General features: G+C 63.5%; 60 protein-coding genes and 1 pseudogene (1 of these 61 cut by a window edge). 14 read left to right on the top strand and 47 right to left on the bottom strand.

The annotated features are described in order from the left end of the window. Positions 1-14: 14 nt before the first annotated feature. Positions 15-215, top strand: a complete 201-nt coding sequence (locus tag GEV02_RS13095; protein ID WP_152838383.1) for a hypothetical protein — start codon at positions 15-17, stop codon at positions 213-215. On the opposite strand, the gene GEV02_RS13090 is transcribed toward GEV02_RS13095, so the two are convergent. From GEV02_RS13090 to trhA, 7 genes are all read right to left on the bottom strand, one after another. After that, positions 205-948 (bottom strand): LytR/AlgR family response regulator transcription factor, encoded by a 744-nt coding sequence (locus GEV02_RS13090; protein ID WP_152838382.1) that lies wholly within the window; start codon positions 946-948, stop codon positions 205-207. The two genes, GEV02_RS13095 and GEV02_RS13090, sit on opposite strands and share 11 nt — an antisense overlap. A gap of 4 nt (positions 949-952) precedes the next feature. Further along, positions 953-2,032 carry a sensor histidine kinase gene (locus tag GEV02_RS13085; protein ID WP_152838381.1) on the bottom strand — a complete coding sequence of 360 codons (1,080 nt, stop codon included), beginning with the start codon at positions 2,030-2,032 and terminating at the stop codon, positions 953-955. A gap of 2 nt (positions 2,033-2,034) precedes the next feature. Then, entirely contained in the window at positions 2,035-2,742 is a 708-nt protein-coding gene (locus GEV02_RS13080; RefSeq protein WP_152838380.1) for a LiaF transmembrane domain-containing protein, read from the bottom strand. Then, entirely contained in the window at positions 2,739-3,116 is a 378-nt protein-coding gene (locus GEV02_RS13075) for a LiaF transmembrane domain-containing protein (protein ID WP_152838379.1), read from the bottom strand. The genes GEV02_RS13080 and GEV02_RS13075 overlap by 4 nt, the downstream gene beginning before the upstream one ends. Positions 3,117-3,267: 151 nt before the next feature. Beyond that, a complete protein-coding gene (locus GEV02_RS32870) occupies positions 3,268-3,426 on the bottom strand; it encodes a hypothetical protein (RefSeq protein ID WP_008447446.1) in 159 nt (52 codons plus the stop codon). A gap of 86 nt (positions 3,427-3,512) precedes the next feature. Next, positions 3,513-4,394: a LysR family transcriptional regulator gene (locus tag GEV02_RS13070; RefSeq protein WP_328595804.1), complete on the bottom strand. Its 882-nt coding sequence runs from the start codon at positions 4,392-4,394 to the stop codon at positions 3,513-3,515. Positions 4,395-4,434: 40 nt separating this feature from the next. After that, positions 4,435-5,052, bottom strand: coding sequence for a PAQR family membrane homeostasis protein TrhA (gene trhA / locus GEV02_RS13065; protein WP_152838378.1), 618 nt, complete (start codon positions 5,050-5,052; stop codon positions 4,435-4,437). A gap of 276 nt (positions 5,053-5,328) precedes the next feature. Here trhA and GEV02_RS13060 point away from each other — a divergent pair, with 276 nt between their 5' ends. The 5 genes from GEV02_RS13060 (at position 5,329) to GEV02_RS13040 (ending at position 11,850) form a co-directional block, all read left to right on the top strand. Continuing rightward, the gene (locus GEV02_RS13060; RefSeq protein ID WP_152838377.1) at positions 5,329-5,724 is read left to right on the top strand and encodes a BlaI/MecI/CopY family transcriptional regulator; all 396 of its coding nucleotides are present in this window, start codon (positions 5,329-5,331) and stop codon (positions 5,722-5,724) included. Beyond that, on the top strand, positions 5,721-7,325 hold the full coding sequence (locus tag GEV02_RS13055; RefSeq protein WP_152838376.1) for a M23/M56 family metallopeptidase: 1,605 nt from the start codon (positions 5,721-5,723) through the stop codon (positions 7,323-7,325). The genes GEV02_RS13060 and GEV02_RS13055 overlap by 4 nt, the downstream gene beginning before the upstream one ends. A gap of 86 nt (positions 7,326-7,411) precedes the next feature. Then, a complete protein-coding gene (locus GEV02_RS13050; protein ID WP_152838375.1) occupies positions 7,412-9,553 on the top strand; it encodes a TonB-dependent receptor plug domain-containing protein in 2,142 nt (713 codons plus the stop codon). Between the two features lie 17 nt (positions 9,554-9,570). Further along, entirely contained in the window at positions 9,571-10,683 is a 1,113-nt protein-coding gene (locus tag GEV02_RS13045; RefSeq protein WP_152838374.1) for an acyltransferase family protein, read from the top strand. A 102-nt stretch (positions 10,684-10,785) separates the two neighbouring features. After that, positions 10,786-11,850: a patatin-like phospholipase family protein gene (locus GEV02_RS13040; RefSeq protein WP_152838373.1), complete on the top strand. Its 1,065-nt coding sequence runs from the start codon at positions 10,786-10,788 to the stop codon at positions 11,848-11,850. Positions 11,851-11,862: 12 nt separating this feature from the next. On the opposite strand, the gene GEV02_RS13035 is transcribed toward GEV02_RS13040, so the two are convergent. Both GEV02_RS13035 and GEV02_RS13030 read right to left on the bottom strand, forming a co-directional pair. Beyond that, entirely contained in the window at positions 11,863-13,551 is a 1,689-nt protein-coding gene (locus GEV02_RS13035; RefSeq protein WP_152838372.1) for an FAD-dependent oxidoreductase, read from the bottom strand. A 66-nt stretch (positions 13,552-13,617) separates the two neighbouring features. Further along, positions 13,618-13,965, bottom strand: coding sequence for a hypothetical protein (locus tag GEV02_RS13030; RefSeq protein WP_152838371.1), 348 nt, complete (start codon positions 13,963-13,965; stop codon positions 13,618-13,620). A 145-nt stretch (positions 13,966-14,110) separates the two neighbouring features. Here GEV02_RS13030 and GEV02_RS13025 point away from each other — a divergent pair, with 145 nt between their 5' ends. Further along, entirely contained in the window at positions 14,111-15,199 is a 1,089-nt protein-coding gene (locus GEV02_RS13025; RefSeq protein WP_152838370.1) for a type II asparaginase, read from the top strand. On the opposite strand, the gene GEV02_RS13020 is transcribed toward GEV02_RS13025, so the two are convergent. Beyond that, on the bottom strand, positions 15,193-15,828 hold the full coding sequence (locus tag GEV02_RS13020; RefSeq protein WP_152838369.1) for a flavin reductase family protein: 636 nt from the start codon (positions 15,826-15,828) through the stop codon (positions 15,193-15,195). The two genes, GEV02_RS13025 and GEV02_RS13020, sit on opposite strands and share 7 nt — an antisense overlap. A gap of 128 nt (positions 15,829-15,956) precedes the next feature. Here GEV02_RS13020 and GEV02_RS13015 point away from each other — a divergent pair, with 128 nt between their 5' ends. Beyond that, positions 15,957-16,643, top strand: a complete 687-nt coding sequence (locus GEV02_RS13015) for a substrate-binding periplasmic protein (RefSeq protein WP_235922754.1) — start codon at positions 15,957-15,959, stop codon at positions 16,641-16,643. Between the two features lie 6 nt (positions 16,644-16,649). Here GEV02_RS13015 and GEV02_RS13010 read toward each other — a convergent pair whose 3' ends face one another. Continuing rightward, positions 16,650-17,495 carry a type 1 glutamine amidotransferase domain-containing protein gene (locus GEV02_RS13010; RefSeq protein WP_152838367.1) on the bottom strand — a complete coding sequence of 282 codons (846 nt, stop codon included), beginning with the start codon at positions 17,493-17,495 and terminating at the stop codon, positions 16,650-16,652. Positions 17,496-17,597: 102 nt separating this feature from the next. Between GEV02_RS13010 and GEV02_RS13005 the strand changes: the two genes are divergently transcribed. From GEV02_RS13005 to GEV02_RS12990, 4 genes and pseudogenes are all read left to right on the top strand, one after another. Then, on the top strand, positions 17,598-18,503 hold the full coding sequence (locus GEV02_RS13005; RefSeq protein WP_152838366.1) for a LysR family transcriptional regulator: 906 nt from the start codon (positions 17,598-17,600) through the stop codon (positions 18,501-18,503). A gap of 55 nt (positions 18,504-18,558) precedes the next feature. After that, a pseudogene (locus GEV02_RS13000) lies at positions 18,559-20,010 on the top strand (aldehyde dehydrogenase family protein); the annotation flags it as partial. A gap of 170 nt (positions 20,011-20,180) precedes the next feature. Further along, entirely contained in the window at positions 20,181-22,118 is a 1,938-nt protein-coding gene (locus tag GEV02_RS12995) for a CocE/NonD family hydrolase (protein ID WP_152838364.1), read from the top strand. A 101-nt stretch (positions 22,119-22,219) separates the two neighbouring features. Next, a complete protein-coding gene (locus GEV02_RS12990) occupies positions 22,220-24,319 on the top strand; it encodes a TonB-dependent receptor (RefSeq protein WP_152838363.1) in 2,100 nt (699 codons plus the stop codon). Positions 24,320-24,445: 126 nt separating this feature from the next. Here the strand turns inward: GEV02_RS12990 and GEV02_RS12985 are convergent, their stop codons facing one another. From GEV02_RS12985 to GEV02_RS12870, 25 genes are all read right to left on the bottom strand, one after another. After that, positions 24,446-24,859 carry a DUF6691 family protein gene (locus GEV02_RS12985; RefSeq protein WP_152838362.1) on the bottom strand — a complete coding sequence of 138 codons (414 nt, stop codon included), beginning with the start codon at positions 24,857-24,859 and terminating at the stop codon, positions 24,446-24,448. After that, entirely contained in the window at positions 24,859-25,284 is a 426-nt protein-coding gene (locus GEV02_RS12980; RefSeq protein ID WP_152838361.1) for a YeeE/YedE family protein, read from the bottom strand. The genes GEV02_RS12985 and GEV02_RS12980 overlap by 1 nt, the downstream gene beginning before the upstream one ends. A gap of 61 nt (positions 25,285-25,345) precedes the next feature. Then, positions 25,346-26,050, bottom strand: coding sequence for a hypothetical protein (locus GEV02_RS12975; protein ID WP_152838360.1), 705 nt, complete (start codon positions 26,048-26,050; stop codon positions 25,346-25,348). A 52-nt stretch (positions 26,051-26,102) separates the two neighbouring features. Next, positions 26,103-26,495 carry a DUF1353 domain-containing protein gene (locus GEV02_RS12970; RefSeq protein WP_084805899.1) on the bottom strand — a complete coding sequence of 131 codons (393 nt, stop codon included), beginning with the start codon at positions 26,493-26,495 and terminating at the stop codon, positions 26,103-26,105. After that, positions 26,492-26,959, bottom strand: a complete 468-nt coding sequence (locus GEV02_RS12965; RefSeq protein ID WP_152838359.1) for a glycoside hydrolase family 73 protein — start codon at positions 26,957-26,959, stop codon at positions 26,492-26,494. Before GEV02_RS12965 ends, GEV02_RS12970 begins: the two co-directional genes overlap by 4 nt. After that, positions 26,956-27,177 (bottom strand): hypothetical protein, encoded by a 222-nt coding sequence (locus tag GEV02_RS12960; protein ID WP_008447410.1) that lies wholly within the window; start codon positions 27,175-27,177, stop codon positions 26,956-26,958. The genes GEV02_RS12965 and GEV02_RS12960 overlap by 4 nt, the downstream gene beginning before the upstream one ends. 63 nt (positions 27,178-27,240) lie before the next feature. Then, complete coding sequence (locus GEV02_RS12955) at positions 27,241-27,558, bottom strand: hypothetical protein (protein ID WP_152838358.1); 318 nt, start codon at positions 27,556-27,558, stop codon at positions 27,241-27,243. A gap of 107 nt (positions 27,559-27,665) precedes the next feature. After that, positions 27,666-28,781 (bottom strand): WD40/YVTN/BNR-like repeat-containing protein, encoded by a 1,116-nt coding sequence (locus GEV02_RS12950; protein ID WP_152838357.1) that lies wholly within the window; start codon positions 28,779-28,781, stop codon positions 27,666-27,668. Between the two features lie 11 nt (positions 28,782-28,792). Beyond that, positions 28,793-29,125, bottom strand: coding sequence for a hypothetical protein (locus GEV02_RS12945; RefSeq protein WP_152838356.1), 333 nt, complete (start codon positions 29,123-29,125; stop codon positions 28,793-28,795). Beyond that, positions 29,126-30,187 (bottom strand): hypothetical protein, encoded by a 1,062-nt coding sequence (locus GEV02_RS12940; protein WP_152838355.1) that lies wholly within the window; start codon positions 30,185-30,187, stop codon positions 29,126-29,128. A 61-nt stretch (positions 30,188-30,248) separates the two neighbouring features. After that, positions 30,249-30,827, bottom strand: coding sequence for a hypothetical protein (locus GEV02_RS12935; RefSeq protein WP_152838354.1), 579 nt, complete (start codon positions 30,825-30,827; stop codon positions 30,249-30,251). Then, positions 30,827-31,945 (bottom strand): baseplate J/gp47 family protein, encoded by a 1,119-nt coding sequence (locus GEV02_RS12930; protein ID WP_152838353.1) that lies wholly within the window; start codon positions 31,943-31,945, stop codon positions 30,827-30,829. Before GEV02_RS12930 ends, GEV02_RS12935 begins: the two co-directional genes overlap by 1 nt. A gap of 3 nt (positions 31,946-31,948) precedes the next feature. Beyond that, positions 31,949-32,314 (bottom strand): phage tail protein, encoded by a 366-nt coding sequence (locus tag GEV02_RS12925; protein ID WP_328595803.1) that lies wholly within the window; start codon positions 32,312-32,314, stop codon positions 31,949-31,951. Further along, positions 32,311-32,985 (bottom strand): phage baseplate assembly protein V, encoded by a 675-nt coding sequence (locus GEV02_RS12920; protein WP_152838352.1) that lies wholly within the window; start codon positions 32,983-32,985, stop codon positions 32,311-32,313. The genes GEV02_RS12925 and GEV02_RS12920 overlap by 4 nt, the downstream gene beginning before the upstream one ends. A 14-nt stretch (positions 32,986-32,999) precedes the next feature. Beyond that, positions 33,000-34,118, bottom strand: coding sequence for a phage late control D family protein (locus GEV02_RS12915; RefSeq protein ID WP_152838351.1), 1,119 nt, complete (start codon positions 34,116-34,118; stop codon positions 33,000-33,002). Further along, positions 34,115-35,086 (bottom strand): hypothetical protein, encoded by a 972-nt coding sequence (locus GEV02_RS12910; RefSeq protein WP_152838350.1) that lies wholly within the window; start codon positions 35,084-35,086, stop codon positions 34,115-34,117. Before GEV02_RS12910 ends, GEV02_RS12915 begins: the two co-directional genes overlap by 4 nt. Positions 35,087-35,091: 5 nt before the next feature. Further along, positions 35,092-36,888, bottom strand: a complete 1,797-nt coding sequence (locus GEV02_RS12905) for a phage tail tape measure protein (protein WP_152838349.1) — start codon at positions 36,886-36,888, stop codon at positions 35,092-35,094. A 23-nt stretch (positions 36,889-36,911) separates the two neighbouring features. After that, a complete protein-coding gene (locus GEV02_RS33550; RefSeq protein ID WP_268878634.1) occupies positions 36,912-37,046 on the bottom strand; it encodes a hypothetical protein in 135 nt (44 codons plus the stop codon). 35 nt (positions 37,047-37,081) lie between these two features. Next, on the bottom strand, positions 37,082-37,441 hold the full coding sequence (locus GEV02_RS12900) for a hypothetical protein (protein WP_152838348.1): 360 nt from the start codon (positions 37,439-37,441) through the stop codon (positions 37,082-37,084). Positions 37,442-37,505: 64 nt separating this feature from the next. After that, a complete protein-coding gene (locus GEV02_RS12895; RefSeq protein WP_008447387.1) occupies positions 37,506-37,943 on the bottom strand; it encodes a hypothetical protein in 438 nt (145 codons plus the stop codon). 58 nt (positions 37,944-38,001) lie between these two features. Continuing rightward, entirely contained in the window at positions 38,002-39,870 is a 1,869-nt protein-coding gene (locus GEV02_RS12890) for a phage tail sheath C-terminal domain-containing protein (protein WP_152838347.1), read from the bottom strand. Between the two features lie 64 nt (positions 39,871-39,934). Further along, a complete protein-coding gene (locus GEV02_RS12885) occupies positions 39,935-40,774 on the bottom strand; it encodes a hypothetical protein (protein WP_152838346.1) in 840 nt (279 codons plus the stop codon). Positions 40,775-40,929: 155 nt separating this feature from the next. Further along, positions 40,930-41,532 carry a DNA-binding protein gene (locus GEV02_RS12880; protein ID WP_152838345.1) on the bottom strand — a complete coding sequence of 201 codons (603 nt, stop codon included), beginning with the start codon at positions 41,530-41,532 and terminating at the stop codon, positions 40,930-40,932. Between the two features lie 13 nt (positions 41,533-41,545). Next, positions 41,546-42,091, bottom strand: a complete 546-nt coding sequence (locus GEV02_RS12875; protein WP_328595802.1) for a hypothetical protein — start codon at positions 42,089-42,091, stop codon at positions 41,546-41,548. Position 42,092: 1 nt separating this feature from the next. Next, complete coding sequence (locus GEV02_RS12870) at positions 42,093-43,064, bottom strand: DUF1376 domain-containing protein (RefSeq protein WP_152838344.1); 972 nt, start codon at positions 43,062-43,064, stop codon at positions 42,093-42,095. 42 nt (positions 43,065-43,106) lie between these two features. On the opposite strand from GEV02_RS12870, the gene GEV02_RS33265 reads away from it, so the two are divergent. Then, entirely contained in the window at positions 43,107-43,850 is a 744-nt protein-coding gene (locus GEV02_RS33265; RefSeq protein ID WP_084805897.1) for an XRE family transcriptional regulator, read from the top strand. Positions 43,851-43,882: 32 nt separating this feature from the next. Here the strand turns inward: GEV02_RS33265 and GEV02_RS12860 are convergent, their stop codons facing one another. Then, the gene (locus tag GEV02_RS12860) at positions 43,883-44,863 is read right to left on the bottom strand and encodes a DUF535 family protein (protein ID WP_152838343.1); all 981 of its coding nucleotides are present in this window, start codon (positions 44,861-44,863) and stop codon (positions 43,883-43,885) included. A 680-nt stretch (positions 44,864-45,543) separates the two neighbouring features. Here GEV02_RS12860 and GEV02_RS12855 point away from each other — a divergent pair. Then, positions 45,544-45,867, top strand: coding sequence for a hypothetical protein (locus tag GEV02_RS12855; protein WP_217433130.1), 324 nt, complete (start codon positions 45,544-45,546; stop codon positions 45,865-45,867). Between the two features lie 167 nt (positions 45,868-46,034). Here GEV02_RS12855 and GEV02_RS12850 read toward each other — a convergent pair whose 3' ends face one another. The 10 genes from GEV02_RS12850 to GEV02_RS12815 all read right to left on the bottom strand — a co-directional run. Continuing rightward, a complete protein-coding gene (locus GEV02_RS12850) occupies positions 46,035-46,328 on the bottom strand; it encodes a hypothetical protein (protein ID WP_174999084.1) in 294 nt (97 codons plus the stop codon). A 33-nt stretch (positions 46,329-46,361) separates the two neighbouring features. Continuing rightward, positions 46,362-46,610: a hypothetical protein gene (locus tag GEV02_RS12845; RefSeq protein ID WP_152838341.1), complete on the bottom strand. Its 249-nt coding sequence runs from the start codon at positions 46,608-46,610 to the stop codon at positions 46,362-46,364. Continuing rightward, a complete protein-coding gene (locus GEV02_RS12840) occupies positions 46,607-46,978 on the bottom strand; it encodes a hypothetical protein (protein ID WP_328595801.1) in 372 nt (123 codons plus the stop codon). The genes GEV02_RS12845 and GEV02_RS12840 overlap by 4 nt, the downstream gene beginning before the upstream one ends. Before the next feature lie 35 nt (positions 46,979-47,013). Beyond that, on the bottom strand, positions 47,014-47,529 hold the full coding sequence (locus GEV02_RS12835) for a glycoside hydrolase family 19 protein (protein ID WP_152838340.1): 516 nt from the start codon (positions 47,527-47,529) through the stop codon (positions 47,014-47,016). Next, positions 47,526-47,675: a hypothetical protein gene (locus tag GEV02_RS32860; RefSeq protein WP_174999082.1), complete on the bottom strand. Its 150-nt coding sequence runs from the start codon at positions 47,673-47,675 to the stop codon at positions 47,526-47,528. Before GEV02_RS32860 ends, GEV02_RS12835 begins: the two co-directional genes overlap by 4 nt. Beyond that, on the bottom strand, positions 47,672-47,953 hold the full coding sequence (locus GEV02_RS12830; protein WP_235922753.1) for a holin: 282 nt from the start codon (positions 47,951-47,953) through the stop codon (positions 47,672-47,674). Before GEV02_RS12830 ends, GEV02_RS32860 begins: the two co-directional genes overlap by 4 nt. 169 nt (positions 47,954-48,122) lie before the next feature. Then, a complete protein-coding gene (locus tag GEV02_RS32855; RefSeq protein WP_174999081.1) occupies positions 48,123-48,278 on the bottom strand; it encodes a hypothetical protein in 156 nt (51 codons plus the stop codon). Continuing rightward, positions 48,275-50,332 carry a hypothetical protein gene (locus GEV02_RS12825; RefSeq protein WP_152838338.1) on the bottom strand — a complete coding sequence of 686 codons (2,058 nt, stop codon included), beginning with the start codon at positions 50,330-50,332 and terminating at the stop codon, positions 48,275-48,277. The genes GEV02_RS32855 and GEV02_RS12825 overlap by 4 nt, the downstream gene beginning before the upstream one ends. Continuing rightward, positions 50,332-51,243, bottom strand: coding sequence for a hypothetical protein (locus tag GEV02_RS12820; RefSeq protein WP_152838337.1), 912 nt, complete (start codon positions 51,241-51,243; stop codon positions 50,332-50,334). Before GEV02_RS12820 ends, GEV02_RS12825 begins: the two co-directional genes overlap by 1 nt. Continuing rightward, positions 51,240-54,867, bottom strand: the 3' portion of a protein-coding gene (locus GEV02_RS12815; protein WP_152838336.1) for a phage tail length tape measure family protein. The gene runs 1,430 nt beyond the window's last position; only the last 3,628 of its 5,058 coding nucleotides appear in the window; the start codon falls outside the window, past its right edge; the stop codon is at positions 51,240-51,242. Before GEV02_RS12815 ends, GEV02_RS12820 begins: the two co-directional genes overlap by 4 nt.

The raw sequence follows: 54,867 nt of genomic DNA, 5'->3' as shown, positions 1-54,867 counted from the left end.
CAGGAATGCTACACATGAGACACAGGGAAAACACGCTGCTTTCCAGGGCGATACAGCAGGCCGTCATCATCGACGCCACCATGGGCGCAACCCTCGCATGGGCCTATCTGAGCGCTTACAACATTTCCAACGCCACCATCCTGCGCGTGCTGTCCGGCGCCGCCCAGCGGCGCGCCTCCGACCTGCAAGCCGCGCCGCAACAGCTTACTGAATGACCGCGCGTATCTTCTGGTAGCCGCTGCGGCTGACCGGCACCCTGGCGCCGTCCTTGAGGATGGCGACGTAGCTGTCCTTGGTGGCCTGCTCGATGCGGTCGACGCAGGCGATGTTGACGATCCACGAGCGGTGGATGCGCAGGAACTGCCCCGGGTCGAGCTGTTCCTCCAGCTCCGCCATGCGCTGGTTCTTCAGGTAGGACTTGCCCTCCGAGCGGATCTGCACATAATCGTCCTGCGCTTCGATGACCTCGATCTTGTCGCTGTTGATGACATGGACCTTGGCGCCGTCGCGTATCAGCACGCGGCCCAGCGGCTTGTTGCGGCCGGCCGCCTCGCGCACCATGCTCTGCACCGCCGCGCCGCCATCGCCGTCGCCCTTGCCCATGTTGACGCGCGCGTGCGCCAGCGCCTGGTCGAAGCGCTGCTGGCTGAACGGCTTGAGCAGGTAATCGAGCGCGTGGAATTCGAACGCCTTGATCGCGTACTGGTCGAAGGCGGTGGCGAAGATGTAGCGGGTCTTGGCGCCCGCCAGTTCGGCCACCTCGAAGCCGTCCAGCTTGGGCATCTGTATGTCCAGGAACACCAGGTCGGGCGCCAGTTCGGTGATGGCCTTGACCGCCTCGAAACCGTTGGCGCATTCGGCCACCACTTCCACGTCCGGATGTTCGGCCAGGTATTCGCGCACCACGCCGCGCGCCAGCATCTCATCGTCCACGATAATGATACGCATTGCTTTACTCTCCCTCGTCGCCTGTTTGCGCGGGCATCGCGATGTCCACGCCAAAGCTGTTGTCGATACGTCCCCAGTGGATGCTGGCTTCGTGTTTGTAGACGCCGGCCAGACGCTGGCGCACATTGGTCAGGCCGATGCCGTGGCCGTCGCTGCGGGCCGACGCCATGTCCGGGTCGACCGGATTGTCGACGCGGATATGCAGGATGGAACCGTCCCGGCGCGCCGTCAGCCGTATCGTGCCGCCCTCCGGCATATTGCAGATGCCGTGCTTGACGGCGTTCTCCACCAGCGGCTGGATAATCATCGGCGGCACCAGGCAGGCGACGGCCTGCTGGTCGACCTGCTCTTCCACCAGCAGCCGCGCGCCGAAGCGCACCTGTTCGATCGCCAGGAAGTGGCGTATCAAACGCAGCTCCTCGTCCAGCGTCACCATCTTGTGCGCCTCCATGCCCAGGCTCTGGCGGAAGAAGCTGGCCAGTTCCAGCGTCATGCGGCGCGCGGCCTTGGGGTCTTGCGAGGTCAGCGCGCTGATCGAGTTGAGGCTGTTGAACAGGAAGTGCGGATCGATCTGCGTGCGCAGCATGCGCAGCTCGGCCTCCTGCGCCATCAGCAGCGATTCCAGTTCGCGCTGCTCGGCGCCCTTGGCGCGGACGAATTCGATCACCAGGTAGTGCACCGCCGCCGCGAAGCCGTACAGCAGGATGCCCAGGCCGACGATCAGCGCCGACAGCTGGGCGTTGAATGCGATGCCGGCCCATGCCACGTCCAGCATCAGGCAGGCGCCGTTCCAGGAGCGCCCCAGCACCAGCCACAGAAAGCCCGATACCACCGCCGCCACCGTCAGCACCAGCGCGGTGGCGGCGGTCCTGCCGCTGCCGAGCGGATAGGCGCGGCACAGGTAGTAGGCCGAGTAACCCGCCGCGTAGGCGTACAACAGATTCATCGGAATCGCGAACAGCATGGCGTTGGCCAGCGGCGCGTCATTGGCCAGCGAGATCACGCCGCCCAGCGCGATCCCGAGGAACAACCACACCAACAGGTAGATGGCGGTGCCGCGCCGGCTGGAAGAAATCTCCTGCATGCTCAGTTGCGCACTTCCAGGCCGCCCATGATGGCGTAACCGCGCACGATCAGGCGTTTATCCGCAGTGGCGGGCGGCACGGTCTTCTCTTCGAAGCCGCCCATGATCGGCGTGCCTTGCAGGACCACGGTCCAGTCGACCGGCACCTTGATGGTGATCCCGCCGAACATCGTGAACACATTCAGCACCGCCTCGCCGTTGATCGAGCTTTGGCGCAGATCCAGGTCGCAGCCGCCCATGACGGCGGTGATCTCGCCGCCGCGGAAGTCCGGCGTGGTCAGGCGGCGCTTGAAGCCGCCCATGACGGCGGTGATGTCGACCACGGCGTCGCCACTGGTTTTTTCCAGCGAGTCGGAGCTCGACTCCAGGAAGGAGCGGCCGGTGCTCGACTTGAACACCACCGACAGGCCGGCGGCGATCAGCAGCAAGGGCCACAGCGAGCGCCAGCTGATGGAAATGAAGCCCGTCTCCTTCAGCAGGATCATCGCGCCAACCAGTATCAGCGCACCGCCCACCACCACGCCGGAAGTGGTGCGGGTCTGCACCAGCTTCATGATGCCGAAGAAGATCAGCGCGGTTGGCCACAGGTGCAGCGTGAAATCCAGGTCCAGCCAGCCAAGATTGGCGAGCAGGAAGACCATGCCCACGGCGACCACGAACAGGCCGACGACGAGCTGCGACGCCGGACTTTTTTGACGGTTGGTACTCATTTCGGCTCCTTGATCGAAGGGAAGGCATTATCCAGCAAAGGGCGCAGCAGCATGCCGATCCCGCTGGCCACCACCAGTGCCGGCCAGGTCTGGCCGAAGTCCATGCCCCAGACATGGTTGAAGGACACGTACCACCAGCCGGCGAAGAAGATCTCCCAGCAGCCGCTGAGGAAGTAGCGCGGCGTGGTCGGCGGGATGATCTTGGTCAGGCCGCTGATGACCAGCAGCCATGGCCACCAGCGCCAGAAGCTCATGATGTTGAAGTCGATGTCGATGATGTCGGCGCGGTCCAGCAGCAGCACGCAGCCGGCTGCGATCAGCGCCATGCCCCAGACCATTTGTTGGCGCCAGCGGTAAGCAGTGTGGATACTCATGTTAGTCCCCCGTGTTGGTATGGATGTAACGATACCGGGGAACTGCGGGCGGCGAAACCGCTATTCGGCGAACGGCGGAAACGGGCCGGTGAACGGCGAAAAATCCCGCGCGCCGGCGGCGAATGGCGTGCCGGCGGGGGCAAAGCAGGGATCAGGAACGGCCGTTGCCGAGCTTTTGCTCGAACATCAGCATGCCCCAGCCCAGCTGGCGGCGGATTTCTTCCGGCGTAGGCGGCGGTTTGACTTCATGCGAACGCCGCTCCAGGTAGGCACGGACCAGGTGTTTGGATGGGTGTGTAGTCTGCGACATGATAGGCTCCCAGAGGCGGCGATAACGTGAAACCAGTGTAGACCCGCCCCCGGGAGACCTCTGTACGGAACCGCACCGTCAACCGCTCAGAGTTTTTTCTGCAAAAACTCCAGGAAGCAGCTGATGCGCTGAGCCAGCAGCGTGTTGCGGTAGTAGACCGCGTGAATCTGCTGGCTGAAGCCGGTGTTGCTGTCTTCCAGGATCTTGACCAGGCGGCCGGCCTCGATGTCGGCGCGGGTCATGAAGTCCGCCAGGCAGACGATGCCCTGCCCCGTCAACGCCAGCTGGCGCAGCGTCTCGCCGCTGGAGGCGGCGATCGACGGCGTGATCGGCAGGCTGTTGCCGGCCGCGTGGCGCAGCGGCCAGTTGTTGCCCTGCTCGTACTGCGCAAAGCCGATCAGCGAATGGCGCGCCAGGTCTTCCGGCGTGTCCGGCGTGCCATGGCGGCGCAGGTAGTCCGGGCTGGCCAGCACGTGCAGCGGGCTCGATGTCAGCGCGCGCGCATGCAGCGTCGAATCGGTCAGCGTGCCGATGCGGATGGCGATGTCGGTGCGGTGTTCGATCAGGTCGGTGATCTGGTCGTTGCTGCTCAATTCCAGCTTGATCTCCGGGTACATGGCGCGGAACTCGGCCATGTGCGGCACCACGCAATGGAGCATGAACGGCGAAGCCGCGTCCACGCACAGGCGGCCGGCCGGCTTCTGGCGGCGGATGCGGATGGTTTCCTCGGCCTCTTCCATGGCGCCGAGGATGGCGCGCGCGCGCTCCAGGAACAAATGGCCTTCTTCGGTCAGCTCCATGCGGCGCGTGGTGCGCGTCAGCAGCGAGGTCGCCAGCTTGTCCTCCAGCCGCGACAAGGCGCGGCTGACGCCGGACGTGGTCTGGCCGAGGTGGACCGAGGCGGCACTCAGGGTGCCGCTGTCGATCACGGTGATAAAGGTTTTCAGGTCGTCGGAATTAATATCCACTGGTGCTCTACTCTCGAAATCCTACAGTTGTACAGGTGCTTCACGCTACATACAGCCAGACCGCGCCAAAATGGCAGGCGCTGCCGCCCAGCACGAACAAGTGCCAGACGCCGTGGCCGTAGCTCCACTTGTGGTCGGTGACGAAGAAGGCGATGCCCACCGTGTACACCAGGCCACCGGCCGCCAGCCAGGCGAACCCGCCCCAGCCCAGCGCATCGATCAGCGGGCTGGCGCCGATCACGCCCACCCACCCCATCGCCACGTAAATGAGCAGCGACAGGACGCGCGCGCCCTTGGCAAACCAGATTTCCTGCAAAATGCCGATCAGTGCCAGTCCCCATACCACGCCGAACAGCGACCAGCCCCACGGTCCACGCAGGCTGACCAGCGTGAACGGCGTGTAGCTGCCGGCAATCAGCAGGTAGATGGCGCAGTAATCCATCTGGCGCAGCACGTCTTTGGCGCGGCCGCGCAGGCTGTGGTACAGCGTCGACGTCAGGTACAGCCCCAGCAGGGTTGCGGCGTAGATGCTGAAGCTCACCACTTTCCAGGCGTCGCCGGTACGCGCAGCCAGGACAATCAGCAGTGTGCCGCCGATAGCCGCGAGCGCGGCGCCCACGGTGTGAGTGATGCTGTTGAAGCGCTCTCCGTAATACATATGTGTTTCCAATACTGTGAGGCAGCGGCGGAAAGCTGCGGCCTCAGGCATTGTATAGCGCATTTCATAACGGTGCTGCGGGTTTCAAGCCACGACCCACTCGGCGGTACCTTGCGGCTTATCCCGCACGACCGTACACAATTGGCAATTAGCAAAAACTTAATCGTAACATATAGAGAATTTATGCAAAGCAATGTTACAAATTTTTAGACAACTGTTGACCAGCATGCGACACGTGTCGCATAATCACCCCATTCGTCGCAGAGAGGTTAGCCCATGTCCACCCCTATCCCCATCCCATCCGTCAGCGAGCTGACGCTGTTGAAAGCGCTGTGGAAACAGCAGCCGCTGAGCGCCCGCGAGTTGCACGACGCCGTCGCCGAAGAGCTGGGCTGGTCGTTCTCCTCCACCCGCAAGACGCTGGAGCGCATGCTGGACAAGCAGATGCTGGCCCAACAGGCGGCGCACGGCGTCAACGTCTACGTCGCGCGGCTGGAAAAGGTCGGCACGCTGGCGGCCTTCGCCCGCGATTTCGGCACCCGCGTGATGGAGATGGCGGCGCCGCTGCCCGTCACCATGTTCACCGGCAGCAAACTGGTCGACAGCGACGAGCTGGCCCAGCTGGAGCAGATGCTGCAGGACTGGCCGTCCGACGAGGCCGGCAAGCCATGATGCTGGCCTACGTGGCGCTGTTCAAATGGATGCTGGCCAGCGTCAGCTGCGTGCTGGCCGGGATGCTGGTGTGGGCGCTGCTGGCGGCCGCGCTGCGTTACTGGCCCGCCCTGCTGCCGCGCCGCGCCGTGTGGCTGGCGGCGCAAGGCGTAACGGCCGGCGCCGCGCTGCTGGCATTGCTGCCGCACAGCGCGCAACACAGCCTGACGCCGACGGTGACGCTGAACGCGGCCGAAGCGTCGGCCATCCGCGACGCGCGTCCTTCGCCGGCGGCGACGGACGCCCCGCAAGCCCGCGCCGACGCGGCGGAGTCGGATGCCGCCGGCGATGGCGACCTGCCGCCTTTCACGCTGGTGCTGCCCGCACTATGGACGCTGGTGTACGCCGCCGGCCTGGCATGGACGCTGGCACGCCAGTTGCGCGCCCGCCACGCATGGCGCGGTTTGCTGGCCGCCTCGCAGCGACTGTCGCCGCAGGACTTGCAGGAGCACGGCGCCTTCAGCGGCGCGCAACTGACGGCCATCGCCCGCCGCCGCCTGGCCGTGATGGAAACCGACGCCGCCATTTCACCGATGCTGATCGGCGCGCGGCGCCCGGTGCTGCTGCTGCCGCGCCATCTGCGCAGCTTCGGCGCAGAGCAACAGCACATGATCGTCGCCCATGAACTGCACCACTGGCGCGCACGCGATCCGCTGTGCATGGGCGTGTCGGCCGTGCTGCAAACGGTCTTCTGGTTCAATCCCGCGCTGCGCTGGATGAATGCAAAAATGGAATGGGCGCTGGAGCTGATCTGCGATCAGCGCGTGCTGGCGGGCCGTCCGCAGCAGCAGCGCAAGCAGTATGCGGCCGCCCTGCTGCAGCAATGGAAGGCGCAGACGGCGGCCATGCCGGCCGGCGGCGTGGCCTTCGGCGGCATCAACGGCGCCAGCGCCGCCGCCCGCATCCGCCAGATGCAGCAGGCCGCGCTGCCTGTGCTCAGCAGCGCCGTCGCCTGGGGCGTCGCCGTGCTGATGGCTGTCGTGCTGGCGGGCGGCGCCATGCTGCAACCAGCGCTTGCATTCAGCGTGGACCAGCAGCCCGACGCCCCGCAGCCGTCCGCCCGCGCGCCAGCCGCCACGTCTGAGACCCCAGCCGCTACGCTGGCGGAAAATGCCGCCGCCTGGCGCGACCCGCTGGACAAGATGCGCGTGACCGGCCTGTTCGGCGTGCGCCGCACCGTGCTGGTGACGCCGCACAAAGGCATCGACATCGCAGCGCCGAGCGGCACGCCGGTCCACGCGGTCGCCGCAGGCACCGTCGTCAGCGCAGGCGAACTGACCGAAAACGCCGGCCGCTACGGAAAAACCGTCGTCCTGCAGCACGGCGCGCAGCGCACCCTGTACGCCCACCTGACCACGACGAACGTCAAGCCCGGCGCCAAAGTGGAAGCCGGACAGCAGATCGGCACCGTCGGCGAAACCGGCTTCGCCACCGGCCCGCACCTGCATTTCGAAGTGCGGCAGGGCGAGGAACTCCTGAACCCGGCCACAAAACTGGCCAATCTGGACGCCCACACCACCAAGCGCGCCCTGCGTCTACGCCAGCAGCAGCTAGGCTACTAACCCTACCCCATCACAGCCTCCAAACCGCAGCCCACCCGCTGCGGCAAGAGGAACTATTGCCCGCGTTTTTGAAGATAAGGAAGCATATGCAGCGACACTACATCACCGGCAGCCTGCTGCTGCTCGCCGTCGGCGCCCACGCAGTCCACGCAGCCGATGGCGAAACGGCCGAACCGCCGCAAGTCAAAGTGACCGGCCAGCGCGCCGACCAGCGCCAGCGCGAGACCACCACCAGCATCGTCGTCAACCACGACGAGATCATGCGCCAGGGCGACCAGACGCTGGCCGACGTGCTCAAACGCCTGCCCGGCATCAGCATCACCGGCGTGCCAGGGCGCGGCGGCGCGATCAGCATGCGCGGCCTGGGCAACGGCTACACGCAGATCATGCTGAACGGCGAACCCTTAGCGGCGGGCTTCTCGCTCGACACCATCGAACCCGAGACGATAGAGCGCATCGAAATCATGCGCAGCGCCACGGCGGAATTCAGCAACCAGGCGATCGCCGGCGCGATCAACATCATCCTGAAGAAGACCATCAAGCGCGGCCAGCGCGCGCTGAGCGCCAGCGTTGCGCGGCAAGCGGGCGTCGATACGCCTGCGCTGTCGGCGACGCTGTCGGACCAGGATGGCCGCCTGGCCTACAGCCTGGCCGCGACGCTCACCCACAAGCGCAGCGAAGCGCCATCCACGGACATGGAAGAACGCCGCGACGCCGCCGGCGCCATCCTCGAACAGCGCCGCATGCAGAAGACCGAATCCGGCCACACCGACGCCCTCACCCTCGCGCCGCGCCTGAACTGGACGCTGGCCGGCGGCGACACGCTGAGCTGGACCGGCTTCGCCAATCTGCGCCGCGTCGACAACGTCCACGGAGAGAACGAGACGGCGCTCATCGGCCCGCACAGCGAATACCCGCGCAGCATCTCCAACTTCGTCGCCAATTTCGCCATGCTGCGCAGCGACCTGAATTGGACCCACCTGCTGGAGAGCGGCGCCAAACTGGAGACCAAACTGGGCGCAAGCAGCAACCGCCGCAGCGGCACCTTCGACTTCAACGGCATGGACAGCGACGGCAAACCTGCGGGCCGCCACCACGTCGACTCCGGGCCGTCGGAAACCACCGTCACGGTCAGCGGCACCTATCGCCATCCGGTCGGCGAGCGCCATGCGATCGCGCTGGGCTGGGATGCCAGCCACGCCGTCCGCAGCGAAGACCGCAACGAAACCCTATTCGACGCCAACGGCGCGCCGACCGGCGGCAGCAACGCCGACTACCGCGCCAACGTCAACCGCGTGGCCTTGTTCGCGCAGGACGAATGGCAGGTCACGCCGCGCTATTCGCTGTACCTGGGCCTGCGCCACGAACGCCTGACCACCGCCAGCCGCGCGGAAGCCGCCAACGCGCCGGACGCGCTGGACCTGCGCTCGCAGGTGTGGAGCCCTTCACTGCAATCGCGCTATGAGTTGCCGAACAAGGATCTGCTGCGGCTCGCCATCAGCCGTACCTACAAGGCGCCACCGCTGGTCAAGCTGCTGCCGCGCCGCTACACCAACGACAACAACAATAACGAAACCAATCCCGATGAACAGGGCAATCCCAACCTGCGGCCGGAACTGGCCTGGGGCATGGATGCGGCCTACGAACACTATCTCGGCGAAGGTGCGCTGCTCAGCGCCAGCACCTATGTGCGGCGCATCCGTGACGTCACCGTGACCCGCCTGTTCCAGCAGGATGGCGAGTGGGTCGAAGCGCCCTTCAACAATGGCAACGCCAGCGTGCGAGGCATCGAGCTGGAAGCCAAGCTGCCGCTGTCGCCAAGGCTGGACCTGCGCGCCAACATGGCGCGCAACTGGTCGCGGGTGGAGAGCGTGCCGGGACCGGACAATCGCCTGGAAGAACAGGTGCCGTTCACGGCCAATCTGGGCGCGGACTACCGCCTGCCCGGCGCCGCGCTGACCTTCGGTGGAAACCTGAACTACCAGGCCGGCGGCCCGGTGCGGCAGTCGCCGCTGGTGCGGATGGCCACCAGCCCGAAACGCGAACTGGATCTGTACGCGCTGTGGAAGATGGACGGCAAGACGCAGCTGCGCATCTCGGCCAGCAACCTGCTGCGCCAGGACGCCACCGAATCGCATGAATACGCGGCCACCAGCGGCAGTCGCCAGCGCATTGCACAGACGCCGACCAGCGCCACGCTGCGCATCCTGCTGGAGCATCAACTTTGAACGGAGACCGTCACCCAATGAGAAACAAGCATATCGACAGCCTGCGCGGCGTCGCCATCCTGTGCGTGCTGGTGCTGCACTTCACGCTGGCCTTCGGCCTGAAAAACAGCCCGCTTGGCGACCTGCTACCAACCTGGCTGCTGCGCGCCGCGTTCCAGGGCAACTTCGGCGTGACGATGTTCTTCACCGTCTCCGGCTACCTTATCACGTCCACATCGCTGCGCCGCTGGGGCGATCTGTCGCGGATCGAAATCGGTACATTCTATTTATACCGTTTCGCGCGCATCATGCCTTGCCTGCTGCTGGCGTTGGCGATCATCGTGGTGCTGGGCACCTTCGACGTGCCGTTCTTCTCCAATTCGGACGGCGATGTGGACCGGCCGGCCGGCTATTTCTTCATCGCCGCCGGTTCGGTGCTGACGTTCTGGCACAACCAGCTGATGCAAACCGCCGGCTACTTCAACTACTGCCTGAACGTGTACTGGTCGCTGTCGGTGGAGGAAGTGTTCTACCTGCTGCTGCCACTGTCATGCCTGCTGTTGCGCCGCAATTGGCTGATCGTGCTGCTGTGCTGCGCCGCCATCGTCGCCGGGCCGATATACCGCAGCCAGCATACCGACAACGAGATCTTCTTCATGTACGGCTACCTGGCCTGCTTCGACGCCATCGCCATCGGCTGCCTGACGGCGATGCTGGCGCAGCGCGCCGCGCCGAACGCGCTTCAGGGACGGATGCTGCGGATCGCGGGCGGCCTCGCGCTGGCGGCGCTGTACTTGCGCGGCATCGAAGGGCATGAAGTATTCGGCTTCACGCTGGTTGCGCTGGCGAGCGGCGTGTTCCTGCTGGGGAGTTCGGCGCAATCGTCCACCACGGAAGGCACGCCGGACAGGTCGGTGCTGCGCTGGTTCGGCCGGCATAGCTACGAGATTTACCTGTTCCACATCATCGTGCTGGCGGGGATGCGCAACGTGATGACCAAGGAGACCCTGGGTTACGCCGCCCGGCTGCCATGGCTGCTGCTGTTCCTGTGCCTGACGGCGCTGGTAGCGGCGCTCGTCGCCCGCTACGTCTCCGAACCGGCCAACGCGGCGCTGCGGCGCAGATCAACTGGTGAGCGCTACGCGCAATGAGCCAAATTCGATCGGCGCCAGGGCTGCTGTGGTATGGTTCGGTTTATGACGCAAGCACAAATTCAACCTTGGCAACAATCGTATAAACCGTATAAACGCTGCATGGTCCTCGGCGGCGGCGGTTTCCGCTTTGGCATCTATATCGGCATGTACGCCGCGCTGCGGCAGGCCGGGCGCGCGCCCGACGTGCTGCTGGCCAGCTGCGGCGGCGCGATTGCGGCCACCATCATCCACAACCTGCCCGATCCGGAAGCGCAGCGCGCCTGGATCTCGTCGCCCGAAATGTACCAGTTCTGGTGCAGCCTGAAATCGACCCAGCACGCGGACCTGACGGGCAGCCTGCTGCGCGCCGCGCGGCGCAAGCTGTCGACCGCCAGGGCGCCCGTCATCCCCGATCTGTTCGGCGACTACATGTTCGAGATTCCCTCGCAACTGCCCTTCCCGCCCGCCACCGGCACGCCGGACGTGGATGTCGCCATCATCGGCGGCAAGCTGCTGTTCGACGCATCGGAAGTCGGCCAGCCGCGTGCGGGCCGCAAGCTGTTCGCCGAGACGGTGTTCTGCGGCGAGCACGCGGCCGCCCTGTTGGACGGCATGCAGTCACCACTGGGCGACGCCCGCTGGGGCGAGCACGCGGTCGCCCGCGAACTGCTGGTCGACGGCAGCGTGCCGCTCACCGAAGCCGCCCGCATCTCCATCGCCGACATGATCTACTTCCGCTGCCAGCAGTACCGCGGCCAGGAATATATCGGCGGCGTGCTCGATCTGTTCCCGGTGGAGATCGCGCGCCGCCTCGGTGCGGAAGTCATCATGGAATTCAAGGAAGCCTTCGACCAGGTGTTCGCGATTCCCGCCTGGCGCTCGGTGTTGGGCATCAACGGCAATGCGCGCCTGCGCTACGCCAATACCCACCTGGCCAATCTGCGCATCGACTCGTCGGACGTGTCGGTGGTGCTGGCCAAGCAGCAGCTACAGCAAAAGCTGGACTGGCGTCGCAACCGCATCGAACTGGCCATGCCGCCGACCTACGACATCTTCGTCCAGCACATGAACGACCAGTGGCAGTATGGCTACGACCGCGCACAGGAAGCGCTGGGCCACGCACCCGGCAAGCATCCGGCCATCCGCCGCGCCACCCGCTACAGCAAACCGCTGCGCAGCGTCTGAGGCGGCGGAAGGCTAGTCGCTGGCCAGCACCTGGTGCAGCGACTGCACCGCCGCCGAGCCTTCGCCCACCGCAGCCGCCACCCGCTTGACCGAACCGCTGCGCACATCGCCGACGGCGAAGATGCGCGGACGGCTGGTTTCCAGGAAGTGCGGGCTGCGCTCCAGCGGCCACGCCTGCGCGGGAACCTGCTGCCCGGTCAGCACGAAATGCTGCTCGTCCAGCGCCACGCAGTCGCCCAGCCATGCGGTGTTCGGCTCCGCGCCGAGGAACAGGAACAGGTGCCGCGCCGGCGCGGTTCTCACCTCGCCGCCGGCCGCCTGCCAGCTGATGTGTTCCAGCTTGTCCTCACCCTGCAGTTCGACGATCTGCTTGCGCGTATGCAGCGTGATGTTGGGCGCCGCCTCGATGCGCTGGATCAGGTAGCGCGACATGCTGGCGGCCAGGCCGTCGGCGCGCACCACGATATGCACATGCTTGGCATGCGCGGCCAGGAACACCGCCGCCTGCCCGGCCGAATTGCCGCCGCCGACGATCACCACTTCCTCGTTGGCGCAGAAGGTCGCTTCCATGAAGGACGCGCTGTAGTAGACGCCCCGGCCTTCGAAGCGCTCCAGCCCCGGCAAGTCCGGCTTGCGGTAGCGCGCGCCGGTGGCGACGACGATGGAGCGCGCCCGCAGCCGCTCGCCGCTGTCGATGGCGATTTCGAAATCCGGCCCTTCGCAGTTGACGGCGCTGACGCGCACCGGCACCGCCACCTCGGCGCCGAACTTGCGCGCCTGCGACAGCCCGCGTCCCGCCAGCGCCTGACCGGACACGCCGGTCGGGAAGCCGAAATAGTTTTCGATCTTGGAGCTGGAGCCGGCCTGGCCGCCCGGCGCCTTCGAATCCAGCACCGCCACGCTCAAGCCTTCGGACGCCGCGTACACGGCGGCCGCCAGTCCGGCCGGGCCGGCGCCAACCACCACCAGGTCGAAGGTGCGGCCGTCGATATTGTCCGAGCTCAGGCCGATGCTGTCGGCCACCTGGCGCAGCGTCGGCTGGCGCAGCACCTCGCCGGACGGCGTGACGATGGCCGGAATATCGGCCGTGGTGACGCCGAAGCGCTCCATCAGCGCCGCCGTTTCGTCGTGCAGTTCGGTGTCGAAGTAGGCGGTGGGCTGGCCGTTGCGGGTCAGGAAGTGGCGCAGCACCAGCGTGGCCTGCGAATGGCGGGCGCCGAACACCACCACGCCACCGGTGTGGTCCTGCATGTAGGCCACGCGCCGCAGGATGTGGGCGCGCATGATGGTTTCGCTCAGCGCCGCTTCGGAGATCACCAGCGTGCGCAGGGACTCTTCGCTGATGACGATCATTTCGCTGTCGGTGACGACGCGCCCGGTGGCCACCGCCGCGCGGCCGGCCAGCGTGCCGATCTCGCCGGTGAACATGCCGGGGCCGTGGGTGCCGAGGATGACGGTGCCCAGCGCCGAGGCGCGCTCGATCTCCATCGAGCCGCTCAGGTTCACGTACATGGAGATGTGGCGGTCGCCCTGGCGGAACAGGATGTCGCCGGCCTTGAAGTGGCGGCGTTCGCCGTAGCGGCTGAGCAGCTCGAACTCGGCTTCGCTCAGCGTCGGCATGATCTGGTGGCGGCGGTTGCCGATGTCGGTCGATGCAGCTTCGGGGAGCGCGCCCTTGCCTCCCGCGGTTCTTGTTTCCATGCTCAAGCCTGTGGTCAGTCAGTATCCGGCCATGATAGCGCTAATCGGACGAACCGGCAGGCGGGGCTAGCGGCAGAGCTGGTTCCAGTTTTGTTCGAACTCGGCCGGCGAAACATCCTGCGCCAGCAAGGTCAGGTCGCGCGCCACCGAAATGTAGCGCTGATAGCCGATGTAGGCGCCGAACGCATCCTTGGCATTGAACTCGCCGCAGGTGGCGCCGCCCTTGCCGACCACCTGGTTGCGGAAGATCGCCGAAGCCGGCTCGCGCACCTTTTCCTTCACATATTTCTCGCCCAAACTGGTCAGCGTCGCAGCTTCTTCCTGCCGCTTTTCCGCCGCACTCTTGCCGCAGGCAGCCAACACGGCCATCAGCGCCAGCACCGCGACCCTGCGCGTGGTGTTAGCATAATTCATAATATTTTCTCTTTTATAATTTTCTTACAGCAATTATCTACGTAAACATCATCTCACGCCATCCATAACGCGGCAACGGCCTGCGTTGTTGACAGCCAGTGGATTTGTTACTATCTCAAGCTTTATAACCAGATCAGGAGATCACATGACCAGCCCAACACCCGCACGGTTCCTCAAAGCATTATTAGCCTGTGCAATGGTGCTCAGCGCCTATGCTGGGGCAGCTGAAAAAGCCGCCGCCCCGCTGGCTCATGTGACCATCCTCGCCACCGGCGGCACCATCGCCGGCAGCGGCGCCACCAGCACCACCACGGTCGGCTACACCGCCGCCACGGTCGGCGTCGATCGCCTGATCGCGGCCGTGCCGGAACTGGCCAAGGTGGCCCAGGTCAAAGGCGAGCAAGTGTTCCAGATCGCCAGCGAAAACATGAGCAACGAGCACTGGCTGACGCTGGCCAAGCGCGTCAACACGCTGCTGGCCCAGTCCGACGTGGACGGCATCGTCATCACCCACGGCACCGATACGCTGGAAGAAACCGCCTACTTCCTGGACCTGGTGGTCAAGAGCCGCAAGCCGGTCGTGCTGGTGGGCGCGATGCGTCCGGGCACCGCGCTGTCGGCCGACGGCCCGATCAACCTGTACAACGCGGTACTGCTGGCGGCCAGCCAGGAAGCCGTCGGCAAAGGCGTGCTGGTGGCGATGAACGACCAGATCCACGGCGCCCGCGATGTCACCAAGACCAACACCTCGACCCCGGACAGCTTCAAGACCCCGGAGCTGGGCATGCTGGGCTACTTCCAGGGCAACAAGCCTTACTTCTACCACGCGTCGACCCGCAAGCACACGGTCGACACCGAGTTTGACATCAGCAAGCTCGACGCGCTGCCGCAGGTCGACATCGTCTACGGCTACGCCAACGTCAATCCGGTGGCGCTGAACGCGCTGGTGGCAGCTGGCGCCAAGGGCATCATCCACGCCGGCGTCGGCGACGGCAGCCTGGCCGCCAAGGTGCTGCCATCGCTGACGGCAGCCCGCAAGCAAGGCGTGCTGATCGTGCGTTCGGCCCGCGTCGGCCAGGGCATCGTGGCGCGCAACGGCGAGGCCAATGACGACGAGCTGGACTTCGTCGTTTCCGATACGCTGAACCCGCAAAAAGCGCGCATCCTGCTGATGCTGGCCCTGACCAAGACCAGCGACAGCAAGGACATCCAGCGCATGTTCTACACCTACTGATCCATCTTTGGATAGTCGGGCCGCTTCATGCGGAACAGGCTGTCCCGGTTGATCTCGAAGTAATCGGCCGGGCCGCCGCCACGCAAGATGGTTTGCGAGCCCGCCGTGTCGTACACGCCATCGCGCAGCAGCGTCTGCGCGATGTGCACGCCCACTACCTCCCCCATGATTAGCCAGCCGTCGGTCGGCTCGCCGGCCGCGTTGTTCAGACGGATGATCTGGCTGCACCGGCATTCGAAGGCAACCGGGCTCTCCGCCACACGCGGCACATCGATGAGGCGCGAAGGCGTCGGCGTCAGCCCGGCCAGCACGAACTCATCCACCTCCGGCGGCGCCGGCGCGCAACTGGCGTTCATGGCCTCGGCCAGCGGGCGCGTGGCCAGGTTCCATACGAACTCGCCGGTCTGCTCGATGTTGCGCAGCGTATCCTTGCGGCCCTGGCTGGAGAAGCCGATCAGCGGCGGCGTGTAGTTGAACGCGTTGAAGAAACTGTAGGGCGCGAGGTTGAGGCTGCCGTCCGCGCCGCGCGAGGATATCCAGCCGATCGGACGCGGCCCGACGATGGCGTTGAAGGGGTCGTGCGGCAGGCCGTGGCCCAGCGCGGGTTGGTAGAAATAGCGGTCGTCCATGTTCAATCCCCAAGGCGCAGCCGCGCCGATGAGGCATTTTCGCACAGGCCGGTGGCGTCCGTTGCCACTGCAGGTATGATAGCCGAATGAGGTTTATTCTTATTTTTTTCGCCAGCTTGATGCTGGCCATGCCTGGTCGCGCAGATGAGCTGGTCTACGTGGTGTCCACCGGAAGCGCGATGCCGATGACGGATTTCCGTGATGGCGTGCTGGTGGGCGGACTACTCAAGGAATTCGGCGACGCGCTGGCGCGCGAGCTGCGCATGACGCCGCGCTATCTGAACGTGCCGCGCAAGCGGGTGGAGGCGCCGCTGGCCAACGGCCAGGCCGACATCCTGTGCGACCTGCGGCCGGAATGGCTGGACGGCAAAGACTGGCTGTGGTCGGACGCCATCTTCACCAACAACGAGATCGTCGCCACCCGCCTCGATACGGCGGCAGTGCGCGGCGTGGCCGAGCTGCGCCGGCAACGCATCGGCACCATCCTCGGCTACCGCTACGCGCACCTGGAAGTTCCACTGGGCGATGAGTTCGCCCGCGACGACGCCATCAGCGACGACTTCAACCTGTCCAAGCTACTGCGCAAGCGCTTCCGCTACATGTTGACCAACTCGCTGTATTTCGATTATCAGCGCAAGATCCATCCGGAGCGGGCCCTGCTCAATCCGGTGGCCTACAAGGTGTCGGCCTTCGACACCTATTGCGCGTTGCCGCCGCGCGGCAAGCTGGCGCTGCCGGCGCTGGACCGGGCGATCCAGGCGCTGAAGCGGCGCGGCGAGATCCAGGCCATCGTCGACCGCTTCCGCCCCAACTGAGCGGGATCAGCGCTTCAGACGCGCCAGCAGCTGGTCGGCGACGGCGCTGGCCGAGGCCGGATTCTGGCCGGTGATCAGCTCGCGGTCGGCCACCACCCAGGTCTGCCAGCTGGCGGCGCTGCTGAAGGAGCCGCCAGCTTTTTGCAGCGCGTCCTGCGGCCAGAATTTCATCGCGCCGCCGTTCAACATCCCTTTGGAAGCATCCTCTTCGGCATTGCTGAAGACCGTCATCTTGTAGCCGGCGTAGATCCAGGCCGGCGCCTTGGCGGCATGCGCGCCCTGCTCCAGCGTGGCGGTGTAGCGGGCCGGCTGCTCCAGCGCCGACAGCAAGGCGATCGGGCCGTGGCACACCAGCGCGGTCGGCTTGGCGCTGGCGTGGAAGTCGCGCAGCAGGCGGCCCAGCGGCGCGCTGTGCAGCAAATCCTGCATCGGCGCGTGGCCGCCGGGGATGTAGACGGCGTCGTAATGGCCGTAGCCGTTCTGCTCGACGCGCGCCAGGCTGACCACCGGCGAATGCTCGGCCGACGTCAGCTGCAGCTTGTCCAGCAATTCGACGTGCTGGCGCATGCTGGCTTCGTCATTGCCGAAGTACATTTTGTCGAGCGAGCTGCGGTCCAGCGTCGGCGCCTTGCCGAGCGGGGTGGCGAAGGTCAGCGTGTGGCCCGCGTCCAGCAGCTTTTTGACCGGCTGCATCAATTCGTTGGCATAGAAACCGGTGCTGAAGCTGCGCTGGTCGCGCAGCGCCAGCTGCGATTCGTCGGACAGTACGACCAGCACGTTGGCGGCGTTGGCGGCGACGGCTGCCAGGCCGAGCACGGTACCGGCAGCGGCTTTGAGGATGGTGGTGTTCATGGCGATGCTCCTGTGGGTGTGGGGTAGTGGCGCCACTTTATTGATGCCTGTAAAGTGTGTAAATATGCGCACCACCAAATCATTTGTTCTTGAAAGGCATGAATGGGCAGGCAATTCGATCATATGGCCGATGTGGAGGCCTTCGTCACCATCGTCGACAAGGGCACGATCAGCGCGGCGGCGGTGACGCTGGGCACCACGCCGTCCGTGCTGAGCCGCGCCGTGGCCCGGCTGGAAGCGCGGCTCGGCGTGCAACTGATGCGGCGCACCACGCGCCGACTGAGCGTGACCGAGGCGGGCCGGCTCTACCTGGAGCAAGCCCGCAGCGCCTTCGGCCTGATCGCCGACGCCGAGCGCGCGATCCAGGGCCAGGGCGGCGAGCTGTCCGGCACGGTGCGCCTGAGCGCGCCTACCACCTACGGCCACTACCGGCTGCCGCAATTGCTCAGGCCATTCATGGAGCGCCATCCCAAGGTCGTGGTCGAGCTGAGCATCGCCAACCGCAACGTCGATCTGGTCGACGAGGGCTACGACATGGCGATACGCCTGGGCGAACTGGCCGACAGCGGCCTGGTCGCGCGGCGGCTGGAGGACGCGGCGCTGTGCCTGGTGGCCGCGCCGGACTATCTGCGCCGCGCCGGCACGCCGCGCAATCTGGACGAGCTGGCCGGCCACGCCTGCCTGCCCTTCACACTGCCCAGCACCGGCCGGCAGGCGCCGTGGCTGCTGCGCGTGGACGGCCAAGATGTCGACTGGCCGGCGCCGCCGCGCATGCGGGTGGCCGACGATGTGCTGGGCGTGGTGTCGCTGGCGCAACAGGGGCTGGGCGTGTGCCAGACCTACCGCTTCGTGGCCGAGGAAAGGCTGGCCAACGGCCAGCTGGTCGAGCTGCTGCCTGAGCTGCGCGGCCGCAGCCGGCCGTTTTCGCTGATCTACGCGCCGCACCGGCGCATGTCGGCCGTATGCCGCGCGCTGATCGACAGCATCGCCCCCGATCAAAGCCACTAATCAAGCACTTGCTTGCTGCAAAAATAGCAGCAATAATGATCCTCCAACATAGACAACATCGGAGACGGCAGCCATGAACGAAGCGGACGTGCAGCAGATCAAAGCGGCTTTCGACGCCCAGCAGGCCACCGCGCTGCGCTGGCGCGCATCGGCCGCCGCCGAGCGCATCGCCCGCGTCAAGCGCCTGCGCGACGCGCTGATGGCGCAGCGCGAAGCGTTCTATGCCGCCTTCGAGAGCGACTACCGCAAGTCCCCGGCCGAGGTCGAAGCGTCCGAATTCCTGCCGGTGATGGAGGAAATCCGCCAGGTGCTGGGCGCGCTCAAGCGCTGGATGAAGCCGCGCCGCCACTGGCCCACCACCACCATGCTCGGCACCTATGCATCGGTGCAGTACCAGCCGCGCGGACGGGTGCTGATCATCGCGCCGTGGAATTATCCGCTGAGCTTGTGCTTCGGCCCGCTGGTGTCGGCGCTGGCCGCCGGCAACACGGCCATCATCAAGCCGTCGGAGATGACGCCGGCCGTGTCGGCGCTGATGGCGCGCATCATCGCCGACGTTTTCCCGGCCGATGAAGTGGCGCTGTTCGAAGGCAGCCAACCAACCTCGCACGCCCTGCTCCAGCTGCCCTTCGATCATATTTTCTTCACCGGTTCGCCGTCGGTGGGCAAGCTGGTGATGACCGCCGCCGCCCAGCACCTGGCCAGCGTGACGCTGGAACTGGGCGGCAAATCGCCGACCATCGTCGACGAAACCGCCAACCTGCAACTGGCGGCGGAAACGCTGATGTGGGGGAAGTTTCTCAACAACGGCCAGACCTGCGTGGCGCCCGACCATGTGTATGTGCACGCCAGCGTCAAGGCCGCGTTCGTCTCCGCCTGCCGCGCAGTGCTGCAACAGCGCTACGGCGCCGACGCGGCCGCGCAAAAGCAAAGCCCCGACCTGACGCGCGTGGTCAACCAGCGCCACACGCAACGCCTGGCGGGCCTGCTGGCGGACGCGCTGCAGCGCGGCGCCGTCGTGCATACCGGCGGCGAAGTCGATGAGGCGCAGTGCTACATCGCGCCGACGCTGATCGAACAGATACCGGCCGGCGCCGCCATCCTGTCGGAGGAAATTTTCGGGCCGCTGCTGCCCATCATCGAATACCGCGAGCTGGACCAGGTGATCGCCGCCATCAACGCCGCGCCCAAGCCGCTGGCCTTGTATGTGTGGAGCACGCGCCAGGCCAATATCGACAAGGTGCTCAAGCAGACCAGCTCCGGTGGCGCCTGCGTCAATCACTGCGTCGCGCATTTCGCGCACGGCAATCTGCCATTTGGCGGCGTCAACAATTCCGGTATGGGCAGCGCGCACGGCGAGTACGGTTTCAAGGCTTTCTCGCACGAACGCGCGGTGCTGCGCGCTTCGCCGCTGATGCTCATCAAGCTGTTCTTCCCGCCCTACACCTCGGGCCGCCTGCGCCTGATACGCATGGTGGTCGACAGCCTGAAGCTGCCGATGCTGTAAGCGCGGTTGTTAACAAATTCTGTGGATAAGGCTGTTAACAAGGCAGCGGCGTTGATGCCAAGTTGATGTTTTCAAAGGAAAAATAAACGCTGCGCAAATTTGTCGCAGTCAAAGTTATCCACTGGCATTACACTAGGCGGGTTTTGACTTCTTCATTCAACAAGGAACTCATGAAACCCCGTCTTACTGCACTTGCCCTCGCCCTGATGCTGGGCTGCCTCACCGTCCAGGCCGGCGCCGCCGATGCCGGCGGCTCGCCGAAATACAGCTTGCGCGAGCACTACACCAAGTACGAATTCCGCATCCCGATGCGCGACGGCGTGCGCCTGTTCACCGCCGTCTACGTGCCCAAGGATGCCGGCAAGACCTATCCCTTCCTGATCCAGCGCACGCCGTACAGCGCGGGCGTGCAGTCAGGCGGCGAGCTGCACTACGGCGTCGACTTCTACCCCGAACACATCGGACCGTCGCAGGACTTCGAGAACAGCGGCTACATCTTCGTCAAGCAGGACGTGCGCGGACGTTATATGTCCGAAGGCAAATGGGTCGAAATGACGCCGCACCTTGCGCCCAACCGCGCCAAGGGCCAGGGCAACGAAAGCGAGGACATGCACGACACCGTCGAGTGGCTGCTGAAGAATGTCGCCAACAACAACGGCAAGGTCGGCATCCTGGGCACCTCGTATCCGGGCTTCTACACGTCGGCCAGCATCATCGATTCGCATCCGGCGATCAAGGCGGCGTCGCCACAGGCGCCCGTCACCGACCTGTTCATGAACGACGATTCGTATCACGGCGGCGCCTTCATGCTGGCGGCGAACTTCGATTTCTACTCGGCCTTCGTGGAAGCGGAAAATCCGACGCCGCTGCCGAAAACCTGGGACCGCTTCGACTACGGCACCGCCGATGGCTACGAGTTCTTCCTCAAGCACCTGACACTGAACAACATCCTCGGCACCATGTCGGCGAAACAGCGCGCGCTGCTGCAGCCGACCATCGAGCATTCGACCTACGACGACTTCTGGAAAACCCGCAACATCGCGCCGCACCTGAAGAACATCAAGGCCGCAGTGCTGACCGTGGGCGGCTGGTATGACGCCGAAGACCTGCAAGGCCCGCTGACCACCTACAGCAGCATCAAACGCAACAATCCCGGCATCTACAATGGCCTGGTGATGGGGCCGTGGTCGCATGGCGCCTGGGGCCGCGCCGACGGCAAAACCCTCGGTTACATCAAGTTCGATGCCAAGACCGGCGAGCAATTCCGCAGCAATATCCTGTATCCATTCTTCGAACAACACCTGAAGGGCGTGGCGAACAAGAACGTGTCGGAAGTGTATGCGTTCGAGACCGGCAGCAATGTCTGGCGCAACTACGCCGCCTGGCCGCCGAAGCAAACACAGGCGCGCACGCTGTTCCTCGGACCGAACGGCACGCTGAGCTGGAAGCAGCCTGCGGCGGGCGAAGCCTACGACGAATACGTGGCCGATCCACGCAAGCCGGTGCCGTTCACGGCCTATCCGGCGCAGGGTGCGCCGAAGGAATACATGGTCGGCGACCAGCGCTTCGCGTCGTCGCGTCCGGACGTGCTGACCTACCGCAGCGAGGTGCTGGAAGAGGACATCACGCTGGCCGGGCCGGTCAAGCCGAAGTTGTTCGTCTCTACCACCGGCACCGATGCCGACTGGGTCGTCAAGCTGATCGACGTTTATCCGGCCGAATATCCGGGCGGCAGCGACGACGAGGAGCGCGGCCCCGACGTGCCGAAACCGACCCTGACCATGGCAGGCTACCAGCAACTGGTGCGCGGTGATCCGCTGCGCGGCAAGTTCCGCAACAGCTTCGAAAAACCGGAGCCGTTCACGCCCGGCAAGGTGGAAGCCGTCAACTATGCGATGAGCGACGTCAACCACACGTTCCGGCGCGGCCACCGCATCATGGTGCAGATCCAGAGCTCGTGGTTCCCGCTGGTGGACTTGAATCCGCAAACCTTCGTGGACATTCCCAAGGCCAAGCCCGAGGACTTCCAGAAGGCCACGCAACGCGTGTATCACGCGCCGGCGATGTACTCCGGGGTCGAGGTGCAAGTGTTGCCCGGCTTGCGCTGATTCTTGATTTGGGGGCATAATTCAGTTGATAACGATTCTCATCTAGCCAGCCAAACTCTCGTCCGACGAAGTAGCCAGCCACACACTACTTCAAGGATCCCATGGCACTGAATAAGAAACCGCTGGCATTGATGCTGGCCAGCCTCACCCTCACCAACGCCGCGCTGGCCCAATCCGGCGCGGCGCCGGAACAGACGATGACGGTCGTCACCGTCACCGGCGAAGCCGATGGCTACCGTCCCACCTCCTCCACCAGCGCCACCAAGATCGACGCGCCGCTGCGCGATATTCCGCAAACCGTCAACGTCGTGCCTCAGACATTGCTGCGCGACCAGGGCGCACGTTCGCTCCAGGATGTGCTGAAAGCCGTGCCCGGCATCGGCATGTCGACCGGCGACGGCCAGCGTGACCAGGTGACGATACGTGGTTTTAGCGCCATCAGCGACCAGTTTGTCGATGGGATGCGCGACGATGCGCTGTATTTCCGCGACCTGTCGAACGTCGAGCAGGTTGAGGTCATCAAGGGTCCGGCATCGGTGCTGTATGGCCGAGGTTCGTCCGGCGGCATGATTAACCGCATCACCAAGAAGCCGGGCATGGACCGCAGCGAAGTGAGCCTGCAAGCCGGTAGCTGGGGCCAGAAGCGCGGCGAATTCGACCTGGCGCGCAATGCGGCCGAGCGCGGCATCGCTTTCCGCATCACCGGCGCGGTGGAAGATGCCGACAGCTACCGCAACCAGCAATTCCTGAAGCGCGAAGCGCTGGCGCCGTCGCTGCAATTCAAACTCAGCGCGGACACATTGTTGCTGCTGCAAGCAGAATACCTGCACGACAAGCGCTTGACCGACTTCGGCATCCCCTCCTACCAGGGCCGGACGGTCGATGTGCCGCCGAGCACCTACTACGGCGCCGCCAACGCCAAGGATTTCGACTACAGCGAATCGCGCGTGCACGCCTTCGGCTTTACGCTGGATCATCGTTTCAACCAGAAGTTCTCGATCCGCAATGCCTTCCGCCACTACAACTACACGCTGGACCGCAACAACACGCTGATCGGCTCGGTCAACGAAGTGGCAAAGACCGCCTCGCTGACGCGCGGCAACGTGGCGCGCGATGAGGATGGTTACACCAATCAAACCGAGCTGACGCAGCACGCGGAACTGGCCGGCATGCAGCATCAGGTGCTGTACGGCGTGGAATTCGGCAAGCAGAACAAGGACCAGTTGGTACGCTCGCAAGCCAACGTGGCGACTGTGTCATTGTTCAATCCAGTCAACCCGGTTGTGCCATTTACAGCCGGTGGTGCGCCTACGGCGAACAATCTGGGCATTTTCAAGGTCAGCAGCGCCTACATTCAGGACCTGGTGACGATGTCGCCGGAATGGAAAGCGCTGGCCGGCATCCGCTACGACAAATTTGAGCAGGAAACCGTCGAACGCCGCGCCGGCGTGGCCAGCGTGGCCCGCACCGACCGCAACTGGAGCCCGCGTGCCGGCCTGGTGTACCAGCCGAGCCAGGTCCGGTCCTACTACGCCTCGTTCAGCCGCTCCTTCCAGCCGTCGGGAGAAGGCTTCGCTCTGGCGGTTAATAACGCGGACATCGCGCCTGAAGTCACCAAAAACAAGGAAGTTGGCGCCAAATACGATCTGTTTGGCGGCCGCGCCTCGGCCGGCGTATCGTTGTTCCAGTTGACGCGTACCAATATGAAATCGTCCGATCCGATCACCAACAAGCTGATTCCACTGGGCACCCAGCGCACCAACGGCCTGGAACTGACGTTCAGCGGCGATCTGGGCGACGGTTGGCAGGCATGGTCGGGTTATTCCTACATGGACGCGTCGATGCTGAAGTCGATCGCCAAGGATGATGGCCAGCTGGTGCAGGGCAAGCGGCCTACGCTGACGCCCAAACACAGCGCCAATCTATGGGTCAGCAAGGCGCTGGCGGGCCACTTCGGCGTCGGCGGCGGCTTGAACTACGTCGGCGAGCGCTTTGCCAATCCGGGCAACACCGTCGTCCTGCCGAGCTTTGTGACGGCGGACGCCATGGCCTACTACCGCCACCGCAATATCGATCTGACGCTGAACGTGCTGAATCTGCTGGACAAGGCCTACATCGTGGCCGGTCACGGCAGCAGCAAAAACCTCAACCTGCCCGGCGCCCCGCGCTCGGTACAATTGACGGCGCGTTATCGTTTCTGATCGTTTGAACGTCCGGGTTGTTAACAAATTCTGTGGATAAGCTTGTTAACAAGCCGGACTGGACAACGCTAAGTTGCTGTTTCAAAAGCAAAATAGACCGCTGCGCAATTTTGTCGCAGCGGTAACTTATCCACCGCGCCGGCGTTCGATCAGCTCGAAGATCCCCATGCCGGCCAGCATCGCCAGCACGAACAAAATAGCCTTCGGCAAGCCCATTCCCAGCCCTACCAGGGCCGGTCCGGGGCAAAAACTGGCAATTCCCCAACCTGCGCCGAATAATATCGACCCGATTACCAGACGGCGGTCGATATTAGTTGCAGTGGGTAATTTCAATTCAGTGCCGAGCAAAGTCGTTTTACGACGGCCGGCATATAAAAACGCAAAAAAACCTACCGCGATGGCTCCGCACATGACGAATATCAGCGAAGGATCCCATTTCCCGGCCAAATCCAGAAAACCGAGTACTTTGGCGGGATTCGCCATGCCCGAAATAATCAGGCCAAGCCCAAATAGCAGCCCGCTTAGAAATGCGACAACCATTATAAGTGCCTCATCAAGTAGACAGTAACAAAACCGGCCGCCATGAAAATGATGGTCGCCGTGATTGAGCGTGGAGACAGTCGGGATATTCCGCAAACACCGTGTCCGCTGGTACAACCGCTACCGTATCGTGTACCGACGCCGACCAACAGTCCGGCGACGATTAATGCTCCGGTATCCGCCTCAACCAAAATCTCGGGCCAGGCGTAAAATACGCCGTAGGCTATCGGTGCGATTATTAGTCCAGAAATAAAAGCGAGACGCCAGAGAATATCGCCGCGCACCGGTCGTAATAATCCACCAAGGATGCCGCTAATGCCGGCAATTCGGCCATTCAACAAGACCAGCATCGCGGCCGCTGCGCCGATGAGTATGCCGCCCAACAGCGCGGACCAAGGCGTGAAGTTCAGAGTGTCTATCGTCATTCGCTGCTCCTACGGGTGTGCGCCAGAAAGCGGCGCGAACAAGCCAATTGTTAGCATAATTTTACTCTCCCAGCAGAGCCAAAGACTCCAGCCAGGACGCTTTCCAGGGGCGCAGGTCCGGCTGGGCCGCGAAGGCCTTCTTCAAATGCGACATCGGCACGCGATAGACATCATTCAATCCCAGCGCCAGCGTCACGGGATTCCACAGATGGGTATTCTTCCCGGCACGGGAATTCTTTCTGACCCGCGCACCGTCATCGCCGAATATCCCGATGCCGCTCGCCAGTGACTTTTCCCAATCCAGCTTGGCCATGCCGCCGAATACGCGCAGCACTTCTTCCTTGGTAATTCCTTTAAGAACTTCCTTCGGAGGCGCTGCGACAACCTCCTCTTTCGGGTTCAATATGTTTTCCAATACATTGGCTATATCCCGATGGAAGAAACGCAGCGCATCCAAAGGCATGGTGATACCCGGTGGTTTCAGTTTGAAGACTATCTTGTCCGAATCGCGCGTCATCCTAATTAATACGTCGCTGCTGCCGGCGGCAAGCCGCTGGGTATCTTCGATAAAGAATATCGGAGCGGGATAACGGGTAATCCCCTCGGCGAATAAGCCGGCATATTCCTCCGAATAATCCAGCCAGACATGGGGAGTCAACCCCGCTTCCAACAAGCGCGCCAGGTTCCATGGCGTGCCGGTCTGTTCACTTAACCAGGAACAGGTTTCTTCGGTGGTCGCATTGTTGGGCAGTGTGCCGGAGGTCATTTTCTTCTTTCAGAATTTTCGGATGCAGCAGTGTACCAATAATATGCGCGCTTTAAGCGGGACCGTCCGCCCTCCATGACGGCGTGCCGCCAATTTGGACGCCCAGATAAATCCCCAGGCGGCGCCAGGCCGGAATGCCGTCGGCTTCCGACGCCTCACGCAGCACGCGGTTGGCGGTGGCTTCGTCGCACACCTCGTGGTGATGGTAGAGCCAGTCGTGGATCACGGCCGCCTTGTGCGACGTGTCGCCGAACAGCAGGTACAGCACCGGCAGGCGCGGCACGCTGGCGTAGTCGGTCAGGAAACCGGCCTCGACTTCAATCACCCGGCCGAGGATTTCAGATTGATAGCGGAATGGCGCCATCACGCGCCAGGTGCCGCGTCCGCCGGCGGCCAGGTCGTCGACGCACTCGGTGATCAGCGGTGTCAGGAAGGCGGATTTCATAGCGCCTCCGGACGGTCGAAGATCGACAGTTGGCGGCCGCGCATCACGGCGATCAGCTTGTCGGCGTATTGCGGATCGGTGGCGTAGCCGGCGGCGGCCACCGCGCGCGCGAACGCCTCGCCGCCGCGGCAGGAGAACGCCGGTTTGTAGCGCCGGTTGGCCAGCAGGAAGGCCGCGTGGTCGTCGATGCAACCTTGCCAATCCGGATACTTGCGCCAGCGGGCCGGCTGCATCTGCCACTGACCTTTGACGAATTCGCGGGTAGGCATCAGCAGCACGTCGCCGCGCCAGGCCGGGTCGGCCTTGACGCCGAACAGGTTGCGGGCTTGCAGCGCCAGCTGCGACGCGCCCCAGCCGGATTCAAGCGCCGCTTCGGCGAGCGCGAAGCTGGCCGGCACCCGGGTTCGCGCGGCCGAGGCTCGGGCGGCGGGACCGATGGCAGCGATGAAGTCGGCGGGGGTCATGGCAGCTCCCCTTCCGACTCGGGCGTGATTTTGCCGGTCTTCCATTCCTTCCACATGTGCCAGCACTTGTGGACGATCATCAGGCCGACGTAGAACAGGGTCGCCAGGTGGACCAGTTCGGGCAGCGTGATGCCGATGTATTCGGCGCCGACGACGGCGATGGGCGGCGCAGTCTTGGCCAGCATGGCGGCGCCGGTTTCGATGGTTTCGTGTGTCATGCGCATGTTCTCCAGGCATAAAAAAAGCCACCCGAAGGTGGCTGTGGTGTTGAACGTAGCTATTTACTGCGGGATGCCGGCCAAAATCTGCTGCACCCGCTCCGGCGACGCGAGGATGCCGCCGCCGGGGCCGGGCGACGCCGGCTTGGCCAGGTAGGCGATGATGTCGCGCACCGAGGCCAGGTTGGGGTCGGTAGGCTTGTCGAGCTGTACCGACAGCTGGTACATCGACCAGAACTCTTTCACCATGGCGTCGTTGGACGCCTTGATCGTGATCCTCTCGCCGGGCGTGAAGGCCATGTACAGCGTCATTGGCGTCAGCAGCGGCAACGCGCTCTGATTGACCCAGGCCCCCTTCTCCTTCTGGAACTGCGGTGTCATACCAAGAACGTAAGTAGGCGGAACCGTAGTGCCATTAGGCTGGATAAGCGGCCCGTCGTAGATCCCGGTTAAGAAACCATTGGCGTCCAGGAGATATTGCATAGCCATTATAAGACCCTCACAATTTTTCCAGCTGTGCCGGAGATGTAAATATATGCACTCGTCGCACCCTCGACATAGACGTTTGCCGCGATGGTCGACGCGCCGTTCCCGGATACAGCTACGAATTGCCCAGCGCCGAAGGCCAACGCAGTCCAAACGGCCGAAGGCATAATCCGCTGAGCCCAGGTGACTCCGTCAGGGCTAGATGCTGCTATGGTTCCTACGCCGCCTCCGTTATTGCTCACCGCAAAAAAGACCCCATTTCCAAAAGCCACGTCCGACCACGAAGACCCCGTCGGCATAGCGCGGACTGTCCAGTTAAAGCCGTCCGCGCTGGTCGCTGCGGTCGTGGTTGCAGGTTTCCCAACGCCGCTAGCAATCGCCAGAAAGATACCGTTGGCGTATATGAGACATTCCCAGTTCCCTGCCGCCGGCATCGCCCGCTGGACCCATCCAATGCCATCAACGCTGGTCGCATAGACGCTTGAATTAGTAGTACTCAACGCGACAAAGGTGCCCGCGCCGAAAGACACGCGACTCCATGTTGACGCGATCGGCATGGCCCGCTGCGTCCACGTTATACCATCCGTGCTCGTCGCGCTCACGCTGTTGACCACCGTGTTGTATGGTCCGCCGACGGCGACATACACTCCGTTGCCGTATGCGATTGATGTCCACGCCGTCGGATGGGCAGGTATCGGGCGAGCCGTCCAATTGACGCCGTCTGGACTGGTCGCACACCCGCCGCCGCCGACGGCTACGAACTGATTGCCTGCGAATATCACGGCGGCATAGCTAGAACCAGGGGAAACTTGCTTGGTCCATGATATTCCGTTGGCACTAGATGAAATGACTCCGTCGCTTCCAACCGCGACAAAAATGCCGTTACCAAAAGCGACGGCCGAGCGATTGGATGAGTCAATTATCTGCTGGTTGGCGACATAGGTGCCGACGCCAGACACAGGGAATGCGGCAGAAAAGTCGGGGTAGGCTGCACGCGAAAGAATCGAGCCAACCGCCTTGTAATTGACCCCAGAGGAAAAAACATCGGCATAGCCCCCCAAGGGGATGCCGAGCACGGTTGCGGTCAACGAGGTTGACGCAGTAATTGAACGACCCATAAACTTTCTCCTTAGCTCTCAAAACCATAAACGCGAACCGTGACGGTGGCCGCGCTCGCATATGCCACCACGACCTCGCCAGCACTCATAGCCATCGCCGATTCCTCAAGTACACCACCGGCTGGCAGAACCAAGTCAATTGGCTCTATGTAATCGGCATTGGCAGGTGCCGCTGGGGCCGTATAGCCTGGCGGACACATGGCGAGCCGCAGCGTGACCGAGTTGATCAAGTCGCGGTTGATCACACGGATATTCGCGGTCGCGCTCTTGCCCGCGGTGACGGTGTACACCGCCGTGTTGGTGGTCGCCGCGAGCGCGACCTTTCCCAAAAGTCCTGTAGCCATTTAGAGTTGTCCCATAAAATAAGAAAGTGAATTCATCCCGCCCACCAGCGACAGCACCTGGCTGAGTGAAACGGCGTGCCTACTTTGCGTTGCTGCTCCGACTTGGAGCGCGCCGCCAGTGCATCCCAGCAGTACCCAGGAATTCAGCGTGGCGTGCCACATCAGCTCGACCTCTCCGCCTGCAACGATCTCGCCCCCCTGGAGCGGCGCATGTGCGCCGCCAATAATTGCCTTGACTGCCAGCCCATCGGGCGAAAAGGTCGCGGTGCCAGTGTTGGCGTTGGCCGCCTTGAATTCCAGCACCATGCCATCCGTCAGCACGGTCACCGCTGGACTGTAGGCGGCCGCGTAGGCGTTCGCCGCGCCGGCATCGACGGCGTAGCACAGGCCATTGTTCTGGACCTGAGACAGCGGCGCCGCCTGCGGCAGCGCCAGCGTGAGGAACGGCGCCCCCGCCACCGGCGCGATGTTCGGCGCCGGCACCGTGGTCATGCCGTAGTCCACCTGCACGCTGTAGGCGCCGATCCAGCCGGCGTCGGGCGTCGGCGTGACTTGCGAGCCGGTGCTGGCCATCGCGCCTGCCTTAACCTGCACCGCGCATTTGCCGCTGCGGATGGTCATGCTCGACGTGCCCAAACCGCCGGGACCGCTGTACGGTATAGCCGGATTGCTGGCGTTATAAAACGGCAGCACCAGCGCCCCCGTATCAACCTCCTGGAACTGCACCTGCACCAGATAGTTGATCGACTTGCCGGCCGTGCCCGGCGCGGGAACGGGCACGGCGATCGGGTCGGCCAGGATGCCCTGCTTCAGCACCTGGCGCGAGTCGACGCCCAGCGACGAATACGGCGTGGCATCGACCGCCGCCATTTGATACACCTGGCCGGCGGCAATCGCCGCCGTCAGGCCCGTGCCCGGTGTGCAGGCCAGGCCTTGCAACACCGGCGCCGTGCCCAGCACGGCCTGGGCGAGTTTGGCGAGACCGATCATGGCGAACTTGTTGCCGTTCAAAATGTCGGTCTCGATCAGTTCCTCGCCGTTATAAACAGTTGCGCGATCCATACTGCTCCTGAAAGAAAAAAGGCCGCGGGTAGCGGCCTTGTTAAAAAAAACGCAGCAGCCCTTACAGCAGCTGCACCCAGACCGTCACGTTGTGCGGCCGTACCGCGTCGATGGCGGCGTAGATGTCGGCGTCGGCGATGCCGTACTGCGGCGTCCCCGACAGCGGCCGGTACACCTTGACGAAGCACTCGTACGGCGTCGTACTCAGCGTGCCGTAGCGGCCCTGGCCGTAGAAGCCGGTGGGCTGGCCATACGCGCCATAGTCCTGCGGTCGCCGCGACTCGATCAGGATCGGCGTGCGGCCGGTGATGTCCTGGCACAGCTTGATCACGCCGGCGCGCGTGCCGCGCTCGCGGAAGATGTTGGCCTGGATCGCCGTCCGGTAGCTCTGGTCGGTCTGGTACGCCTGACGCTGCAAGCCGAGGCCGAAGAAGTCGCCGGCGATCATGTCCAGCCAGCCATCGCTGGCGGTCAGCAAGCGGCTTTGCAGCTTGACGTAGGCCAGCAGCGCGTACACAAAAGACCAGCTCGCCGCCCAGCCGGACAGCAAGGCGTCCAGCACCGGCGTGCTGTCGCTGAACCAGGTCGGCAGCGTGGCCTTCAGGCGGGCGACGATGTCGCCGTTGTCCCCGGCCGCCATCAGGACACCGTCACGGTCGAGAACTTCAGCACCTGCCGCGCCGTCACCGCCACGTCGGCGCTGCCGCCGTTGAGCTGCATCGCCGTCACGTTGGTGACGCCGGGCGTAGCGTCATACGCCACCTGCGCCAGCCGGGTGTAGGTCAGCGTCTGGCCCAGCGCCAGCGCGTTGATGTAGTTCTGGATCGCGGCCTGCACTTGCCCGCGCGTGGCGACGGTGTCGTAGCCGGCGGCCAGCGTCACCGCCAGCGACACGGCGACCGGCACGATCACCGGCGTGTACACGCCGAAGCGCGTGGTGATCGCCCGCACCGCTTCGATGGCGCTGCTGACGGCGTTGAGAAAGCCCGCCGACGGCGCACCGGAGCCGTCGTCCACCACCACGTAGAAGTAGCCGAGATCGGCCGTGCCGTTGTACTGCTGGTTCTCGGTGATGGTGTAGACCGTGCCCGGCTGCACCGAGCTGATCGCGTAGCCGATCGCGGCCCGGGTGGCGCGCGACAGCGAGGCGATGTAGACCACGAAGCGGGTTCGCAGCGCGGCGTCGGTTTCGGCATCGGCGCCGCCGGAGAACGACAGCGCGTTGCTGACGGTGTCGACATACGTCACCGCCTGCGACAGCACGCTGACCTGGCCGGCGCCGGCGTTGCCCGCCGCCTCGGCGACGTTGGCGCGCACCGGCACCGTCAGGCTGGACACGCCGGCCGCCAGCACATAGCCATCCGCCGTCCAGGCCGGATGGTTGCTGTCGGCCGTGACCGTGTAGCCGCGGCTGCCGTCGGCGGTGCGCACTTGCGTGCTGAACGGAATCAGCGCCTGGCTGGTCGGCGTGAAGCGGGCGAAGGTGACGGCGCCCACCGCCGGCAAGGCCGGCAGCCGCGCCAGGCCGTAGTCGGCGATCCAGCTGTCGAGGTCGGCGTCGCTGGCGGTCGCGGCGCGCATGGTCGACAGCAGTTGCACCGCGATGGCCTGCAGCCACAGGCCGAGGGCGGCGTTGGTTTCCACCAGCGCGCGCAGCATGGAGCCGACGGTGAAGTCGATCAGGCTGGACGTCTTGGCCTGGATCGCGGCCACCTGGTCGGCAACCAGCGTGGAGAAGGTTTTGGTTGTGATAGTCATGGCTTACCTGTTGATGTTGAATGCCAGATTGACCGGCTGCCGGACCTCGGCATCGACGTACTGGATGCGCACGCTGATGCCATGGTCGATAGGGCTGATCAGGATGACCGGATCAGGCTGGTGTGAGACGATGGCCTCGTTAAACAATTGCTCGCGGATCAGCGCGCGCAGGCGGCCGGCGTCCAGCGTCTTGCCGATTTCCTGCGAGGCGCCGGCGCCGTAGTCCAGCTGCCAGAGGTAGTCGCCGGCGTTGGTCAGCAGGCGCCGCAGGATGCGCTGCTGGCCTTCCAGCGTGCCGCTGCTCAATGCCAGGTCGCCGGTGACGGACAGCGCCAGATCGCCGCCGATGTAGTGGGAAAGATCGCTCACACCGGTGCTCCCGTCATCCCCGGGCCGGACTGCACGCCAGGATGGGTATGGGTGCGCAGGCTGACGCCGGCGCCCCGGACATCGCCGCCGACGGTGAGCTTGCCATCGACGCTGCCATCGCCGCTGACGGCCAGCTTGCCGGTGATCGAGGCATCGGCGCTGACAGCCAGCTTGCCGCTGATGGTGGCGTCACCGCTGAGCTTGAACGTGCCGCTGTGGTTCCAGCTCGACGCCGCCGACGTGATGCTGCCGTCGCCATTCAGCGTGATGCTGGCGCCGTGGCCGTCGCTGAACAAGGCTGCACCGCTGTTGAGCAGCTTGAACTGCGCGCCGCTCTTGTGCACGGCCCACAGCTCGCCGCTGGGCGCGGGCAACGGCCGCGCCTGGTCGCTGTAGAAGCGACCGACGATCAGGCCGGCGTCCATGCTGGCCTCCTGGAATTCCAGCTGCACCGTGTCGCCCGAAGTGGGCGGACTGAACAGGCCCCAGCCATTGCCGCTCCAGGCGCTGGTGATCGGCAGCCAGCCGATTTCCACGCCCTCCGGTTGCAGCAGCACCTTGGCGCTGTAGGTGTTGGGGTCGTAGCTGGTGACGGTGCCGATGCGGGTGCGCGCCAGGCCCTGCCCAGCCGTCTGCGACACCAGCCGGATGCTGTTGATGAGTGTGTTCATGCGAGGTTCTCCGTTCACGAGTTCGGGGTTTGGTTCTTGGCTGCCACGCTCATGCGGAAGCCGCCGTCGTAGGCGTACTGGCGCGTGACCGAGGCCGTGTAATACGCCTGGTCGAAAGCGCTGCCGGTGCCGCTCACCTGGATCAGGCTGGTGGGCATCAGCAGCACATCGCCCGGCAGTTCGGCCGACAGGCTCATTTCGTGCGCCGACAATTCCTGCAGGATGGCCTTGGCCTTGGCTTGCGCCCGGCTGGCGTCCAGATTGGGAAAGGTACGCACGTATTCCTGCGGCTCGCCGCCGAACGGCACGACCACGCCGCCCTGCTGTTGCACGCGCTTGCGCTCGGCCACTTCGCTGACTGCCTGGTTGGTCTTGCTGTTGAACGACAAGACCTTGACGCGCAAATCTTTGGCCAGCGACAGGTTGCGCTGGAAGCTCAGCTGCACCGCGTTCGACGCCGCCGCACCGCCATCGGCCGGCGGCGCTTGCCAGTGCAGCACGTACGGGTCGGCGCTCTTGGCCACGCGCGGCTCGAAATGCAGCTCGCGTCCGCGCACATAGGCCTGGTAGCCTTCGTACTGCGCCAGCTTGGTGACGATGTCCCAGTAGGTCACGTCCGACGCCACCAGCGCCTTGATGATCTGATAGTAGCCGCCGGCCGCCACCGTGGTCGGCGTCACCACCGGCGTCAAGCCCTGCGCCTTGGCGATCTGGGTGACGACATCGGACGCCACCAGCGTGCCGCTGCTGAACACCTTGGTGCGCTTGAAGTCGATCAGCCTGGCGCTGAGGTCGCGGCCCGTCAGCACCATGGTGTTGGCGCCGGGGTCGATCTCGATCTCGTCGGCGCAGCCCAGCAGGAAGCTGGTCAGGTCGGACTTGCGCGGGTTGTCCGGATCGTCCGGGAAGCCCAGCAGGAACTCCAGCTCCAGCTGCTCCTGGCGCGACCAGAAATCCACACCGCGCCCGGGCGGCTGAGCCGACAGCAGCAAGGTCAGATGAAAGGTGTCGGCCTGGAAGAAGGCGTTGTTGACCACCTCGAAGCTGTGGACGCCGCTCAACGGCACGCCGTTGGCGACCACCATGCCGCGCGGCCGGCTGCCGCCATTGGTTGCTTGTGCCTGGTTGATCATTGGACGGGTGCTCCACCGCTATCCACCGGCGACGGCGGCACCGCCACGCTCTGCACCCCGCTCACATTGGGGTCCGTGACCTTGTTGGCCTGGGCGATGGCGATCCACTTAGTGGCGTCGCCGTAGGTTTTGGCGGCCAGCTTGAACAGGTTCTCGCCGCCGACCACCACTTTCTGCAAGGACGTCACCGCGCCCGAGGCGCGCGTCAGGTTGGCTTCGATGCGGCCGACCACGGCTTGCAACTGGTGCAGGTCCGGGAGCTTAACGGCCGCGTCCAGCTGCTTGGTCAGCCTGGCGGCTTGCTGCGCGACCGGGTTGTTGGGCAGGATGCCGCCCAGCGTCGTCACCGTTTGCAGCGTCGCGCCGGCCTCGGCGATCATGCCCTTGACCTGCGTGGCCACGCCGCGTACCGGCTCCAGCACGCCGTTGATGGCCTTGCTGCCGGCCTGGACGAAATCGGAGACCGACTTGATGCTGTCGTTCATCGTCTTCAGCAAGCCGGTCAGCTTCGGATCGCCGACCTTGGCCGCGATGGCGCCGGCCTTGGCGGCGTCGGCGCTGATGGCGGCGTTCAGGTCGGCGGCCTTGGCGGCCGGCCGCGGCCGGGTGCTGTCTTCGATCACGTCCAGCTCCAGCGTGTAGCGCACGCGGTAGCGCTGCTCGACGCTGTACTGGAAGCTCTTGACGATGACGCGGAACTTGTACTCGAAGAAGGCCAGCTGCTGCGGCTTGCCTTCCACCCGCATCAGGTCGATGGCGCGGGCGCGCTGCAGCGCCGTGGCGCCGAGGAACACGCCGCTCCATTGGATGGCTTCGTCCTCGGCGCCCATCGCTTGCACCACGCGCACGCCGCCGGGCAACTGGTGCGCCACCAGTTGCTGCTTGCCGCCGAGCGGGATGCTCTCTGGGATTTCAAAGTCCTGGAAGGTCTCGCTGCCCAGGGTCAGGGTAAATGCTGTGTTGGCCATGATGTCTATCCTGCGTAAGCGACCGACGGCGCGTGCATGCTGCCGTCGTGAGTGTTGGGGCCGGTTGGTGGCCGCGCCATCCGCGTGCCCGCCTCCTGGAAGATGCGGGTGGTGATGTTGCGATAGTCGAGCTTGTTCTCGACCTTGAACACCGGCGCCGGCATGGGCGGCGGCACCGGGCTGAAGGTCTGGTAAGGCACGCCGGGCGCCAGCTTGACCGGCGTCGGCGTGCCCACAGGCGGCGGCGCCGAGCCGGCCAGGTAAGGCCCGGATGCGGCGAATGGCGCCCGCGTGGTCGGTGTATGTGCATCCGGCGCCTCCGGCTTGGGAGGCGACTTTCGCAGTAAAAAGTACAGGCCGGCGCCCAGCAGGGCCACTGCCGCCACCACCAGGAGGATAGGCGTCGACAAGGCAACTATGGCGGTGGCCGCCATAGCCAGTCCACCCAGGCTGGCAGTCACCATGGATATGGTGCCGCCGATCGCCAGCGCGCCGGCCAGCAGGCCAAAGCCGTAGACCAGCCCCGTGGTCAGCGCCGGATACTCCTCCAGCAGCGCGCTCAGCTTGTCGAGGCCGTGCGCGAGCGACGTCAGGCCGTCAACGACGCGCGGCAGGTAGGCGGTGCCGATCACTGTCAGCAGATTTTTCCAGGACTGCGCCGCCGCCATTTCCGCGCCCTTTGGCGATTGCAGCGCGCTCTGGTAGGCGCCGCCGTAGCCGCTGGCCTTCTGGTAGGCCTGCGCCTGATTTTGCAGGCGCGGCTGGTTGACGATCTGGTCGCCCAGGAAGCGCGCGGTCGGCTGGTCGAATTTTTTCTCCAGCAGCGACGCCATCTGTTCGTTGCCGATCTTGCCGTATTTTTTGCGCATGGCCGGCACCAGCACCTCGCCGATGAACTTGTCCGGCCGCTGCGCCATCAGCCCGGCGTTGGCCGCGCTCAGGCCGGCGGGGCCGGGATGGCCCTTGCCCTGCGTCTGCAACAGGCCCAGCTGAGACAGGAAGCCCTTGGCCTTGCCGTCCATGCCGCCACCGACCAGCGTCGCGTAGGCGGCCTGGCCATTGGCGCCGGCCGTTTCACCGGACGTCTGCGCCATGTAGGCGGAAAACTGGCCGTACAAATATTCCTTGTCGTAGTGCTGATAGGCTTGCTTGCCGGCCTTGCCTGCCGCGACGAATTCCGCGCCGCCGACCTTGCCGCCGCTGGCGAAACTCACCCGCGATTGCAGGTCCAGTTCCTCGCGCAGCGCCGGTGCGGAGCCGCTCAGATTGCCGCCGCGCAGCGACAAAGCCTTGGCGGCGTTGACGGTCTGGCCCTCGACCTCCTTGCCGCCATTGGCGGCGGTGGCCGCGAACGCGTACTGGGCAAAGTCGCCCGACAGCGCCAGCGATTGCGGCAGATCGCCCAACACGCCATGCAGTTCGCGCACGCGGGTGATGTTGTCGGCGATGCCGCTGCCCAGCACCTGGTGCGACACGGCGGCGGCCTTGGCGTAGACATCGGCGTTGGCTTGCGCGCCCAGGTTGAGCGTCTCGAAACTCGCCTGGGCCTGGGCTGCCTTGGCGGCTTCCTCATACGGCTTCCTGAGCTGTTCGAACATGCCCATGCCCACGCCAGCCACGCTCTTGCCGAATGCGCCCTTCTCCTTGATTTTCTTGAACGCCTCTTCCAGCCCGGCCATGCCGGTCTTGGTCTTGTTGGCGGCGTCGTCGACGTCCTTGAGCCGCTTGGCGAGATCGATCAGCGCCTGGCCGGTCTCGGTTGTCAGCCGCAGATTGATCATTGATATGTATGGTCCTGCCATGGGAACTCCTGTAGATCGCGCCCTTACTTCCTGGGCTTCCAACGCATCGCGGCGAAATCGAATTCGCCGCCCTCTTGCTCGCCCAGGGCGATGGCCCAGGCGGTGCCGACTTCTTCCGGCAGGCTCAGCGCCACATCGAACGGAACCCCGTTCTTCACCAGGTACACCACCGTGGCGAATGCGGGGTTCCGTGCTAGTTTTTTACGGCGGCCTCGGACACGGCAACGCCGGCCTGCTCCGCCACGTGGCTCATGACGGCGCTGATGCCGTCCTCGCCCAGGCGCGAGATCAGCGCTTCCAGCTCGCGCTTGGTCGATGGCGGCGGCTGGTCGTCGCCGTCGATCTGCGTCACCCACAACAGCGGCATGACCATGCCCATGTAGACTTCGTTGCGGGCCGAGGCGCCGACCGTCTCGACGATCTGGTACTGGCGCAGCACGTTCGGTTTTTTCAGGCCGATGCGCAGGCCGCCCGCAACGACGGTGGCGACCGCATTGGCGGCCTTGACGATGTCGTCCGACACCGTCTCGATGGAAATAGTTGGTTTGTTCATTGCAGTTCCTGTTCGATAAAAAATGGCGCGCGGCCGTATGACCGCGCGCCTTGCAGCACGCGGCTTACTGGACTTTCAAGCGGCGCGAGGCCATGAATTCCAGTTTCATCTTGACGGTCTTGTCGCCTTCGCGGGCGCCCAGCTCGGTCAGCTTGTAGACCACTTTTTCATAGCGGTACTGCGAGACGCCGCCGTTGGGCTCCTGGATGGTTTCCTGGATGAAGCCGTACGGCACGTTCATGCCGTTGTAGTAGTTGGCTTCGGCCTGGGCCCAGAAGTCGTCCAGCGTGCTGTCGAAGCGGTCGATTTCGAACGAGCCCTTCCAGCCGTTGTGCGTGACCGTGTGGCGCGCTTCGCCGTCCAGGCCGGTGCGCTTCTCCTCGGTGGTGACGGGTTGGGCGTCGAACTTCATGATCGCCGTGGTGGGAATGTTCAAGTTGCCGGTGGCCGTCGTGATGACGACGCGGATGTCCTTGCCCAGGGTTTGGTTTGCTGCCGACATATGTCGCTCCAAATAAAAAAGCCGCCCTCAGGCGGCATGGATGAAAATGAAAACCGCCTTAGTTGGCGGCCACGGTACTGGTGCGGGCGACCTGCACCGACTGGCCGCCCTCCATATTGATCAGGAACTTCTCGACCACCGACAGGTACTGCACCTTGGCGTCCATCTGCATGTAGCCGGTGGCGATGCGCGGCGCCAGGTTGTTGCTCAGGTCGCAGATGGTGGAGAAGTCCGCCACCTGGCCCTGTTGCCGCATATTGGCCAGGAAGGCGTCGACCGTGGCCTTGGCCTGCAGACGGGTCGGATCGTCGGCGCGGCTCGACTGCAGGCGGCCAACGTACTTGCCCATGCCGGTGTTGAGCGTATAGGCGATGTAGTTGGTCATGCGGGTGTAGTTGTCGCCGTTGGTCACCGGGTTGGACGAGGTGTTGTGGCCGAATCGCGTACCGAAGTAAGCGCCACCCGGCACCGGATTGGCGATCACGTCGATGCCCGCCTGGCCCAGCACCTGCAGCTCGGCCGACGAGTAGGCGCGGTTCTGCAGGCTGCGCTGGGTGGCGACGATGCCGTACAAGGCCTTGTTCAGACCGGACTGCTCCGGCGACAGGTTGGCCAGCAGGCCCGCCACGAACGCCTGCGGCGAGATGACGCGGGTGATAGCGTTGACCGGATCGCTCCAGTAGACCCAGTCGCCCAGCAGCAGCTTGAACGCATACGAATCGATGTTGGCCGCCGCCTTGGCCGCCGCCGCAGCCGCCGGGTTGTCGCCCTGCGGCGTCACGCCGACCATGTAGATGCCCTCGGACAGGCCGAACGCGGCCTGGGCCGCGAAGGTGCTGATGTCGTCGCAATCGGTCAGCATGGCCACCGCCGCGCCGGAACTGCGCAGGCTGTACATGCCGGTGCGGCTGCCCAGGTCGGAGCCGAGCAGCAGCGCGCCGGTGATGTTGTTGGCGCCGTCAGTACCGCCTGCGAAGTTCGAGCTGGCATACGCCGGCACGCCAACGGCAGCGCCAGCCACCGCCGACACCAGCACCGACGCCGGACGCGCCACGCTGTTGCCGTTGTTGATGGCCGCCGCCATGTTCACCCACAGCGCATTGCCGGCGCCGGGGATGTTGTCGAACACCTCGGGCGCGAAACCGGACAGCGCCAGCGTCACCTTGGTGGTGCCGGTCTGGCTGCCGGCGGCGATGGTCGCTTGCAGGCTGTTGCCCAGCGAGCCGGTGTACTTGCCGCTCAGCGTCAGCGCCGGGGTGCCGGCCACACCGCCGGCCAGCGTCGCGCCGGACGCCGTGGCGCCCGCCACGTTGGTGGCCACGGTCAGCGTATTGCCGGCCACGCCGGGCAGCAGCGCCGCCAGGTTCAGCGTATTGGCATTGAGCGCAAAGGTGAACTTGTCGATGTTGACGTCCAGCGAAGCCTGCAGGAAGGCCAGCAGCGTCGCCAGCGTCGCGCTCAGCGAGGCGCCGATGTTGACCTGGTTACCGACCGCGCCGCTGGCGACGAAGGTCACCACGGTGCCGGCCAGCGTCAGCGTGGTGGCGGCCGCCGGATTGGCGGTGAACGCCACCGAGCCGGTCGCGGCGATGCCGGCCGACTGGATGGCGGCGGTGGCGGCCGTGTCGGTGCCGTCGGTCACGCGCACGCAGCGCATGCTGGCGGCGCCCTGCTGGACCGCCGCCGCCAGGGCGGTGCCCATGTCGTACTTGCGGTTTTGCAGCGAGCCGTGGATGCGCGCATAGTCAGCGGTGCTGCCCACCGGCGACGCGGAATTGACCGGGCCCCACTGGGCGGTGCCGACAATGCCGAGCACATTGGTCGGCACGCCATTCAGCAGTGACACGCTGGGCGGCACTATCTGTACGTAGAGATCTGGAACGATCAGCGCCGTCGTGTTGATGGCGCCTTGCTGTGATACCGGCATGTAAGCCTCCTAAAAATAAAAAAAGCCCGCACATGGCGGGCAAGAAAGCAGGTGGAAGACGGCGTTACGAATACAGCGTTGTCGCGCCGTACTGCCCACCTGTTGCGAACTGCATCGCGACGCCGAGCTGCTCGGCGACGATCTGGGTTGCGCTGGCACTATCCGTGATGGCGTACTCCACGGCATAGAGAATATCGCGACGGAAAACGGTGGCATTTTCCATCGCATCGTTTTGCACGCTGCGCTTGTAGCGCAAGGTGCCGCTGGTGCCGTCGGCCAGCGCGACGCGCCAGGCGCCGGCCAGCGCCACGTCGATGGCGGCGGCCAGCGGATCGCGCGCGGCGGCGCTGTTGGCCCAGACCGAAATCTGGAACACTTTTTCCTGCCGGCGCAGCACGCGCATATTGCTGCCGCCGACGCCGACCCGCGCCACCAGCTTGCGCACGCCCGGCACGCTGACGACGGCGCCGACATTGCTGGCCGGGCGCTGCGCATTGAGCAGCGCGGCCAGGCCGGTGGCGACGGCGGTCGGCGTATCGCCGGCGCGCACCGCGTAGACCACCGGCAGGCCGTCCGCCAGCACAGCAGCGTTCTGCCCCGCCGCCGGCGTGCCCGCCACCGTCACGGTGCCGGCGCCTACCGTCAGGCTCAGCGTCGAGGCTGGAATGGCTTGCGCCATCCATTCGCTGCAGGCCGGCTGGGTGACGCGTTCGGTGGCGGTCGGGAATACCGACACGTGGGCCTTGCCGGCGCTCAGGTCGGCGTTGAGCGTGGCGGCATTGGGCCAGCCGGCGTAGATCACGGCGGTAACGCCGGTGACGGAAGCAGCGCCGGTACCGTTGGGATAAACGGCGGCGCTGATCGCCGCCACCAGCGCTTGGGCGACATCAGTTTGATCGGCCATGGGGTTCACCAGAAAAGAAAGGGAGGGAGCGGCGCGAGGAAAAAACTGCCGCAGAAATGCAAAAACCCGCACTAGGCGGGTTTTTGACGTACTTCTTGAACTTATCAAAGTTAGACCTATTCTCCGCGTGTTTTGCGGAACGGTCAAGCACTTTTTTAAAAATCGATCATTTTTGTTTGTTGCAGCAGTTCGCCGACGGCGATCCACGCCTTGTGCTCGGCGCCGCTGACGGCAGGCATGCGGCCCTTGGCCGGCGCGCCCTTCAGCCAACGCACCAGCTTGGCATTGTGCGCGCTGGCGGTATCGCGATGCACGCCGCACTGGTCGGCCAGGTCGGCCAGGTTGTGCTTGATACCGAAGCAGCGCTCGATGATGCCACGACGTAGCAGATAGTGCGACAGCAGGCCCGACATCTCGCCCAGCGCGCGCTCGGTCAGGAACAGGATGGCGTCGACCCACACCTTGTTCGGCTTGGAGCCTGCGCAGCAGTTGCGGCCGCAATCGCAAGGCACGGCGGGCGGCGCCACGCGCGCGATCAGGATGTGCATCAGCATCGGATCGAGACGGTCGAGCTCGGCCCTTATCATGCCGGCCTGGGCCGCGCCATCGAGGCCGCCCAGGCCCTTCCCCTCCTTGGTCGGCCCCGAGGCCATGCGCGCCATCATGGACTTGTCGTACTGCTGGCCGGAGAAATTGAATGCGAAAACCAGCGCGGCGTGCGCGCTGCTGAACAGTGCTTCTTCTGCGATTACTAACATAGGTCTGTACTCCTTAAGTGTTGCTGGTATTGGTTGGGTTGTTCTTCAGTAGCGCCTTGATTTCCTGCAGCCGCATGCGGGCTGTGTGGACATCGGTCAGCGCCTGTCCCGGCGCCGGCAGCGCGGGCACCGGGCGCGGTACGTCGGCCAGTTCGTGCTCGTGCGCCAGCTTGGCGGTCAGGATGCGGGTCCAGCGGGCGCGGGCGTTCTGCCAGGCCAGCGATCGCAGATCGGCAAAGGTGAATTCGACGGCGGCCCAGTACAGCGCCTTGCACGGCCAGTGGTCGTCGCCGAACGCGCGGCGGCTGACCTGGCACTGCGCTTCCGCGAACATCGACTCGGCGTCGGCCGGCGGCCGGCACAGTTGCAGGAACTCCGGCAGCGTCGGCGGCCAAGGCCGGGCCAGGCAGGCGGCAACGCCGCGCCGCACTTCGCCCACCGACAGTCCGGCCAGCTTGCTGCGCCAGTTCTCCTTGACGCCGCGTACATCGGTGCCGCGCCACAGGTCGGCCAGGCGGCTGCCGTACAGCAGCTCGAATTCGGCGAACAGGCGCTCCACGCTATCCGACGAGACGGGCCTGGCCGTCGATGGTGTGGTGTTCGCCGGCGCCGCCGTGGCGGCCCGTGAGTTGGTCAAGTACGCGCTGGCGTTCTGCATGGGTTCCTCCGAAAGATGGTTGGGCGGGTTTGCCGGGGTTGCGCATCAAGTCGCTCAAGACCGGCAGGAAATAAGCGGCGCTGAAATGTTCGCCGGGATGGGCGCGCAGCTTTTGCGCCACCACGGCGACGATGAATTCGTCGTCCAGCCGTTGCAGTACCGGCCCCCAGCCCGGCTTGGCGAACAAGCCTGGCGCGGCGGCAATGCCGAGCTGGCGCAATCGCCGACACAGTTCGCCGATGCGGGACATGGGCGGCGGTGGAGCGTCGTCTGCGGCCTGTGCTCTGGCTGGTAAACTTTTCCCTGTCCCTGTCCCTGTCCCTGTCCCTGTCCCTGTCTCTGTCTCTTGGAAGTCCGGTCCCGGGGGACAGGGGCGGGACAGCGGTGCGCCGTCGTCGGCCAGGAATGCTTCCAGCGTGGGGAACGGCACGTCCTGGCCATGACGCTGGTTGTGCTTCTTGATGCGCGCGCACTCGGTCTTCCAGCGCTGGGCGCGCTTGGCCTGCCAGGCTTCGTTGGCCTTTTCCGCCACGATGGGGTGGTACAGGCGGCCGTCCGCGCACTTGATCCAGCCGTGCAGCGCGCCGGCGCGCAGCTTGCTCCACTCGCGGACGACGCGGCCATAGCCGGCCAGTTGCGCCAGCACCACGTCGTCGTCGGGAATGCTGGCGGCCGGGATCTGGTGCCACGATGCGCACCACAGCAGCACGGCGGCGCGGAACTCGTCGCCGCTGACGATGGCCGAGATGTCACTGTCGCGCAATCGCAGCACATCAAGCGGCATGAAGGTGAAATCGCGCAGGTCGCAATCGCCCGGCGTCAGCGGCATGGGCAGGTGGTTGGAGCGTGGGAAATTCGAAATATTTTTATTCATGGACACAGAATATACGCGAATGGATAGGCAATCAATACCTGAATGAATAAATTATTGCGGATTTTTATTCATGCGCGTATAGTTCGTGCCATGGATATCGCAAGCAGACTCGATGAAGCTATGAAAGAGGCTGGGTTCACCACCCAGAGCGCCCTCGCGCGCGCCTCCGGCGTACCGCAGCCGACGATCAACCGCATACTCAAGGGCGTGGGCAAGAAAGGCCCGGAGACGCAGACGCTGGCCCAGCTGGCGGCGACCTGCAATGTCAGGTTCGAATGGCTACATGAAGGCCGCGAGCCGCGCGCGCGCAGCGGCGGCGTCGAGCGGGAGTATCGGCAGGTGGTGGTGGCGGATGCAGGCGATCCAGATTTTTACGAAATCCGCAAAGTGCAACTTCAGCTATCGGCAGGTATGACGGGCTTTCAAACTGTTCCAGAGATTTACGACGGCAGCAAATTAAGCGTTTCCAAGAACTGGGCCGACCGCCACGGCTACATCCCGGAGCGGCTGATCGCCATCGCGGTCAAGGGCGAGAGCATGGAGCCCAATCTGTACGCGGGCGACCTGGTGATTATCAACACTGCCGACACGGCGATGGAGGATGGCGTGGTGTTTGCCGTCAACTACGAAGGCCAGGCCGTGGTCAAGCGCCTGACGCGCGACCGCGGCGACTGGTGGCTGACCTCGGACAACCAGGACCAGCAACGCCATCGCCGCAAGAGCTGCCGCGAGGGTGAATGTATCATCATCGGACGTGTGGTGCGGCGCGAAACGGACCGGATCTAGGTTACCGCGCCGCCCTTGTTTATGTCGCTTGTTTATGCCGCTTGCGTTGCCGGCATTTGCTCAACTGCCTTGACCGCGGAGCAAGCCATTTCGTAACGGAAGCTATCTCCCAGCGTCGCCACCACTTCAGCCCGGAAGCGTCTTTTCGCCAGCGTTCTTGAACGATGTTTTTGCTGGACTTCTTCAATCGGCTTTTCGGAGCCATGCAACTGGTAAGAAAACAGTCCGCCATGCGTCGCATGCGCGCCTATACTGGTCCAGAATGCATCGTAGTTGAAAAGACATTCCACCTCATCGTGGTCTTTTCTCTTCGATAATTGCTCGCCATTGGAGACGCCTATTATCGTTTCGATGCCGAATAATTCTGCAACCGCTTCCGTCGCACTGATAAGCAAACGCGCCGGAGTGATGTCATGCAGTCGTTTGGTTGCCGCCCTCACCTTCTCGAACTCCCCCGGCACGCCTTGCACGCGCCCAACAAAAATCACATCTTTGTTATCGACAGTATGGAAGTATTTCCTTGCAACGACATTGGGAACGATGGTCATGCACAGCACGTAGATCGGCAAATTGTCGGCCTCAAATACCAGCGCCAAGTCGCCTTCATGATCGAGCATCCGTTGCGGACGCTTTAAATCATGGGGGAACATCATTCTAATTCCGAAATCACCAGATTCTTGCTTCAAACTCCACAATAATGGTTTATCCCTAAATAAGCGCGGAAAGAATTCAGCCGATATTTTTCCGGAAAAAACACGGTAGTGATGAAAGACGATACCCAGCGCATCACCGATCGATAAGGAAGAAAATAAATAATTACTCCGAAGATATTTATACTTCAAGTCGGGATGCAGGCTGGATAAGGAAGCAAGGCCATTGCTTGACAGGAGCCTGAGCAAACGCATGTGGCCGCGCCCATTTATTATCAGTGGAAGGGCTCTATGGACAATACGCAGCTTAATACTCGCCAGAAATTCATTTAGCGGTTTGAGCTTGATTAAAAGATTTTCCATGAGGAGGGAATCAATATGACGAGGTGTTATGGACGAATTCAGAGTATTTGCGGTCTTAAATCATTAGTAACGCAATGTATCAAAATGTATCACATGGGAACACTGAATATCGCGCAATTATCATTACAAATACGCAATGTATATTGACGGAAGCCTATCATCATGAAAATATTTCAAGTTCCATGGCGCACTATATTGTGCTAGGTGAAAATAATTTTGGGGGTAATTTTCTGAGATTGTCCACGACAATCCGCGCTGTCGCGCTCAGGGAGGGCGGCCGACAGGGGGCCTGAGCAGGCGATAACGCCGCCTCGCTCGCCATGAGCAAAGCTCTCGTCGTTGAAAAAATATCAAGACGACAAAATTAACTTATCGGGAAGAAAGACTGGCCTGCCCAGCAGGAATCGAACCTGCGACCCTCAGCTTAGAAGTCAGATGTTCCAAGCGGCTATTTCATTTTAAAATCAATGACATACGACCCAGCAAGTGGGTTATTTCGGATCGAATGACAATCACCTAAGTCATTGATTTCAAATGGGTCAACTTTTCCCAATAACCCGCCAAGAAGTTGCTGAAAAAATATATCGAATTCACCATTGAAATTGTTTGTTGCACCACAAAGTAAGGGTCGCTGGCCGGTCAGATCCCTTCTGATCCCGGCAAATTGAATGGGAGGCCCCATGGCCGATCACCGCCTCACCCCGCTGAAAAAGAGCGATCTGCAGTTCCGTTACACGCCAGGCGTCACCGAAGGCGACGACCCAAGCAAACGTAACGCACCGGACAGTGCCCTGCTGAACCGCTCGGAATGGTACGAAGTGCTGTACTTTGTGAACAAGTTCGCTAATGAGAACACGTCGTCCGGCAGCGACACTGGCTTAGTGGCAAAAAAAGCCGAACGTCTGATCCACCGCTACCTGCCCGGTAACCAGCGTAGCCACGCGCATGTCACGACGTGGCTGCTGAATAACTGGAGCACGCACGGTGATGCGCCAATCACCTGATGTAGGGTGTGCGGCACCAGGATTGTGATTCCTGTTGCCAGGGATGAGCCCTATCAGCCAACCTACAGCATCCGCAGGGAAATCAAAGGGTTGCAAGTTCAAGCTTGCAACCCTTTTCCTTCTGTTGCAACATGACATTCCAAACTATTGAGGACGAGCAGAAACACCTACCGCTCCTCCCGATCGGCCCGGGCGCTGTCAGGTCTGGCTCCCAGGTCGACAGATGCGCGCCGCAGCTCTTCTTCTTCAAGGACGGGTTCGCCGAGTAGCTCCTGCTTAAAAATCTCCACCAGATAATCGCCGTGGATGATTCGCCGAACGACCTGATCCCCGCGCAGAACCAGCGCGCGCAGCCGCTTTATCTCCCAAAGCAGCGGGATGACGTCGGCGGCATCGCGGCGCAGGCCGATAGCGCGCAGCTGCTCTGTGGTCAAAGGCGGCTTAAAGTTATCTTGCGGCATGATTGTACCTGTATAAAAACACAGTATATCAAACTACCGACAGCCCGCAATAACGGCCTCCAGCTGATCCTCGTATTTCCGGGCGCGTGGCCAGTCCCGCGCCAGCGCCAAGACTTTCTCACCGTCGGCGGCATCGAGGCCAAGTTTGCCGAATTCGTAATCCGGCCGCACCGTCTCGCTCTTGACGCATGACACGTAGACCGGAACGTCGATGACCTGCGGCGCCGGCGGCGCGCTCGCGCACCCGGCCAGCGCCAAGGCCAGCAGTAGGTTTCTCTTCATTGGCGGACATCCTTCAGTAGTTGGTTGACGGCGGGCATCGCCTCGGCGCACGTGGCGGCATGCGCGCCAGCCAGCTTAGCCAGCGCGCCGTCGAAGCGCTTGCCGTTCGCGGCGGCCAGCTGTTGCGCCGCTACACCGCGCGCCTCGGCCGCCAGCTTCTCCTTACCGAGCTGCGCTAGACGAAGGTTCTGGGTATCGATGCCAGCGCGCAGCGCGGCGTTGACGCCCTGCTCCGCCCTCAGGTCGGCGCGCGCGACGTCGCGATCACGCGAGGCCAGCCACCACTCGAAGCCCAGGCCGCAGGTTGCGCCGATCAGCAGTACGCCCAGCACGATAGCGCCGACCTTCCACAGGCCTCCCGTTACCACTCCGCCTGCGGCGCCCATCACCCCATCGAGCGCGCTCACGACAGTACCTTCTGCGCCACTGCAAACAACGCCAGCCGGTCAGCCAGGCCATTCGTTCCGCCGTTCACCCGACGCGTCACAGCAACCTGATCGCCAGCATCTGCCAATGCGTTCAGCCCGTGCGTCTTCCAGAACCAGCCCGCCGAACGCGCGGCATGCGCTGGCTGCTCAAGGATTTCTGGGTAGTGCACCAGGTCAAGGCCCAGCGCGGCGCCGGCTGCAGTGTAGTTGGCGCGGCCCGTAATCTGAATCAGGCCTCGGCCCTTGAAGCGGATACCGTCGCCCGCGACGTTGTTCCCCAGAGCCTTGCGCCCCTCGTAGGCCGCGCCACTGGCCAGCTCCTGCACATAGAGCAGTTGGCCGGACTCATGACCCACCTGCGCCAAGAACGACGCCTGGCGCGCCGGCGTATCGATGCCGAACTCTGCCATGGCCGCATTGATGGCATCTAAAAAAAGACCCGCACGACGGCGGGCCAGGGGCATGATTTGAATCAGTTGGTCGAGTGTCATATCAGGCTCACAAAGGCAAGAATACCAATCAGGGAAAGCGCCAGCGTGCCGATGGTACGCGTGCGAATACTGGGATTGAGAACACCCCAGACGCAGGCCCCAAGCACGCCGACAGTGAGCAGCTGCTGAACGGTCTGGGCGTTCATGTGCGGTCTCCCAGGAAGCGCCGCTTCAACGAGCCGATCAGGTCGGCACTGTTGATCTCGACGAACAGCTCGCGACAGGTGGCCAGCGCGAACAGGCCGACCAGAAACTGGATGCCAGCATGCACGCGACCGCCCTGGATGCTGAACAGGTCGATGGCCGCCGGCGCCAGGTAGCACGCGCAGACGAAACCAACGGCGAAGGACGTGATCTTTTGACCAACGCCCAGCTCGCCGCCGAGGAACTTCAGTGAGAGAGCCGCGCCAGCTGCTCCAGGCAAGTACGCGACGGCGGATTTTACGAGGGTGGCAAGAATTGCTGCCGTGGCTGAGACTGGTTCAGTCATGTGGACCTTTCGTGAGATGCCCAAGGGGCGAGATTTTCAGATGCGCTATCAGGCGCCGGGATCGGGAGGGAGGGACGGTGACTCTTCAGGGCCTGGGCCCACATCAGGGGGTCGGATCATCGTGCATCACCTGGACGAGTTCCCCACCCCCAACTACGCTGTCCGGATAGAGGACGCCGTCGCAGAGCCAGCCGCCTTCCTGTCGCGCCGAAAAGAAGAAGGGGCCGAAATCGCCAACCTCAGTTTTCAAAAGGTTCATGCTGCAGCCTCCACTCGTTTGATATAGATCGGCGACGTCGAAGTGATGTAGCCCACCGCCCACGCTTCGTTTGCCGCATTGCCAGGCCGACTAACATTCTGAGCGACACCCAAGGCTATCGACTGCACCACTCCGCGCGGGCCGAACATGACGTCATACGGTTTGGATTGGTTGGCGTCCGTTGATGCGTCTGCGAAAACATACGTGCTCGCCCCCGCCACCAACTTCTCTCCATTTCGCACACCATTTCGGCTATTGTTTTTCACGGATGGAATATAGGCAGCGGTTTGCAGCCCCTGCAGAACACCAGAAGAACCGGAGCAATCCAGAGTAAGGATGAAAGTCGCAGGGATTCCAGATGATGCCGAGACTCCTCCAGTAAAGCGAGCCGTGGTACCCGACACGTCGATGGCGCCGAGATAGGAAACTGACGAGGCCAGCGTTGTTGACGCTTGTGTGCCGGCCGAGGCTGTACCTGCCGTATCCGTCAAGATGTTCCAGCTGGCAGAGTTATTGGTGTTCCCGTCCGTGACGAAAATTACCTTCCCTGCCGACACCTCCAGGTAGGCGCATGTTGTGGTCGGGACGTTCAGCAACTGAACGGTGCTGACGGCTTCCGTCGTCCCCGTCAGTTTGAATACAGCCGCAGCAGTGATGCCGACTCCGTCTATGTACCGAGCCACCAAGTTGCCGTTGCCATTGATGAAGGCCCACAGCTGAGATGTAAATGTTGACGACGACGTAGTGTTTGCAGCGGTACCGGCGGTCAGCGTCGAACCAGCGAGGCTATAAGGCTGAGCCTTCAGGTTTGAACTGCTGGAGTACGTTACGGCCCGGAGCACTGTTCCGGTCACGAAAAGACGCGGCAGCGCCTCCACGTTGCCAAAGTTCCGCTCAGTACCGATGACGGGAGTCGTGCCGCTCAACGATACGCCACGTACCGAAGATCCCAGCGTACCGCTCCCATCGTTGTAGGAGTAGGAGAATGCGAACCCACCATTGACGGCCACCAATCGATCCATCTGGGATACTGCGGCCGGCGCCGATGCCGTCGCAGCCGCGTTCACGGTAATGGCGACTCCCGAAACAGAGAGCGCCACAACCTGGATCGAAGTGGACGACCCGGGGCAGGAGGCGACCAGTACCTGATTGGCAGCCGAAAGCACCGCACACGCATACAGGACGCTCGCCCGGACAAGCACCGGAGTGCCCCAGGTTTGGGATGAGGAGTCATAGACAGCAGCGTAGAGGGTACCGAACAACAGCAGCGTCCGCGTAGCGTCGAGCGGGATCGCCTCAAGCACCCCACCCCCGTTGCCAGCTGAGATTGAGGCGGGGGTGAGGATTGCGGTCACACCCAGCTTCTCTACGTTGCATGGCACCCATTGGCCTGCGGCGGTCGCGTTGGTGGCGAGACCGATTACCGCGCATTTCCCTGCGCGAATCCAGCCCAGCTGCGTGCCAGAAAAGTCACGCACGCCGTAATCGTCGGTGCCTGCGTTGTGAATGGTGAAAGCCAGCGCACCTTTCACCATCGTCGTCGCATCCGGCAACGTTACGAAATAGCCGGGCCCAGTCGGCGCGACCCGCAGCGCGCCGCCGGAGGTGTTCAGCAAGGTGACGCTGCCCGCCGCAGTGGCGCCACCGATCCCCAGGGTGTAGAGCTGCAGAACCCAGTTTGCTGTATCGATCGATGGATCTGTAGTGCCGGCACCTGCGCCGTTGCGGCGATATGACAAGCGCGTGATCGGAGACCACGTCACAACGCCATCGGCATACGTCGTGCCGCTTACCCACTTGACGGCATTACTTGATGCGGCAGCGGCGGCGGCTGAGCTGGACGCCGACGACGCTGAGCTCAAGGCCACTTGCGCCCAGTTATAGGCCTCAAGTGCATTGTTGTACGCGTTGGCGGCGCTGGCTGAAAATTGCGCAACGCTTCCTGTCACCCACGTCACGAACGCGTCGAGGCGATCAGAAAACGTCGCCTTCTGGCCACGCACCGGGGCCGGCAACGGCGCCGCCGAAATTGGGTCTGGAGGGGAAATAGACATTAGATCATTCCTTGGACGTTCAATGAAAGATTGGCGAACTGGTTGCCTGGATAGGTGACTTTTCCAGTGGGCAGGCCGAACACACGTGCCGCCTGCATCTGGTCAGAATTCGATGCGATGACCACTATCGGAGTCCCCAACACGGTGCTAAGGGCATCAACAACACGATCCGCATCGGCAAGCGGGATCAGGGCGGCGATGGACATGTCGCGAGCCGTCTTACCCTTCCGAATACTGGTCTTGCCACGAGAATCGGTCGTCACGCGCGCATATGATTTGGGTTCGACCGTCAAGCCGGACAGCGTCGGCCCCAGCTCTTTCAGGTCGCCCAAGGAAGCGATGCCGCACTTCGCGACGCCACCTGGATTGGTGATCGTGATGGAGACTTCGGACCGGCCATATGGCTCGATATCGAAAGCGATGAAATCGGTCTTCTGCCGGAAAGGTGCGAAGCACCATTCGTAGTAGTCGTCCGGCTGCGACCCTTCCAGTGAGCCGGAGTAGCTGAGCAGCACCGTTCCGCCCACATAGTCCCGGACCGTGACGTCAAGGTGCGTTCCCTCCAGGCCGGCAAGAAACAACGCGTTGAATGCGCCAGGGCGGAACACTACGGTCAGCGTGCCGTCCGCAATCGACTGCGTGCCGACCTCGCCGTCGAACATCGTCATCTTGTCCGTGACGCCCAGATCGTCCCAGCGATCCGCACTGTCTTCCGGCAGGCCGCTGTTCACGCCGGCAATCAGGTTCTCGTATCGACGGCCGAGCGTGGCGCGAAAGACCACCGTGCCTTTCGCATAAGACGTCGAGGCGTCCCACTCCAACTCTCCGGACGTGTGACTCATAGCCGTACTGCTGACCACCATGCCCGACGTGATCGCCAGGGGGGCAATGAAACTCAGGATCGCCGTCATGACGTCACCAGCATGGCGGAGCCACCTTCAGTTACCAGGTCAAGCACCGACGCGGCCTTCTCGGTATTGGTAGCGATCGGCGCCAGCGCCGCGACAACCTTCTCGCCCATCTTCATCAAAGCGTCTTCCACAGAACCCGAATTCGCAGTTGAGCTGGTCGACGCAGCCACAAGGTTTTGCGCTGGAGATGAGAAGCCGGGCGCCATCTGTTCGCGGTAAAACTGCGACATCTGAGCCCACGTTGCCGGAATCGATGCAGCCAGGCTGAACTGAGCTGACGCAGCGCTCGCAAGCCGCGACTGCACCAGGGCGAAGTCGCGCGAGTAGGAAAAGTCACCGGCGTCACGGGCCTTGGATGCATTCAGAAATGCAGTCGCAGCGGCCGTATCGCCCAAGTCCGAAGACAGCAGCTGTCGTTTCGCCTCCTTGTACCGGTCTTCGGGATTCAGCGCGGAGAGGTCACCCAGCAAGAGGGACTGAGCGAAATCGTTCAACGACTTACCGGCCGCCTCCGCGTTCTTCATGGAGTCAACCAGCGCGTTGCCCAGCGCCTGAAGCCCCGTCGTGGCCGAGTCTCGTGCCTTTTGTATCGCGGCGGCAGCAGCTTGTTGAGCCAGCGACTCCGCCTTCAGGCCGGCCAGGCGGTCGTACAGTGCGACGGTGCTGTCGTCCATGCCCCTGATCTCAAGGGCGCGCACCTCAGTCACGGACATGGTGGATTTAATGAATTCATCGATCTGCTGCTGGTAGCCGGCGTTGACCGACTTCAATGCGTCCGAGGCAGACTTCGCTGCCTCGGCAGCCTGCACCCGATCGAACAGCCCCCGGTTGCTGGGGTCGAGCGCCGCACGCTGCTGCGCCTGCAACTGGTCAGACGATAGTGTGGCCTGGTCGTACCGTTTCTGAAGGTCGGCCCGTTCGCTCAAGACGGCAGATCCCTCGGCAAGCACGCCATTCAGGGTGCCCATGTAATCAGTCACCTGTTTGACCTGCGGCGCGAGCTGCAGCAGGGCGGCATACTGCTTGGCGCCAGCATCGGTCGCCAACTTCCCGGAGTCCACCAGGCTCAGTACCAACTGCTTGAAGTCATCGTTCGTGGTCACGCTGGCGCCACCGAGGTCCGCAAGCTGCTTCTTGACGTTCGCAATGATCGGCGCCATCTGTTCGGCCGGAGACAGGAAGTTCTGGGCGAAGTACGCCGTGCCGCTGGACAGAGAATCGAGGCTGCCGGCGGCAGCTATCAGACGCTCCCGCGCCTCGACCGAGGCCAGACCGACGGCGCCGAAAGCGGTTTCGGAAGTCCTCCCGATAGTGGTCAGGATCGCCTCCACGCCGCTGAAGTCCCCAGCAATTCGCTGCAGCGTAGTGCTGGCCGTCTCGCCAGATGCCGAGAAGGCAGCGAGCCCCGGAACCAGTTCCTTGGCGATGGTGTCGCCCACCCCAACGAAGAAGTCGGAGATCGCCTTTTGATTTTCCGCTGCATCGCTCGTGAGGGCGATGTTCAACGACTGTGTGCGGTTCTGGATGGACGTGGCATCAATGCCTAGGGCCTCAGCGAAGCCCGTGGACGCCTTTTTGATCCCAGCGTAAGCATCCCCCAGCGACTTGGCGGTGGCTGTGTCCACGGGCGTGTTATCGGTCCCGTTTTTGTCACTGCGGAACCAGCCGCCGTCCTGATGCCAGGTCTGGAAAGTTTGGCCCGTGAAGCCGCTGTTACCCAAGCTGCCGTTGATCCCTTGCGCCGTGATGTCCTTGGATCCCATCCCGAAGGCGCGGTTGAGTAAGCCCCCGATCGCGCCGCCGATCGCGCCGCCGATTGGCCCACCGAAGAGTGAGCCGGTCACCGTCGCGATATTCACCACCGCGCTGCCGTGGTCGCCAATGCCATACTGCCCCGAGATGGCGGAGCCAAGCATCTTGCCGGCGGCGGCGCCGGCCAAATACTGCGCAGCAGTACCGGCGGCGGAAGCTGGCGAGGACAGCGGCATGCCGGAGCCTGCACTCGAATAGAATCCGCTGTTTGGCCCGAGCATGTTGATCCCCGACTGGACGCCCTCCGCTACCGAGTTGGAGATCCCGGCGAAGCCATTCGAAATCGCATCGTAGGCACCCTTGGCCGTTTGCAGCAGGCTGATCGCACCGCCAGGGCCGGGCAGACCGCCCGTGATGCTCGATGCCTGCGCAGCGCCGGCCAAGCCGCTGAAGCCAGTGACCTGCGCGCCGATACTGAAGATCCACTTCTTGACCGTCATCTGATACAGCAGGTCGAGCAGGCCGGCCTTGAGCGTATCGCGCAACCGGTCGAAAGCGTTTTTGCCGTTGTCGAAGATGTTCACAAACGTGTCGTGCGCAGTCTGGTCGATCGACTCCCACAGCTTTTTCTGCTGGTCAAAGCGCTCGGTCTTCAGCAGCCCGTCGGCCTGCGCCTGTGCCAGTGAGCGCATCGCGGCGGCGCTGGCGATCATCGCGTCGGCTTCCTCCTTGCGCGCCTCGTTGCCTCCAATAATGGCCGCCCGGCTCTCCAACCGCGTGGCACTCTCGTTCACCAGTGCTTTGTTGAAAGCGTTGATCTGCTCCTTGCTGGCACCAATGAGGGAGTTCGCGTTCTCTTGAGCCTGCATCTGAGCCAGCAAGGCATCCCGATCCGATACGCGCTTGTCGGCAAGATCAGCCAGATCACTGGCGGATTGGCGCGTATTCTTGGTGTCCAGATCAGCGATCTGCTTCTCCAGCTCCGCCTTCCGCGTCAACGACTTTTCGTCGAGCAGTTTTATCTGATCGTTCAGAACTTGGATTGCTTTTTTGCTGTTTATTTTCTGCTTGGTGAGTTCGATCTCGTCCAGCAGCCCCTTCCTGTCGCGCGCCAGCGCTGCCTGATCTAGCGCCGCAACCTTCTCGGCATACTGGATGTCCAGGTCATAACTCGATGCCAGACCAGTGGCGCGTGCAGCGGCCAAGGAGAGCCCGGTCCGCTTGTCGACCTCTTGCTCGATGGCCGCACGCTGCTTGATCTTCTCGATCTGGGCGTCAATCTGATCGTTATAAATGTCGGCGTAATTTTTGCGGATCTCGCCGATACGTTTCTCGATATCGGCCTGAGAAACGCCGGCGGCGATGCCATCATTCTTAGCCCTGGTAATGTCGCGCTCCAACTGCGCGCCACGCGACAAATATTTATCACCTTCATCCAACCACTTAATCCGGGCCTCACCAGCAGCTGCGGACGCGGCTTCAGCGGCCGCTGCCGCCCTATCCGCGTCCGTCTTAGCACGCAGGCCATTGATCTGCTGCTTATTGCGATCCAGGTCGGCCCGGAAACCTTTTTCTTTATCCGAGTCTCCTTTCTGAACCGCAACACCTATTCGCTTCTCGATCAACTCACGCTCGGCCAATAGGGCGTTGATCTTCTGAGAATTGGTTGCCTCGCGGCCAAGCGCCAGATCAATCGTGCCATCCACAACACCGAGCGCAGCTTTCTTGATCTTGAGCCAGCCGCGTTCCCAGTCGGTCAATGTAGCCAATACCTTTTCGCGCTGTCCATTCAACCCATTAGCGAATGCGTCTTGCGCTACTTGAGCCGCTTCGGTCGCCTTGCCCTGGTCCTTCAAGGCCTTTACCTGTGCA

Origin of the sequence: Rugamonas aquatica, assembly GCF_009380215.1 — a bacterium.
In the GTDB taxonomy this organism is placed as follows: Bacteria; Pseudomonadota; Gammaproteobacteria; order Burkholderiales; family Burkholderiaceae_D; genus Rugamonas; species Rugamonas aquatica_B.
This window is presented reverse-complemented; position numbering and strand designations above follow the sequence as displayed.

What these genes read in the sequence shown, in the direction of transcription:
- GEV02_RS13095 (WP_152838383.1), top strand. Translation starts at nt 15, where the DNA reads ATGAGACACAGGGAAAACACGCTGCTTTCCAGGGCGATACAGCAGGCC.
- GEV02_RS13090 (WP_152838382.1), bottom strand. Translation starts at nt 948, where the DNA reads ATGCGTATCATTATCGTGGACGATGAGATGCTGGCGCGCGGCGTGGTG.
- GEV02_RS13085 (WP_152838381.1), bottom strand. Translation starts at nt 2,032, where the DNA reads ATGCAGGAGATTTCTTCCAGCCGGCGCGGCACCGCCATCTACCTGTTG.
- GEV02_RS13080 (WP_152838380.1), bottom strand. Translation starts at nt 2,742, where the DNA reads ATGAGTACCAACCGTCAAAAAAGTCCGGCGTCGCAGCTCGTCGTCGGC.
- GEV02_RS13075 (WP_152838379.1), bottom strand. Translation starts at nt 3,116, where the DNA reads ATGAGTATCCACACTGCTTACCGCTGGCGCCAACAAATGGTCTGGGGC.
- GEV02_RS32870 (WP_008447446.1), bottom strand. Translation starts at nt 3,426, where the DNA reads ATGTCGCAGACTACACACCCATCCAAACACCTGGTCCGTGCCTACCTG.
- trhA (WP_152838378.1), bottom strand. Translation starts at nt 5,052, where the DNA reads ATGTATTACGGAGAGCGCTTCAACAGCATCACTCACACCGTGGGCGCC.
- GEV02_RS13060 (WP_152838377.1), top strand. Translation starts at nt 5,329, where the DNA reads ATGTCCACCCCTATCCCCATCCCATCCGTCAGCGAGCTGACGCTGTTG.
- GEV02_RS13055 (WP_152838376.1), top strand. Translation starts at nt 5,721, where the DNA reads ATGATGCTGGCCTACGTGGCGCTGTTCAAATGGATGCTGGCCAGCGTC.
- GEV02_RS13050 (WP_152838375.1), top strand. Translation starts at nt 7,412, where the DNA reads ATGCAGCGACACTACATCACCGGCAGCCTGCTGCTGCTCGCCGTCGGC.
- GEV02_RS13045 (WP_152838374.1), top strand. Translation starts at nt 9,571, where the DNA reads ATGAGAAACAAGCATATCGACAGCCTGCGCGGCGTCGCCATCCTGTGC.
- GEV02_RS13040 (WP_152838373.1), top strand. Translation starts at nt 10,786, where the DNA reads ATGGTCCTCGGCGGCGGCGGTTTCCGCTTTGGCATCTATATCGGCATG.
- GEV02_RS13035 (WP_152838372.1), bottom strand. Translation starts at nt 13,551, where the DNA reads ATGGAAACAAGAACCGCGGGAGGCAAGGGCGCGCTCCCCGAAGCTGCA.
- GEV02_RS13030 (WP_152838371.1), bottom strand. Translation starts at nt 13,965, where the DNA reads ATGAATTATGCTAACACCACGCGCAGGGTCGCGGTGCTGGCGCTGATG.
- GEV02_RS13025 (WP_152838370.1), top strand. Translation starts at nt 14,111, where the DNA reads ATGACCAGCCCAACACCCGCACGGTTCCTCAAAGCATTATTAGCCTGT.
- GEV02_RS13020 (WP_152838369.1), bottom strand. Translation starts at nt 15,828, where the DNA reads ATGGACGACCGCTATTTCTACCAACCCGCGCTGGGCCACGGCCTGCCG.
- GEV02_RS13015 (WP_235922754.1), top strand. Translation starts at nt 15,957, where the DNA reads ATGCCTGGTCGCGCAGATGAGCTGGTCTACGTGGTGTCCACCGGAAGC.
- GEV02_RS13010 (WP_152838367.1), bottom strand. Translation starts at nt 17,495, where the DNA reads ATGAACACCACCATCCTCAAAGCCGCTGCCGGTACCGTGCTCGGCCTG.
- GEV02_RS13005 (WP_152838366.1), top strand. Translation starts at nt 17,598, where the DNA reads ATGGGCAGGCAATTCGATCATATGGCCGATGTGGAGGCCTTCGTCACC.
- GEV02_RS12995 (WP_152838364.1), top strand. Translation starts at nt 20,181, where the DNA reads ATGAAACCCCGTCTTACTGCACTTGCCCTCGCCCTGATGCTGGGCTGC.
- GEV02_RS12990 (WP_152838363.1), top strand. Translation starts at nt 22,220, where the DNA reads ATGGCACTGAATAAGAAACCGCTGGCATTGATGCTGGCCAGCCTCACC.
- GEV02_RS12985 (WP_152838362.1), bottom strand. Translation starts at nt 24,859, where the DNA reads ATGGTTGTCGCATTTCTAAGCGGGCTGCTATTTGGGCTTGGCCTGATT.
- GEV02_RS12980 (WP_152838361.1), bottom strand. Translation starts at nt 25,284, where the DNA reads ATGACGATAGACACTCTGAACTTCACGCCTTGGTCCGCGCTGTTGGGC.
- GEV02_RS12975 (WP_152838360.1), bottom strand. Translation starts at nt 26,050, where the DNA reads ATGACCTCCGGCACACTGCCCAACAATGCGACCACCGAAGAAACCTGT.
- GEV02_RS12970 (WP_084805899.1), bottom strand. Translation starts at nt 26,495, where the DNA reads ATGAAATCCGCCTTCCTGACACCGCTGATCACCGAGTGCGTCGACGAC.
- GEV02_RS12965 (WP_152838359.1), bottom strand. Translation starts at nt 26,959, where the DNA reads ATGACCCCCGCCGACTTCATCGCTGCCATCGGTCCCGCCGCCCGAGCC.
- GEV02_RS12960 (WP_008447410.1), bottom strand. Translation starts at nt 27,177, where the DNA reads ATGACACACGAAACCATCGAAACCGGCGCCGCCATGCTGGCCAAGACT.
- GEV02_RS12955 (WP_152838358.1), bottom strand. Translation starts at nt 27,558, where the DNA reads ATGACACCGCAGTTCCAGAAGGAGAAGGGGGCCTGGGTCAATCAGAGC.
- GEV02_RS12950 (WP_152838357.1), bottom strand. Translation starts at nt 28,781, where the DNA reads ATGGGTCGTTCAATTACTGCGTCAACCTCGTTGACCGCAACCGTGCTC.
- GEV02_RS12945 (WP_152838356.1), bottom strand. Translation starts at nt 29,125, where the DNA reads ATGGCTACAGGACTTTTGGGAAAGGTCGCGCTCGCGGCGACCACCAAC.
- GEV02_RS12940 (WP_152838355.1), bottom strand. Translation starts at nt 30,187, where the DNA reads ATGGATCGCGCAACTGTTTATAACGGCGAGGAACTGATCGAGACCGAC.
- GEV02_RS12935 (WP_152838354.1), bottom strand. Translation starts at nt 30,827, where the DNA reads ATGGCGGCCGGGGACAACGGCGACATCGTCGCCCGCCTGAAGGCCACG.
- GEV02_RS12930 (WP_152838353.1), bottom strand. Translation starts at nt 31,945, where the DNA reads ATGACTATCACAACCAAAACCTTCTCCACGCTGGTTGCCGACCAGGTG.
- GEV02_RS12920 (WP_152838352.1), bottom strand. Translation starts at nt 32,985, where the DNA reads ATGAACACACTCATCAACAGCATCCGGCTGGTGTCGCAGACGGCTGGG.
- GEV02_RS12915 (WP_152838351.1), bottom strand. Translation starts at nt 34,118, where the DNA reads ATGATCAACCAGGCACAAGCAACCAATGGCGGCAGCCGGCCGCGCGGC.
- GEV02_RS12910 (WP_152838350.1), bottom strand. Translation starts at nt 35,086, where the DNA reads ATGGCCAACACAGCATTTACCCTGACCCTGGGCAGCGAGACCTTCCAG.
- GEV02_RS12905 (WP_152838349.1), bottom strand. Translation starts at nt 36,888, where the DNA reads ATGGCAGGACCATACATATCAATGATCAATCTGCGGCTGACAACCGAG.
- GEV02_RS12900 (WP_152838348.1), bottom strand. Translation starts at nt 37,441, where the DNA reads ATGAACAAACCAACTATTTCCATCGAGACGGTGTCGGACGACATCGTC.
- GEV02_RS12895 (WP_008447387.1), bottom strand. Translation starts at nt 37,943, where the DNA reads ATGTCGGCAGCAAACCAAACCCTGGGCAAGGACATCCGCGTCGTCATC.
- GEV02_RS12890 (WP_152838347.1), bottom strand. Translation starts at nt 39,870, where the DNA reads ATGCCGGTATCACAGCAAGGCGCCATCAACACGACGGCGCTGATCGTT.
- GEV02_RS12885 (WP_152838346.1), bottom strand. Translation starts at nt 40,774, where the DNA reads ATGGCCGATCAAACTGATGTCGCCCAAGCGCTGGTGGCGGCGATCAGC.
- GEV02_RS12880 (WP_152838345.1), bottom strand. Translation starts at nt 41,532, where the DNA reads ATGTTAGTAATCGCAGAAGAAGCACTGTTCAGCAGCGCGCACGCCGCG.
- GEV02_RS12870 (WP_152838344.1), bottom strand. Translation starts at nt 43,064, where the DNA reads ATGAATAAAAATATTTCGAATTTCCCACGCTCCAACCACCTGCCCATG.
- GEV02_RS33265 (WP_084805897.1), top strand. Translation starts at nt 43,107, where the DNA reads ATGAATAAATTATTGCGGATTTTTATTCATGCGCGTATAGTTCGTGCC.
- GEV02_RS12860 (WP_152838343.1), bottom strand. Translation starts at nt 44,863, where the DNA reads ATGGAAAATCTTTTAATCAAGCTCAAACCGCTAAATGAATTTCTGGCG.
- GEV02_RS12855 (WP_217433130.1), top strand. Translation starts at nt 45,544, where the DNA reads ATGGCCGATCACCGCCTCACCCCGCTGAAAAAGAGCGATCTGCAGTTC.
- GEV02_RS12850 (WP_174999084.1), bottom strand. Translation starts at nt 46,328, where the DNA reads ATGCCGCAAGATAACTTTAAGCCGCCTTTGACCACAGAGCAGCTGCGC.
- GEV02_RS12845 (WP_152838341.1), bottom strand. Translation starts at nt 46,610, where the DNA reads ATGAAGAGAAACCTACTGCTGGCCTTGGCGCTGGCCGGGTGCGCGAGC.
- GEV02_RS12835 (WP_152838340.1), bottom strand. Translation starts at nt 47,529, where the DNA reads ATGACACTCGACCAACTGATTCAAATCATGCCCCTGGCCCGCCGTCGT.
- GEV02_RS32860 (WP_174999082.1), bottom strand. Translation starts at nt 47,675, where the DNA reads ATGAACGCCCAGACCGTTCAGCAGCTGCTCACTGTCGGCGTGCTTGGG.
- GEV02_RS32855 (WP_174999081.1), bottom strand. Translation starts at nt 48,278, where the DNA reads ATGAACCTTTTGAAAACTGAGGTTGGCGATTTCGGCCCCTTCTTCTTT.
- GEV02_RS12825 (WP_152838338.1), bottom strand. Translation starts at nt 50,332, where the DNA reads ATGTCTATTTCCCCTCCAGACCCAATTTCGGCGGCGCCGTTGCCGGCC.
- GEV02_RS12820 (WP_152838337.1), bottom strand. Translation starts at nt 51,243, where the DNA reads ATGACGGCGATCCTGAGTTTCATTGCCCCCCTGGCGATCACGTCGGGC.